The sequence below is a fragment of the Aerococcus sp. HMSC23C02 genome (assembly GCF_001806805.1).
GTDB lineage: Bacteria > Bacillota > Bacilli > Lactobacillales > Aerococcaceae > Aerococcus > Aerococcus sanguinicola.
The window spans coordinates 92,802-150,472 of the sequence record NZ_KV786060.1 but is presented as its reverse complement, the minus strand read 5'-3'; the positions used below and the strand labels follow the sequence as shown (position 1 = coordinate 150,472).

Here is a 57,671-nt window from a genome sequence, read left to right as displayed (position 1 = left end):
CACAAGTAAGGAACGAGCGAATGCTTCGCTCTTATCCTGACTTGTTCCAATCATCCGAGCCTAAGCCCAAGTCTCGCACCCTAAGCGGTCATGAGATAGGCTAGGATGGCAACTAGGGTGGCGCTGGCGCCGATTGTGGCTTCGTAGCGGATGAGGGTCAGACGCTGGCGGAAGGAGAGCTGGACACTGCCTGCGGTGGCGTGGAAGAAGGAACCGTGGGGGAGGGAGTCCAAGACGGTGGCGCCCGCATGCAACATGGCAGCGGCTGCTAGGTGGGGGACTTGGGCTTCGATCAGGCTTGGGGCGAAACTCTGGCTGGCGATACTGGCTCCGGCTGTGGTGGAGGCTGTGGCTGCGCCCATGAAGATACCAGACAAGGGAGCGAGGAGGAAGGGCGGCAGCTGGAGGAATTGGAGGAGCTGGCTGAGATCGGCTTGGAGCTGGGAAGCGGTGATCACGCCGGCCAATGCTCCCGTTCCAATCAGAAGCAAGCAAACATCCTTGACTTGGTCCAGGCCGAATTGACTGTAGCTGATGAGCTTTTTGCCCTGACGGCAGGCTAGTAGGGAAGCCAGTCCCCCAAGAGGGAGGGCTAGGATAGGGTCGACGGAGAGGCCGACAAGTGGACGGAGGGCCAACAAGACGACAACCGTGAGGGGACCGACCAGAGCGGCGAACAGGCTAGGACCTTGCTCGCTAGGATTAGCGACTGGAGCGACTGGGTCAGACGAGTCAAGCCCCACTTGGTCGCCTAATTTGCGGTTGAGAGCCTGAGAGAGCAGGAGGGTCACCAGTGCTGCCACTAGGGCGGGCACCAGATTTTGTAAGATCAGCCGGCTTAGGTCGACATCGAAGCTAGCTGCAACAGCCAAGGTGTTGGGGTTGGGGGAGATGAGGTTGCCGGCCTTGCCCCCGCCGATCATGGCGACCAGGGCAGCTTCCTTTCGAAGCTGGCTTTCTTGGCAGATGGCTAGGGCAATAGGAGCAACGGTAATGATCGTGATGTCGATAAAGACCCCGATGCTACAGATCAGAAGGCTGGCCAGGATGAGAGCGGCCAGGGCCCGGCTCTGGCCCAGCCGGTTGACGATGGCCTGGGCAATCTTTTGAGCGGACCCTGTCTTGACTAGGCAACCAACGAGGACCCCCGAGGCGAGGATACGGAGGATGGCGCTCATCATGGAAGCCGAACCGTCGACCATGACCTCAATACTTTGACTGAGATTAGCGCCACCTAAAAGGGCACCGACCAAACCGCCAACCATGAGGGCATAGGGCGCAGGCAATTTTTTGAGGATGAGCAATAGGGCAATGGCGAGGGCAGCTAGGGCCCCAAAGCTTGAGATCAACATGGATAAGCCTCCATTCTAAATCCTAGGGGTCGCAATAAGTTGTAAGGGCTTTTATAATTGAGAGTGTGACAAAAGTCGGTTAGGCCTGAATCACTGGAGCGAACTATGTCCAATCGTTGGTCAACGATTGGACATAGTTCGTGAAGTGGATGTCAGGACTGACTTTTGGAGCAGGTTTTTGCCTAAAAATTCGTTATTTAAAAAGGGGCTGAAGCTTTTATAATTAGGATAACACAGAGTCCCATAAGGAGGTAATCATATGAAAATTATTCTCGCACCTGATTCATTTAAGGATGCTGTGACCGCCGAGGAAGCTTGCCAGGCCATGGCAGCAGGTATCCGCCGGGCCTGTCCGGATGCTGAAATACTTGCCCTGCCCATGGCGGATGGTGGGGAAGGGACCGTCCAAGCCCTCTTAGCGGCGCGCGGGGGAAAGCTGGAGCGGACTAGTGTGACAGGCCCCCTACCTGGTCAACAAGTCCAAGCAGCCTGGGGACGTCTTGCTGACGGAGAGACCGCAGTCATCGAGATGGCAGCTGCTTCGGGACTGGAGTTAGTCGCTAGAGCAGACCGCAATCCCTGGCACACCACAACTTACGGCACAGGCGAAGTCATTCGGGCTGCTCTGGATGCCGGCTGTCGGAAGATCATCTTGGGGATTGGGGGCAGTGCGACCAATGATGGAGGCGTGGGGATGGCCATGGCTCTGGGCGGCCGCTTCCTCGATAGCCAGGGCCAGTCCATTGGTCTAGGCGGTGGTACCTTGTCAGACCTGGCCCATATCGATCTCAGCAGGCTGGATCCCCGACTCCAAGACATAGAAATCATTGTTGCCTCCGACGTAACCAATCCCTTAGTGGGGGACCAGGGCGTTTCAGCCGTCTTCGGCCCGCAAAAGGGGGCTGACCCCGACATGGTAGCCGCTCTCGACCGTAACCTCCGCCAGCTCGCGACCTGTGCTAAGAAGGACTTGGCCTTGGCTTGGGACATGGCCCAGTGTCCAGGCGGAGGCGCAGCGGGTGGCCTGGGAGCTGGCTTAATGGCCTTCCTCGGGGCCAAACTTCAAGCTGGCATTGACCTCGTTATTGAAGAAACTCAGATGGTCAAGCATTGCCAAGGCGCTGATTATATCTTCACCGGTGAGGGCTCTTTAGATGGCCAGTCTGTCTTTGGCAAGACGCCCCAGGGCGTAGCCCGGGTTGGACATCAGGCCCAAGTTCCCGTGATCGCCCTGGCTGGCCAGATAGGTGAGGGCGCTGAGGCCCTCTATGAGGAAGGCGTCCAAGCTATTTTTGCGATCGGTAGAGGGCCGAGCACTCTAGAAGAAGCCCTGGCAGAAACTGCAGAAAACCTTGAGCAGACCTGTGAGAATGTGATGCGCTTGCTTAATCGTCATGCCAACAATTGAAATACAAAAAATGTCTTTATAAATTTAAAGGCTTACATGACCAAATAAAATTTTTATCATGACTTGCTCAGAAAATGACTTGCTTAATAATATCGATTTCACAAACTTTCTGAGCTCTTATTTTTTTGATAAGTGAAAAAGACAGTCATAAAGTGAGAAATAGCCGGGGGTTAATGAGAAAATGAAGAGAGAAGACATGTTTTAGGGATTGCTTAACTTTTCACATGATGAATTAGTGATGGTAGGCTAGGGGGGAATCTATGATGATAAATGGAGGTTATTTGAATGAAGCTTGCAGCGATTGTAGGGACCAATTCCGACCGGTCCACAAATCGAAAATTGTTACAGTTTATGGCTAAGCATTTCAGTGACCAAGCTGAAATTGAGGTCTTAGAAATTGCTGATTGCCCAGCCTTTAATGAACCCAAGGATAAGACAGCGCCTGCCCCTATCCAGGCATTAGCTGATCAGATTGAGGCAGCGGACGGTGTCATTATTTCAACTCCCGAGTATGACCACTCGATTACCGCGGCTTTGAAGAGTGTCTTGGAGTGGTTCTCCTATAGTGTACAGCCCCTAATTGACAAGCCCGTTATGATTACCGGGGCTTCCTTAGGCTCTCTGGGCTCTTCCCGGGCCCAAGCTCACTTGCGCCAAATCTTGGATGCTCCAGAAATTCAAGCCCGCGTGATGCCAAGTTCAGAATTCTTGCTGGGACGTTCAGGGGATGCCTTTGACAGTGAAGGAAACTTGGTCTATGAAGATAAGGTGAAAGAACTGGAAGAAGTCTTCGAAGAGTTCCTACACTTTGTAGACCTGACCCAGCAGTTGACAACTGAGCAGAAGACACGTCGAGCCAAGAAAGAAAACTTTTCTTGGAAAGACATTGTAGACTAGGGAGGAGATAAGTCATGAAATTTGTTGGAATTGTCGGGACCAATGCAGAGTTCTCCTATAACCGGAAGTTGCTCGAATTTATGGCCGACTACTACGAAGAAGATACGATTGAAGTCTTGGACATCGACCGCGTACCTATGTTCAATGAAACGAAGGACCAAACGGACACCGCTCCTATCCAAGAATTAAAAGAAAAAATTGAAGCGGCAGATGGGGGGATTATTGCTACACCTGAGCACAACCACTCTATTCCTTCAGCCTTGAAGAGTGTGATCGAATGGCTGTCCTACAAGATCCATCCTTTAGATGGCAAGCCAGTCATGATCGTTGGCGCTTCCTATAGTGTGCAAGGCTCCTCACGCTCACAACTTCACCTCCGTCAAATCTTGGATGCGCCGGGGGTTAATGCGATCGTGATGCCTGGGAATGAATTCTTGTTAGGACGTGCTCACGAAGCCTTTGATGAAGATGGGAAATTAAAAGACAAACGCACGGTTCAATTCTTGTCATCCTGCTTCCGCAAATTTAAACGCTTCACTGAAGTGGCAGAAATCTTAAACCAACCTGAAGAAGTGAACTTCAAACCAGGCGACTACCATGTTTCTGCAGTGGGCCATAACGGCGACTTGCCAATGGTCGTGACCTTCTCAGAAGACCGTATCGAAGCCATTGATATCGATACTGAAGGCGAAACAGAAGGGATTGCTGACCTGGTCTTCACCCGTTTGCCGGAAGAAATTATTGATGGCCAAACCTTGAATGTGGATGTAGTTTCAGGGGCTTCCGTAACTTCCAATGGGGTCGTTGACGGAGTAGCTGATGCGGTCTACCAAGCAGGTTCTGATCCAGAAATATTAAAGAAACGGCCTAAAGTTAGCGAAAGCATGCAGCTGGATCCCGTTGAAAAGACCGTGGATGTAGCGGTTATCGGTTCTGGTGGGGCTGGCTTAGCAGCAGCAATTGCAGCCTTAGACAAGGGAGCCTCCACTCTCGTTCTTGAAAAATTCCCTGTGATTGGTGGGAATACTGTCCGGACAGGTGGCCAGATTAATGCGGCCGACCCTGAATGGCAGCACCAATTCAAGGCAATCCATGGCGAACGTGCAACCCTAGAAAAGATCTACAACACCCCTGAAGATGAAATTGCTGAAGAATATCGGGAAGACTTCCGCGCCCTCAAGGAAGAGCTCGACCAATACTTCAAGGACCTGGATGAAGGCAAGAGCTATCTCTTTGACTCTATCCACCTACATACTATCCAAACTTACATCGGTGGGAAGCGGATGGACCTTGACGGCAATGAAATCCATTCTGATATCGAATTGATCCATTATCTGACGAAGAATGCTCTCCCAACCATCGATTGGCTCAAAGAAAAGGGAGTTACTTTCGACGAACATATGGTGGCTGAACCAGTCGGCGCACTCTGGCGTCGGGCTCGCGAACCCCAAGCTTCTGAAGGTTTCGGCTATATCGACCCCTTAACGACCTACATTGAAGACCATGGTGGCCAAATTATGACGGATACCAAGGCTGACCGCTTCATCGTAGAAGACGGCAAGATCGTAGGAATTCAAGCGACAGGCCGCTATGACCAAAAAGTCACGATCCATGTGAATAAGGGGGTTGTCATTGCCACAGGTGGCTTCGGTGCCAATATCGAAATGATTAAGAAGTACGATAACTACTGGGGCAACCTACCTGAAAGCATCCCAACTACCAACTCACCAGCCTTAACGGGTGATGGGATTGAAATGGGCCAAGAAGTCGGCGCAGATGTTGTTGGCATGGGCTTCGTTCAATTGATGCCATCAGCTGACCCTATCACTGGTAATATCTTCAGCGGGATCGACTGCCCACCATCAGACTTTATCTTCGTGAATAAAGAAGGGAAACGCTTCGTTGATGAATATGCCTCCCGTGACGTTCTAGCTAAGGCCCTCTTTGACCAAGGTGGTGTCATCTATAACATTTCCGACGCTGAAATCGCGAAGACACGCTTCAACTCAACGGATGAACAATTAGCCAATGATGTCAAGAAGGGAGCCTGCTTCAAGGCAGATACCTTAGAAGACCTGGCTAAACAATTAGACATAGATCCAGCAGTCTTTGTGAAGACCATCGAAGACTATAACTCCTATGTGGACCAAGGCTACGATGAAGAATTCCAAAAAGGTGCCTTCAACCACAAAGTGATTGTGCCACCTTTCTATGCGACGCCAAGAAGCCCCGCAACTCACCACACCATGGGCGGGCTTAAGATCGACGCTCAGACTCGGGTACTCAACACCCAAGGCCAAGCCATCGAAGGCCTCTATGCCGCCGGAGAAGTCGCAGGCGGCGTCCACGCCGGTAACCGCCTAGGCGGCAACGCCCTAGCCGACATCTTCGTCTTCGGCAAACTAGCCGGCCAAAACGCAGCTGAATAACAGGGTGTGAGACTTGGCGGTTAACTTTCATTCACTGGAGCAAGTCGCCAGAGCAGTCTGTTAAGACTGCGTCGGAGACTTGTGAAGTGACATGAAAGTTGCCAAGTCGAACCCAACTAAAAAGGGTGTGAGCAGAGGCGGTTAGAAGCTTACCACTGGAGCACGAACGAAAAAGGGCAAGCTGTGCTTGCACGTTTCGATCGTGTGAAGTGGAGAAGCTTCTGCCTCTGCGAACCCAACTAGACAGGGTGTGAGGGCTGGCGGGAGAAATAGACCTCTGGAGCCAAAAGCCAGAGAAGACTGATAGTCTTCGGCGGATTTTAGTGAAGAGGAGCTATTTATGCCAAGTCGAACCCAAGTCCACCCAAGAAACCAGCAGTGGCCGGCCTTCAGCCGGTTTGCTGGTATTTTCTTAGCATTGATAACATTTCAAACAATAGAAGGAAGATGAATAATGGAAATCGTTGGTATTTTAGGCCTGGCCTTAGCCATAATGGCAATTATTTACCTCTCCTTTAAGGGACTCAATATTGTGGTCGCTGCCCCTCTAGCAGCTATCATCGTGATCGTCTGCAATCAGATGAATTTCTTTGAGGCCTTAACAGGATCAGAAAATTCCTATATGGCAGGTCTAGCAGGCTTCTTGATTAAGAATTTTGCTATCTTTTTATTGGGGGCCATGCTCGGCCAATACATGGACCGTTCTGGAGCCACCCAGCGGATTGCGGAAGTCCTCTTAGAGAAGATTGGGACGGATAGCCCCTTCCGCGTTCTCATCGCTTTAACAATTATCGGTAGTGTCCTAACTTTCGGTGGGATTTCAATCTTCGTGGTCTTCTTCACCCTGATCCCTCTAGCCCGGCCTATCTTTAAGAAGTTAGATATTAACTGGGAATTGGTCTCTATCCCTCTTTTCCTCGGAGCGGGAACTTATACCATGTCAATGATCCCGGGGACACCATCTGTTCAGAATGCCATTCCCACAACAGAACTCGGCACGACTCTGACAGCTGCTCCACTCTTAGGGATTGCAGCAACCATTACGATCCTGATATTTGGGCTCTGGTATATGAAACACGAATTAGATAAGAGCATAAAGAAAGGGGAAAACTTCTACAGCTACCTCGATGGTAAGCCAGTTCCAAAAGAAGACCAAGAGGCGGTGACTGACCAAGAGAAGCCAGGCTTTATGGTAAGTATCCTGCCCCTTCTTCTCCTGATTGTCCTTATCCTGGTCTTCAGTAAGGTTCCTAATATTATCTTAATTGCCTTAACAGTAGCCATCCTCTGCTGCGCCTTCCTCTTCCGCAATTACCTGCCAGACCAAAAAGATGTCCTCAACAAAGGGGCATCTGGAGCAGTCGGTTCCTCCTTTGGGGCCGCTTCAGCGGTTGCTTTTGGGGCTGTCTTGACCAGTGCACCAACTTTTGCGGTGGTCCAAGAGGCCTTGGTCAATATGCCAGGTCCTGCCTTAGTGACCCTGGGTGTAATTACGGCCCTCCTATCTGGGGTAATGGCTGCTTCCGGTGCTATCGGTACAGTCGTTTCCCAATTTGCCCAACCTTATTTAGAAATGGGGATCCCGGCAGCTGTAATCCACCGGGTAGTTGTTATTGGTGGGGGCGTACTGACTGTCGTTCCCCAATCTGGGGCGGTCATTGCCTTCAATAGTATCTCAGGTTTAGATTTCAAGCATGGCTTCAAGCAAGCCTTCATTGTCAGCAACGGGGGCTTCCTCTTGGCCTTAATTGTGACCTTGATTCTAGCTGGTGTACTCTATTAATAAGCAAAATAGCCTACATATCCAAGCAGGGATTTTCTCAATAACTGGGAGAATCCCTGCTTTTTTAACAGCTGTATCTCATAAATGACAGTTTGGTAACAAAGAAAGCCTTTTATTAATAAAATTGTCAAGCCGTCTTTACCTGCTGTTAAAGTGACTTTGCTATAGTAGGATCATGAAAGGGAGTGACAGGATGTCTGCGATAAAACGAGCGCTAGTTAGCGGCTTTTTGGTCCTATTAACAGCTTTGCCCACAGTATTTGCAGAGGAAGTGGAAGACCAAGTGGCTGACCAAGGACGGCCGGAAGATTTTCCCAGTTTAGAAATGGACCGCCCCTCTATGGAAGAAGAGGCGGGCTTCGTCCCCCAAGAGGAGGAGACCCAGGAGGATGAGATGCCTCCCACTCAGGCACCTGAAGCGCCCACAGCAGAGCCACCAGCTAGCGAGCCAAGCGATGATTTGGAATTAGCCCAGCCGGACAAGGCCCCACTTGTGCCAAGGCGGTCAGTGATCTGGTCGCGCCCACTTGATCAGGGAGACCAGGGGGAAGCAAGCTCCTCAAGCCCTAAGAAGGCCAATAAGCCCGACGTAAAAGCGGAAGTGCCCCATCCTGAGCTACCCCAGGTGGGGGCGACCACCAAGCTTCAGCCTGGTTTATGGGCCTTGATTAGCGCCTTTGTCTCATTCCTAGTCAGTTGCCTTGAAGAAGATCTTTAAGTAATGATGAGCTGCTCCAAGTTTGTATGGGGTGGCTTTTTTTGTGCTTTACACCAGCCTACTAGGAGCTGTCTAATAATTGGAGGGGTCAACATTTCATTTTGTGACTTTTTGCTTTATACTTCACAGGTGAAGGGGGCTTAGTTATGACCAAAGACCAACATTTATTGGCAGAAGATGCCTTTATTCGTAAGACCCACCGGCTACGGGAACTTTTCTTTGAAGCGATCCACCAGGCTGACCAAGACCAGCTCCAAGTCTTGCTCAAGGAGATGCGGCCGCTCTTTTATAATCGCCGTTTAGGTCTCTTAGACCGGGTTCAGGGCTCTTCTTTGCGTTCACTCAAGAACCTCATGCTCTCCCATAATTCCATGATGGCTTTGGAAGCGGAGCGGGCAGGGCTTGATCCGGCACTCTCCCACCACCTCACCGAGAAGTTTGCCATTATCATTGAAAAGGCCAGCGAGGAAGAGGATTTGATCCGCCTCCATGATGAGATGGCCATGGAATATGCCCGGTCCGACCTGCGTCAGATCAAGGGCAGGGAGCTCTCATCCCTAGTGGAAGCGGCGGTTAACTTTATTGACCGCTACTACAGCCAAGATATTAGTATCCAGGGACTGGCTGAGCACCTATTCACTAGCCGGGAGTATTTAGCGCGACGTTTTCAAGAGGAGATGGGGCAGTCACCTTCTCACTATCTTCAAGATAAGCGCCTAAATGAAGCCAAGCAGCTCCTCCGCTTCTCCAAATTGTCCATTGCGGAAGTGGCCAGCCTGATTGGTTATAAGAATGGCCAGTACTTTAGCCGAATTTTCAAGCAAAAAGTCGGCTGTTCACCAAGCCACTACCGCAAACAAGGTCACAAAAGTACACAATAAGGTCACAGCATGTAATGTGAATGCTTTCTCAATCGTGATAAACTATCTTTAACAAGAAGATGTAAGCGTTTTATAAAGGAGCGTTCAGAATGAATCCAATCATTAAAAAATTAGGCTACAGCGCCGATGAACGCCTGGTTGTGATCCACGCGGATGATGTGGGGATTACCCAGGCTTCAATCGATGCTTATGAGGACTTAATGGCACTGGGGACTATCTCTTCAGGGTCGGCCATGGTGCCTTGTTCCTGGTTCCCCGAAGTCGTCCAGCGGGCCAGCCAGCATCCGGAATGGGACCTGGGCCTTCATCTAGCCTTCAACGCCGAGTACAGCGGCTATAAGTGGCGGCCCTTGTCGACCACAGATCCTGCTTCGGGTTTCGTTGATGACTTGGGCTACTTTGTCCAGGATAAGCACAAGGTCCAAGAAACGGCGGATCCTGCCGCTATTGCCCAAGAGATCGAAGCTCAGGTTCAATTAGCTCAGGCCATGGGCTTGAAGATTTCCCATGTGGATACCCATACCGGGACTCTGTGGAACAAAAAATACATTCAATCCTACCATGATGTCTATGACGAGCATGGGATCCTGCCAGTTATCTGCCGGCACCGGGAGGACAATCCTATCTTAGAAGAGATGATCGGGCCGGCTAATTATCCAGAAGAAGAGCTGAAGACCTGGCAGGCAGAAGGCTTCCCTCTGATGGATGGGATTTCTGGCATGCCGGTGGAACATACCTATGACCCCGACGACCGCTTCAGATTAGCAAAAAAAATCCTCAAGGCGATCGAACCCGGCCAACTGACCCACTTCGCCTTCCATCCCATGCGTGACACGCCAGAAGCCCGGGCTCTCAACCGCTATGAGGGTGGGCGGATTGGCGACTATTTAGTCTTCAGCCGTCCTGAAATGAAACAATTCATGGCAGACGAAGGCATCCGCCTGATTTCATACCGGGAAATTCTAGGCGCTGTGAAAGGAGAGTTGAGTGATGACAAGAATAAATAAGGCCGTCAAAGAAGCGATTAAGCGACCAGTCAACTGGGAGGGGCCTCTGCCAGTGACAGCAGATAGCCACCCCTTCTCGTCCATGGCCTACGCCCGTGAGCCCCTGGACTTGTCAGCATATGGCTATGTTGAAGAAGAGTACTTGCAGGCTGGCCGAGCCAATGTCTACCAAGACCTGGGCCAGGGACTAGCCCTTAAAGACCAGGACCTGGACTATTGTACCCGCATCATGGTGCGTAAACCTGCACAGGCTGATCAGTTTTCTGGCCGGGTTTACTTGGATATTTACAACGCCTCTAACGGCTATGATATCGAGGACATTTGGCGTCGGAGCTACCAGCATATTTTGGGAAATGGCCATATCTATATTGGCATTAGCTCCAAACCTATCAATGCCTTGTCTCTAAAGAATTTTGACTATGGGCGCTATGAGAAGATTAACTGGGCAAGCCGCCAAGCTGCTCCTCAACCCGCGACAGTCAACCAGCAAATGTCCATTCCAGGAACGGAAGAAGGCCTAGTTTGGGATATGATCAGTCAATTAGCTTGGGGCATGCGAGCAGGCCAAGCCCCCTTCCTTGAGGGCTTAGACCTTAAAGAAGTCTACCTTACGGGGCAGTCTCAATCAGCCATGTATCTGAATACTTACTTGTATTATTTTGAAGATATCCTGAGCCAAGCCTTTGACCAGCCCCTCTTTGATGGCTATCTCAGTGTGGTCGGCTACGGCGTCATGCGAAGCTTAGACCAGCAGGATGATGAGGAAAGAATGTTCGCTGTCCGTGAGCAAGCCTTCAAGCCGAGTCAAGTGCCTGTCCTCTATCTGTCATCAGAAGGTGACATTAACTTGTTCGGCCCGATGAAGCCCTCAACAATTAAGACAGAGACAGTGAATCCCATGAGCCGTCATTATGAATTGGCCGGTTCGCCCCATACGGATCCTGCTTCCCCCTTGATTCCCGATAACAGTGAAATTGCGAAGACCAAGAATCCGCCTAAGATCTTGGACGGAGAATACCACTATACGGTCAACGACCTCCAATTAGCCTACTATGTTAACAGCTGTATGGAGTGGCTCCACGATTGGGCTATAGAAGGGCGAGAAGCGCCTGCCAGCCAACTCATTGACCGCGATGCTCAAGGGCAAGTCTGCCGGGACGAGTATGGCAATGCCAAGGGTGGCTTGAGGAGTCTTTATGTTGACGTCCCCATTGCCCACTACCATGCCAATGCCCAAGCAGATGACTCGCAAATTGACCAGAATGTGGGCAATGTCAACGGGTCCATGACCTACTTTACAGAAGAGGAATTGGCAGACCGCTACCGTGATGGGACCGATTATCTGGAACAATTTAAGCAAAGGCTTGATCAAGCGCTTGAAGCTAAAGAACTGACGGCAGCTGATGGTGAACGCATGCGTTCCTGGGCCCAAGAGATGGCTCAGAAATTATGGAAGGATGGTTAAACATGGCCGAAAATACTATCAAAAAGACCAATAAACCGCCTTTTTCTTGGCGGGATGAAGTGGGCTATATCTTTGGAGATATGGCAGGTTCTTTCGTTAACTTATTTATTGATGCTTTCTATTTAACCTTTTGTACCTATGTCCTGGGAGTGAGCCCTATCTTCATGGGGAACCTCTTCCTGGTTGCTCGCCTCTTCGATGCGATCAATGACCCGATCATTGGGTCATTCCCTGACCGCTGGCGGCTAGGGAAGAAGGGGGACAAGTTCAAACCTTATATTAAGATTGCCATGTGGCCGCTTGCCCTTGCCAATATCCTCTGCTTTACGGATGTGTCTAGCTTTAGCGATACAGCACTCCACGTTTGGGTCAGCTTTGCCTATGTCTTGTATGGGGTCTCCTATACCGGAACTTCCATGCCTTTCGGTGCCATGGCTAATGTCATCACAGATAAGCCGGAAGAACGGACCAAACTATCGCGGGCCCGCTCAATTGGTGGGACCGTAGTTGGCTTCGGGGCCTTATCGATCGTCCCGCTCTTTGCTTGGGATGCCAACAATGCCCCAATCCCTAAGGCCTTCTTCATCATTGCGGTTATTTTCGCCATTCTTTCGCTCCTGGGCTATACCGCTTTAATGAATATGACCCACGAGCGGATTGCAGAAGCGCCCAAAGAAGAAAGTTTCAACTATTCGCTTGTGATTAAGGATGCCTTCCGCAACCGTCCTTTAATCGGTGTGATGGTCGCAACAGTTGGGTCTCTGATCTATATTACAGGTAATAGCCAACTCGGACAGATCATGTTCAAAGAGTACTACAATCGACCTGATATCCTCGCTTATGTGAACTTCGCTTCCTTATTCGTTCTCTTAGTCGCCTTACCAACTGTTCCTCGCTTGGCTAATAGCTTGGGTAAGCAAAAGACGATTCTCTTTGCGGTAACCGGGAACTTCATCCTGTCACTCTTCTTGATGCTAGTTCCGATTGCTAACCCTTATCTCTTTGCCGCCTTGTTCATTATCGCTAATATTGGACAGACCTGCTTTACCATGTTGATTTGGGCACTGGTTTCTGATTGTTTGGACTACCATCAATTTAAGTTTGGTTATCGTAGCGATGGCTCGCTCTATTCCATCTATACCTTCTCGCGTAAGATAGGATCGACCCTCGCTTCAACTTTAGCCAGCTATGCCCTAGCAGGAATCGGCTTTGTTTCCGGGGTAGCTTCCCAATCAGTTGAAGTTTCCCAGCATATCCGCTTGCTCTACACAGCTGTTCCGGTGGTCACGACTATTTTAGAAATTATTGGTATCGGTCTTATCTTCAATTTGAATAAAGAAAAGACAGACGCTATCTACCAAGAACTTCAAGCGGAACATCGGAATAAATAATAAGCAAACAAAAACGGCCCCTGGTCAGAATTTTTCTGGCTAGGGGTCGTTTTTGTTTGGGCAAATTTTATTATTCAGCTAGAGAAGCTTGGCCCTTGAAGTCAGAGGCATAGAGCACGGCTTCTTGGCTTCCCAGGGGGATGGTGGATGGGAAAGGGCGGAGTTGGCCGGTGTTCTCATCTCGGCCTTGGACAAAGTAGCTGGAATCCGCTTCTTGGGCAGCGCGAACGAGGTCCTGTGTCGCATTGTTTTGGTAGCGGTTGAAGAGGACCCGGGCCTGGGTGCCCTCAAAGGCGGTCAGCATGGCATAGTCGCCCATGGAATCACCGAAGACCATCAGCGGCTCCTTACCACCATGGCGGACTTGGATCAGGTCGCGAATACAGTCGACCTTGCCCTGGACCTTAGTGACGTAGCTGTCAGCATCAACCTGGTCTGTCAGCCGCCCCTGGGCATCGCAGGCAATCTCCATGCCGAAGATATCTTCAGGAGCAATGGCATAATCGCCGAGGACAACGGCTATTTGGACCAGGAGCCGGGGACTGGCCGAGACAATATAAGGCCGGATCCCATGGTCGGTCAGGCAGGCAAAGAGCTGGCGGAGCTCCTCGGGAAAGTTGAGCCCCGATTCAAAGGTCGCTTGGACAGGGCCAGTTAATCCTGGGTAGTCGCTCGAAGACTGGAGGATGACCTGGTCGAAGGGAGCTTGCAGGTTGTTTTGGAGGGCAGCCTGCCCAATCTGGCAAAATTCTTCGGGCAGGAAGCCCTTGAAGAGATAGGTCGGCCAGGTCTGACCGGCAACCTTGTCAAAATGGGTATTGATCAGGTTATAGAAGAGACGGAGCTTGGCCGCAAAGCTAGCATAAGCGGGGTGACTTTTGACATCATTCTGGTGGTAGAGATCACGGTAGAGGGTATCCAGGTCTTGGACCAAGTTGGCCAGGCTGAGCTCGGGCCGGTTAAAGAAAGTTTTTTGGTAGTCAAAAGGGCCGGAGCTGAGCGTCTGGCAGAAGTCATCGGGCGTCAATAAATAGGTGAACTGGTCCAGCATGGCTATCATCAGGCTATCTTCAATATCGTTGAAGACAGAAGTATTATCAAAATCAAAGACCGCATAGTGGCCGCTAGCTTGGTAGTTAGAAATCAAATCGCAGAGCCTTTGGTGGAGGCTAGCTTCCAAGTTGCCTTGGGGGAAATCGATTGGCATAGGGATCTCCTTTCTTATTTTTATGTATTGTAGCAGAAGGGGGAGGGGATCGGAATCAAATTTACATAAACCATATATTGAAATATTGTTGATATTTAATTTACAAATTAACACTAAAATTACAAAAAGCTTACCCAAATTCAATCGATTCTTGACAATAGCTTGCTACACTAAACAACGTAGCATTTTAGCTCATACAAGTAGATCAAAGACAAAAAGGAGAACAAGGAAATGAATTGGAAAAAGTTAAAATATATTGGCTTGGTGACACTAGCTTCACTGAGTCTAGCAGCATGTGGTTCAACAGAAAGTGCTAATGAAAATCAAGTTGATTTAAATAGCCTTTCTTTAGAAGAAATTGAAGAGAAAGCCAAAGAAGAAGGTGCCGTTAATTCTGTTGGTATGCCAGATGATTGGGCAAACTGGGAAGAAACTTGGGCCGACTTAAATGAAAAATATGGTCTTGAACACTCTGATACAGATATGGGATCAGCTGAAGAATTAGCAACTTTTGAAGCTGAAAAAGAGAATGCATCAGCAGAAATTGGTGATGTGGGAATTGCATTTGGCCCATATGCTGTAGAACGTGATGTCGTGATGCCGTATAAAACTTCATATTGGGACGATATTCCTGACTGGGCTAAAGATGATGAAGGGAATTGGCTATTAAGTTACACAGGTACAATGGCCTTCTTAGTCGATACAGAAGCAGTCGATGAAACGCCAACTTCTTGGAAAGAAGTAGCAGAGGGCGATTATAAAGTAACTATCGGCGACGTTGCTGGTGGTAACCAAGACCAATTTGCAGTCTTAGCTGCTGCAATGGCTAACGGTGGGGATGAAACAAATATTCAGCCAGGACTTGACTACTATAGAAAGTTGGGTGAAGAAGGTCGTTTAAACACCGTTGGCTATAACGCTGGGACCCTTGAATCTGGAGAGCATGAAGTTGTTCCAATGTGGGACTTTAATGCCTTAACTATGCAAGATACTTTAGGCTCAGACCGCTTTGAAGTGGTTATTCCAACAGACGGGACAGTAACTAGTGGCTACACCACAATTTTAAATAAATACACCCAACGTCCTCACGCAGCAGCTCTAGCGAGAGAATATATTCTTTCTGATGAAGGACAAAATAATTTAGCCAGAGGTCATGCTCGTCCAATTCGTGAAAATGTTGAGCTTGATCAAGACGCAAAAGATGCCTTACTTCCAGATGAAATGTATGAAAGTGCTCGTCCTGTAGAAGATTTACAAGCATGGAATGACTTACTAGAACAATTAGGAAGCTTATGGCAAGACAATGTCATCACGCATTTAAAGAATTAATTTAAATCAATGTAAAGGCTCAACTATTTCAGTAGTCTGGGCCTTTATTCTTTTTAGGAGGATATCATGAAACAAGGATTGGGAGTGTTTAAAGCTTTCATCACGGTCTTCTTCTTGTTAATTTTAGCAGTATTAGTTTATCCCGTGATAACGATGATACTGGCAAGTTTTCAAGATGCAAGTAGTGGCGCTTTTACGCTGAATAATTATAAAGAAATTTTTACCACAAATATTTACACGGAAGCTTTTAGGAATTCTATCTTAATTTCTCTGTATTCAAGCTTAGTGGGGCTATTCGTTACTTCTTTAGCGACATATGCGATTGTTTCTTACTTACCTAAGATGAGAGAGGCTTTCTTGGTCTTAGCTAATTTAACGAATAACTATGTCGGGGTACCACTGGCTTTCGGTTTCATTATTTTATTAGGTAACTCAGGTGTGCTTGTGATGCTTGATCAGGTATTAGGTTGGAATATACTTTCCGATTTTAACATCTATTCTTTAACAGGTTTACTGATTGTATTCATTTACTTCCAGTTACCGATGGGAATTACTTTATTGATTCCGATTTTCGATGGCTTAGATAAAAGATGGTCTGAAGCAGCAGAACTTTTAGGTGCTAATAGCTTGCAATATTGGACAAAGATTGGTTTGCCAATTCTTGCTCCAAGTTTAATCGGAACGTTCTGTATTATGTTTGCTAATGCGATGGGAGCCTATGACTCAGCAATCGCACTAACTGGATCAAGCATTAACTTATTATCGGTTAGAATCGGAAATACGGTATCGGGAGACCTGTTCGCTAAACCCGAGATTGGATCGGCACTAGCTGTTGTACTTGCTCTGATTTTAGCGATTAATATGGTATTTGGACATTATGTTTCTAATCGACTAAGGAGGGATCTACGATGAGTAAAATATTCAAACCTTTAGTGATTTTTATATTACTAGCTTACTTACTCATTCCACTCATTATCACAATTATTTATTCTTTCTCAAGTTCTTGGACCTTTAGTGTCTTACCAGATTCCTTAACTTTAAAATGGTATATTCAACTATTTTCAGATCCAGAATTCTTAATGGCGATTGCAAGAACAGTCTTCCTTGCTACGGTGACGGTAATACTTTCTTTAGCGGTAATTGTGCCAACGATCTTTGCAATTGCTATCTATTTCCCTAAATTAATGAAATACATTAATTTGATTATTATCTTCTGTTATTCACTACCAGGTGTTATCTCTGTTATGTCGCTTTCAGAAGCTTATAATTCAATTGGAGTACCTAAGATGATCTTGCTATTTGGTTCATACGTGGTGGGTACTTTACCACTGATGACATTGGGAACAACAAATAGTTTACGTTCAATTAATGCTAAGGAATTAATTGAATCTGCAGAAATTTTAGGCGCTAGTAAATTAGAATCCTTTACCAAGATTATCTTGCCTAATATCAGTAACGGAGTTATCTCTTCAGCTCTGTTTATTTTCTCAGGCTTATTTGCTGAATATGTTACTGTAAACTTATTACTAGGTGGTAAATTTACGACGATTCAGATCTATTTACGGGAACAATTAACAGCTAATGGGCACTATTCGAGTGCTATCGTTGTGACTTACTTCACCCTAGCTACTTTATTTACAGTAATCGCGCTGGTTTTAGTTAATAGAAAGCGAGTTAAAAAAATATGAGTTATATCGAGATAAAAAATGTCACCAAGAGTTATGATGGCAAAGAATTAATTTTAAAAAATTTAGACCTTAATATGGAAGAGGGTTCTTTAAATACTTTGTTAGGGCCTAGTGGTTCTGGGAAGAGTACTTTATTAAGATGTATTGCAGGTCTAGAAGAAATCAATAGTGGCGAGGTCTATATCAATGGCAAACGAGTAGATCAACTACCACCGAGAAATCGAAATCTTGGGATGGTCTTCCAACAGTACGCTTTGTTTCCTAATATGAATGTTTTGGACAATGTAAAATTTGGTCTAGAAATGAAAAAAGTTGACAAAAAATTACAGGAAGAACAAGCGCTTGAAATGATTCGTTTGGTTGGCTTAGAAGATAGAAAAGAGGCCTATCCAAGACAATTATCAGGTGGACAGCAACAACGTGTGGCTTTAGCGAGATCTTTGGTTACTCGTCCAGATGTTTTATTACTTGATGAGCCTTTAAGTGCCTTAGATGCTAAAATCCGTATGCAGCTTCGTGAATTGATTAAAGATATTCAGAATGAATTAGGAATTACTGTAATCTTGGTAACTCACGATCAGGAAGAAGCCATGACAATGAGTGATTACATTTTTGTTATGGAATCAGGTAATATTGTTCAGCGGGGAACACCTTCTGAAGTTTATCGGAGACCTGAAAATCGCTTTGTTGCTAATTTCATTGGAAATCATAATGTCTTTGAAGTCGAAGACTTCCATGATTTTTCAGATTATGCTTTAGGACCAGCTTCTCTAGTAGCGATTCGTCCAGAAACTCTATCCTTTGAACCCCTAGAAGATGCCATCCAAATTCATGGGAAGATTCAAAGAACTTCTATGCTGGGGTCTATTTTGCGGTTTAACGTATTAGTTGGTGACCAAATTATTAAAGTTGACCAATTAAACCGGTCTAAAAACTTTAGAGAAGATGGTGAACCTGTTGATCTCTATCTTTCTAAAGATGACTTGATTGTTGTTCGATAAAAGGGGGAATTAAGCCATGACAAAGATTATACAATTAACAGACTTACATATTGGGAGTAGTCTTCCTTTTAATGAATTAGATGCTCAGACCCTTCAAGCGGTACAAGATCTCGTTTCACTAGAGAAACCTGATTATTTAGTTTTATCAGGAGATGTCATCTGGAGCCATGTGCCTCACTCCCTTCAAAACTTTGAAGAAGTATTAAAGTTCTTTGATCGTTTAGAAGTGCCCTATGCGGTTACTTATGGCAACCATGATTCTGAAATCTTCTACTTGCAAGATAAAATTAATATGCTAGTTGAAGAAAGCTCAGATAATTTAGAAAAACTGTTAAGTGAAAATGAAGAGTTAGCCAGCTTTTATCATCATCGCGATGAAATTGATGTCTATGGTCGGGCCGAACTGAATGACTTGGTTCGTTGCTCTCAGAATCATGTCTGTAAAGAGAAGCTTACGGTCGTGAATAATCGAGAGATGTATGTAGTAAGCATCGATGAGCAGACCCAACTACTGATTGTCGATTCAGGCGATTATGACGAGACAGAAACGGGACAATATGCGTATTTGGAAGATCAGCAGATTGATTGGATTATTGAGCAGACCCAGGATCCTTCTAAACAAAGTCATTTGTTTATCCATATTCCTATTCCTGAATACGCTCAAGCCATCATAGATGGGCAAGCTGAGGGACACCAGAGTGAGGAAGTTTGTTCCTCTGCACTTAATACTGGCTTATACGCTCAAATAAAAATTAGAAATAGTAACATCGTTGCTATTTATGCTGGCCATGATCATGAAAATGATTTCGTATCAGATTTTTATGGGATTAAATTAATTTACGGCCGCTGTTCTGGTTACAATGCGTATGGCGACTTGAACAGAGGCGCTCGAGTGATTGAAATCTCAGATAATAATATGACGACTTATATTAAAGAATTTGCCTAGTTAGTAGCTAAATGATGTTATTGAAGACAGACATAAAACAATCAATAATACAAAAATTTAAGAATTTGTTTTTGCCAATCTTGATTGAGCAAGTATTCATGATGTTGATCATGAATGTTAATGTATTTTTGATTTCATCAGTTAATGATCAAGCAATTGCCTTAACGGGTTTGACAGATCAGATTATTGCGATTGGACAGTTGTTGCTGGGGATCGTTTCTTTGGGGAGCACCATTTTATTTCTACAAAATGCTGATAAAGACCATCTAGATTATATTCGAAAAATTTTTCAACAAAGCTTGTTGTTAAATGGTCTACTCTCTCTATTAATTATTTTGGTCTTTGCTATATTTGGAAGGCATTTACTTCAATTAATTAATTCCCCAGCTAATTTGATAGAGACTGGTAATATCTATTTGCAACTCTTAGGATGGAGTTTACTGCCTTTAGGAATTTCAAGTAGTGTTAATGCACTTCTTAGAAGTTATGGTAAAGTTCGGGCAGCAATGTATGCGTCGATTTTGAATACCTTGATTGTTGTTAGTGGGAATGCTTTCGTAGTTTATACCCATTTACTTGATAATGCAGTCATTGGTATTGGTATTGCTACTTTAATTATGCGATGTTTGGGCGTATTCATTAGCTTGCTTATTTTGAAGAAGTATCTGCCTAAGATTTTTGAACTAAAATGGTCATTTCATTTAGAAGATTTAAAAATTAGTTCAAAAATTTTACGATTAGGGATTCCTTCGGCTATGGAGAATGTTTTTTACAATATTTCTCAGCTATTAATAACAGCTGGGATTGCTTCTCTTGGTGTTGTCTCTTTATCTTCTCGAATTTACACGCAGACAATTACTGCTATTATATTTACCGTATCTGTTGCAGCTGGTCAAAGCTCACAGATATTAATAGGTAAAGCAATACGAAAAGAAGATATGGATCAAGGAACAGCAACAGGTCGAAGTACTGTTAAAGCCTTCTTTTCTCTCTCAGTCATCTTAAATGTCATTATTGCTTTACTAGGGCCTCTGCTTATTCAAATTTTTACAGAAGATGAAGCTATTAAGCAAACTGTGACGATTTTATTATGGTTGAGTATTTTCTATGATCCGTTCAGGGCAAGCAATGAAATTTTGATTGCTAACTTAAATGTTGTCGGGGATGTGCGCTATCCGGTTATTGTTGGTGTATTGACGACCTATTTATTTACAGTTCCTGTTAGCTTAAGCCTCATTTATTTCTTTAACCAGGGTTTAATTGCTGTTTGGTTTGTCTTTATCATAGACGAGGCACTTCGAGCGGCAATATTCTACAGACGATGGACACAGAAAAAATGGCTACTTTCCAGTAATCTGACCTAGATAGAATCTAAACATGCCAAATCAAAAGACCAGCCCTATCGAAACGAAGGGCTGGTCTTTCGCATACCTTAATCCTAATTTTTCTGATACTGATAAGCATGGTTGAGTGGCCCATGTCCCTGGCCGAGGTCCAATCCAGCGGCAATGGCGCCTGTGAGATAGCTTTTGGCTTTTTGGATGGCTTCTTTTAGGGGATAGCCTTGGGCCAGGTAGGAGGCGATGGCGCTGGATAGGGTACAACCGGTGCCGTGGGTGTTGGGGTTGTCGACCTGGTCAGCTTGGAGCCAATGCAAACCGTTCGCGTCGGCGAGAACATCCCAGGCTTTGCCTTGGAGGTGGCCGCCTTTGACGAGGACGGCTACCTGGTAGCGGTCGGAGAGGGCCTTTGCGGCTTCTTCCATACTGGCTTCGTCTGTCACTTCTTGCCCGTAGAGGACGCTAGTTTCTGAGAGATTGGGCGTGATGACCTTGGCCAGGGGAATCAGGTCTTCCTGGAGGGATTGGACTTGGTCGGAGGCTAAGAGGCTGGCGCCGCTGGTAGCCACCATGACGGGGTCGAGGACCAGCTTGTCGAGTTGGTATTCTTGAACCAAGCGGGCGATGCAGCGGATGGAGTCGGCATTACCGACCATGCCAATCTTAACGGCATCGGGCCGGATATCGTCGCACACACTGCGGATTTGAGCTTCCAGGAGCTCGGGGGAGACAATTTCACTGGCTTGGACGCCCAGGGTATTTTGGGCGGTGATGGCCGTGATGGCGCTCATGCCAAAAGTTCCCGTGGCTTGAAAAGTTTTGAGATCGGCTTGGATACCGGCACCACCTGATGAATCGGAGCCGGCTATGCTTAAGGCAGTCTTCATTTAGTGCTCCTTTCGATAGGTATTCCAGCTAGAAACGAGATCTTTGGCGGCCTGACCGGGATCTTCGGCTGCGGTGACAGCTGAGATGACGAAGAAAGAATCGACCCCGGTCTGGGCGAGGTCAGGCAGGTCAGCCAGGGTCACGCCGCCTCCTATAGTGACGGGGATGGGGCTCACCTGGGCCAGTCGCTCCAGTTCATCGTAGGTCCGGGTGACCAGGTCCTGACCCTCGAAGTGTCCCGCTTCCGGCTTGGATGGGGAAGCGTGGAGGGGGCCGGCACCAAAGTAATCGACTTCGCTGACGTCTTCGTTCTGTACATAGTCAATCAATTCCAGGGCTGTGGCAGAGAGGCCGATAATGGCGTCAGGGCCCAGGTATTTCCGGCAGAGGGAGACGGGCAGGTCAGTCTGGCCGACATGGATGCCGTCCACCTTGGCACCGGCTTCCCGAGCCGCGAGTACCACATCCAGTCGGTCATTGACGACCAGGGAGACCTTGTCCTGGAGGCCCATCTTTTTAATCAGGTCGGCCGCTTGGATGGTGAGTTCGATCCAAGGCTTGGCGTCGAGGATCTTGGAGCGAATCTGGACGAAGGTGAAGCCCGCCTCCAAGGCCAGCTGGATGATGTCAAGGGGCGACCGGTCAGGGGTATTTTCTGGACCAATAATCAGATAAGCAGAGAGGTCGAAATTTTTTTGACGCGAGCTCATGCCTAGTCCTCCTCTCTCTGGCAAGGGTTAGAAGCGATGGCTTCAGGGCTGGCTTGGTAGAGTTCATCTAGTAAGTGCATTTGGAAGGAAGCGGGGCCTTGTGCTTTTTGGGCGGCGCGTTGACCGGCATAGTTGAAGGCATTGACCCCGCTTAGGGCAGCGGTGAGAGAGTCGGCCTTGGCGGCGTAGACTGCCAGCAGACCACCCAGGGCACAGCCAGCGCCCGTAATATGGCTCATGAGCTCAGAGCCCCCAGAAGAAGCGTAGACAACTTGCCCATCGGTGACCAGGTCCACTTCGCCGGAGACCACGACCGCGCCGCCAGTTTCTTGGGCGAGCAGACGGGCCGCTTGCCGGGCTTCTTCTGGCCTGTGCAGGCTGTCGACCCCTTTATTAGCGACGGTTTGGTCCTCGGCGAGAAGTCCCCAAGCCTTGGCCAAGCCCATAATTTCACTGGCATTACCCTTGATGATCGTGGGCTTGTCTTCCTGCATGTCGCTGAGGAGTTTTGTGCGCAGACCGCCCATGCCAACCGCCACCGGATCGAGGACCCAGGGCTTGCCGGCAGCGTTGAGGGCCTTGATCGTGCGCGGGATGCTCTCCTGGTAGAGGGGGAAGATGGTTCCCACGTTGATATAGAAGGCTTCTCCGGCTTGGGCCATGGCTTCCCCTTCATCCGCCATGTAGACCATAGCTGCCGAGCCACCCGCCGCGATCTGGGTGTTGGCCACTAGGTTAATGGTCACGGTATTGGTGATCGAGGGGACCAGGGGCTGGCCCGCCTTAACTGCCTCGACACAGGCTTGAATGGCCTCTTGCATTGCTTGTTCCATATTGAATTCCTCCCATAAAAAAAGACAATCTCATTCTTTTGAGATTGCCAATTAGCCATACGAAAAAATATCTTCCCTACGCAGGCATTATCCTGACAGGTTCAATGAGTCTAATCTCAGCCAATTGGCACCTCAATTTTTTCTTTATTTACAGCCACTTTAAAACAAAGTGTGGGGCTTGTCAAGGAAGACCTTGTGTCGGTTTAATTGGGAGTGCTTTCGCAAGTTGTCGGCTCCCTATTTGCACTCAGGGGGCAACGAAGGCAAGTTGGCTTCTGGAATTTGCCTACAGGACGGCTGAGGACAAATAGCCGACTGGAGTTTGCCTTCAGAACCTGCCGAGTGCAAACTCCATCTTTCAATTTGTCTTCAGAGCGCCTGAAGGAAAACTCCTTCTTCGTATTTGCTTTCAGACTCGCCGAAAGCAAATAGCCAGCCCCAATTTGCCTTCAGATCTGCTGTGCGCAAATTGGGGAGCTCAAGCCTCGCTAGCTCTTACCCCGCCTTGCTCCAGTGATCCAAAGCTAAGCGCACTTGTTCACACCCTGTACTTATGATAAAATCTGAACTGATTGTGTTGTGCACTGGCTTGGATTAGCACCTTTTATGGTAGCGCTTACACATACGGGCTAAACGAGGCAGTGACCAGCAGGATACACTATATAGAAATGAGCGAGTATTGTGAGTAGATTTTGGTCGGATATGCGGGAGCTGCGGGTCCCGCATACCTATGTTTTGTTGTTTGCTTTTATTGTGGTTGCTGCCTTGATGTCCTGGCTGGTGCCAGCGGGGGAGTTTGCCCGGACTATGGTGGACGGTCGGGAGGTGATCGACCCGGAGTCCTTCCGCTATGTGGCCCAGCAGCCCCAGGGAATCTTTGATATTTTAAAATCCTTGCCAGCTGGTTTTGAGCGGAGCCAACATATTTCTTACTTCCTCTTTATCGTGGGAGGGGCTTTTGGCGTGATGAACCAGACGGGGGCGATTGAAGCGGCGCTGAGTCGTTTGGTCCACGCCTTGCGGGGCAAGGAAACCCTGGTGATTCCATCCGTTCTTCTGATTATGGGGATTGCTGGGTCGACGATTGGTTTGAGCGAGGAGACCATCCTCTTCATTGCCTTGGGCGTGACCCTGGCTCGGGGCATGGGCTATGACGCCCTGGTAGGTGTCGGGATGATCGGCCTGGGTGCTGGTCTGGGCTTCACCTCGGGCTTTATGAATCCTTTCTCAGTGGGGGTGGCCCAGTCCATCGCTGACTTGCCCCTCTTCTCGGGGATTGGCTTGCGCCTGGTCCTCTTCGCGGTCGTTTGGCTGTCGACAACCATTTACCTGATGCGCTATGCGAAAAAAGTCAAGGCAGACCCGACCCAGTCCATTGTCTATGAGGAAGAACAGGCGGCCAAGGCTGAGGAAGCGGCGGAAGGCAAATCGAACGAGACCCTGCCCTTCACCCGCCGCCAGCAGATCATTGCAGCGATCTTTGTGCTGAGCTTCGTGGTGATTGCGGTCGGCGTCATCGGTTACGGCTGGTATATCACGGAGATCGGCGCGGTCTTCATCGGCGCTGGCATTCTAGCCGGTATGGTTGGCGGTCTAAAAGCCGGGCAAATTGCGGATGGCTTCATCGAAGGGGCCAAGGATATGGTCTATGCCGCCTTGATTGTGGGTCTGGCCCAGAGCCTTATTGTCATTTTAGAAGATGGCATGATTATTGACACCCTCATCCACGCCATGTCGGACGCTATTGCCAACCTGCCGAGCGTCTTGAGTGCAGTGGGGATCTATGTGGTCCAGGTGATCATCAATTTCTTTATTTCTTCAGGGAGCGGCCAGGCGGCGGTTACCATGCCGATTATTGTGCCCTTGGCCGATGCCCTGGGTGTGACCCGGCAAACCGCTGTCCTCTGCTACCAATTGGGCAACGGCTTCCTGGATTCTATTATGCCCATGTCCGGCATCCTCATGGCTCAACTGGCGATCGCCAAGATTCCTTACAGTAAGTGGGTCAAGTTCGCCATGCCCCTGATGTTGATCTGGCTCTTGATCGGCCTAGTTTTTGTTGTTGCAGCGCACCTGATGGGCTACGGTCCATTCTAGAAAGAAGGTTCATATGGGAAAAGAGACATTAAGCAAGATTTGTGCAGACTTAAGAGAAGAATTTCAAGCCTTGAGCGATTATATCTACGACCATCCGGAACTGGGACTGGAAGAGTACCAGTCCTCCCAGGCCCACGCCGACCTTTTAGAAAAGCACGGCTTTCAAGTTGAAAAACCTTACCTAGGCTTTGAGACCGCTTTTCGGGCGACCTATGATTCCGGCAAGCTCGGTCCAACTGTAGCCTACTTGTCGGAATACGATGCCCTGCCAGAGATTGGTCACGGCTGCGGCCACAACATGTTGGGGACAGTCGACACCGGTGCGGGAATTGTCTTATCCAAGGTCCTCGATGAAACAGGGGGCCGGGTGGTGGTCTTAGGGACGCCTGCCGAAGAAACGGATGGGGTCAAAGTGGACATGGCAGCCGCTGATACCTTCGACGATATCGATGTGGCTCTCTGCACCCACCCCTCAGATGCCAATACCAAGAGCGGCCCCTCACTCGCCATGCAGGCCTTGGAGTTTGAATTCTTCGGTAAGAATGCCCACGCCGCGGCGGCACCTTGGCAGGGGATCAATGCCCTCGATGCCGTGATTAATTTATTCAATTTGGTCAATGCCCAACGCCAGCAAATCCTACCGACTGCCCGCGTCCACGGGGTAATTAAGGACGGGGGCGAGGTCGCTAATGTGATCCCAGATTACACCCGGGCGCATTTTTATGTGCGGGCCCGCGACAAGGCCTATGTCCAAGTCCTGCGCGAGATGATGATCCGCATGGCAGAGAGCGCCGCCCAAGCAGCGGGCTGTACCATGAAATACCGGAATTATGAGAAGACTTACGACGACATGGTCACCAACCGGCCCCTAGACGATGCCTACAACGCCAACGCTGAAGCCCTAGGTGTGGAGATGTTAGACCCTGATCCCAATGAAGTGGTCGGCTCTCTGGATATGGGCAATGTCAGCCATGTCGTGCCCGCCACCAACCCTTACTACGGCATCACCAACGGACAAAAAATCTCCGGTCATACCCCCGAATTCCGCGACTGCACGAAAACTGCAGCCGGCTATGAGGCCATGATGACCACCATCGAAATCCTGGCCCGGACCGGTTACGACGTCCTCAGCGACCCTGAGCTGCTTAAGGCCATCCAAGCAGACTTTGAAGCAGAATAAGCAATCAAAAAAACAAGCTGGTGTTCTTCCCAAGCTAGGGAGGGAACACCGGCTTGTTTTGTCGTTCTATATTAAATCATTGCTGATGGGCATTCGATTCGCTTTTGAATTTGGAGGTGCAGGCTAATTGGATGAATGTTCTTATCACGAAATAAGCTTCAAAGGTCCAGTAGGCCTAGAAGATCCAGCTAGGGAGTATTTTCGCAAGTTGCTGTCTCTATTTGCACACAAAGCTTTCGAATGCAAACTGCCAGCTTCAATTTGCTTTCAGACCATCCGAGTGCAAATAGCCAGTGTCAATTTGCTTTCAACCCTGCCGAATGCAAAGAGCCGCCTTCAACTTGCTTTCAGACCAGCTGAGAGCAAATAGCCGACCTCTATTTGCTTTTGAGGCAGCTGCGCGCAAATAGGAATATCGAAAAAAGCAGGCCGGTGGTTTCCCAAATTAGGGAGGGTATGCCTGCTTTGTTATATGGCTTAATCGAAGGGGCTTGTCAGCTAGGCCTGGTTGAATCATCTTGAACAAGGGCAAATTCGGATTGGAAATATCCAGAAGGTCTCAATTTAGCCTCGATGCCTGCAGGGGAGATTGAGATCCTGCATTTTATCTGAGGGGAGCTGGAGGTCGGTGAGCTCTTGGTTGACTTGGCGCAGGGTCTGGAAGTGGTCGATATAGGGCGTCTCTTCGCGAGTCCCCTGTAAGTCAATGAAGTGGCGGCGCCGGGCCTTGATCGTTGGATCGCTGGCTAGCGGCAGGTCAAAAATCTGGGCAATCTCTTCGTCGGGTTCTGCTTGGACCTTGGCCTGGTTGAGTTCAGGAATGGGTTCGGCCTGGCAGGCAAAGAGAAATAGGCAAGCGATAGCGAGGCTGAGTTGACCTTTCTTCATAATTAATCCTCCCTGGAAAAGCTTCTAAGTCCAGGATAAGGCAGCGCTTACAAGCTGTCAAATGAGAAGATAATGAGTGGAGGATAGTGTATAGGCGAGGATAAAAAAATCGCCCAATTTGGAGAGAGATCCAAACTAGGCGAGTCTTGCTTGTGGGAAAAGCTGTATAGTTAATATCTTTCTTTGACTTTGGAGAAGAATTGTTTGGCCCGGTCGCTTTGGGGTTGGTCGAAGACTTGGTCGGCGGGGCCGGCTTCGAGGATGTGGCCTTGGTCGAGGAAGAAGACACGGTCGGCGACTTCGCGGACGAAGGCCATTTCGTGGGAGACCAGGAGCATGGTGTAGCCAGCTTGGGCGATTTCCTTGATGACGCTGAGGACCTCGCCAACGAGTTCAGGGTCGAGGGCAGAGGTGGGTTCATCGAGGAGGAGGAGTTGAGGTTCCAGGGCGATGGCCCGGGCGATAGCGACCCGCTGCTGCTGGCCACCCGATAGCTGGTGGGGGTAGTGGTTCTCGTAACCCGCCAGGCCGACCCGGTGAAGTTCCGTCTTGGCCTTGGCTTGGGCCTGGTCAGCTGGAACGCCTTGGACGGTCACTAGGGCCTCGGTCACATTCTCAAGGGCCGTCTTCCGCTTAAAGAGATTGAATTGTTGGAAGACCATGGCAGTGTGCCGGCGTATAGCGGTAATGTCATCCGTCTTTTGGCTGGTAAGCGAGTAGGATTCGTCACCGAACTGAATCTCCCCTTGGTCTGGGCATTCCAGACGGTTGAGGCAGCGGAGCAGGGTGGATTTCCCTGTACCAGAAGGGCCGACAATCCCGACCACTTCGCCTTTTTGAATGTCGAAGGATAAGTGGTCTAGGACGGTCTTATCCGCAAAAGATTTACTTAGTTCATTGACATGGATCATGGCTTAGGCTCCCTCCTTTACTTGGGGTGCTTGGTCAGGTAAGGCCAGACGTTTTTCGATCAGGTAGAAGATCAATTCGAGGAGAATGGTCACCAACCAGTAGATGATAGCGAGGGCAATGTAGACCTCGAAGTAGCGGTAGGTCTGGCCCCCGATAATCTTCCCTTGGGCAGTCATTTCCACCACACTGGTCACGAAGGCCAGGGAGGTACCCTTGACTAGGGAAATCAAGGAGTTGCCCAAGCCGGGGATGGCGATGGTCAAGGCTTCGGGGAAGAGGATTCGTCTGAAGCACTGGCCCTTAGTCATCCCCACCGAATATGCAGCCTCGATCTGTCCCTTGTCAACAGACAGGAAGGCTCCGCGGAAGATCTCGGACAGGTAGGCCGACTGGTTGATCCCCATGGCCAGGATGGCGAAGACATAGCCTGGGATCCCATTGACATTGAGCTGCCAACCGAACTGGGCGTTCAGGTACTTCAAGAAGAGCGGCAGGCCGAAGTAAGAAATATAGAGCTGAACGATGATCGGTGTACCGCGGACGAAGGAGACATAGAGCCGGGCGAGTGGGCTAAGGGCCGGCAGCTTTTCCAGGCGGATGAGGGCAATGATGATCCCCAAGACCAGGCCCAGGACCATGGCGAGGGCGGTTAATTCCAGGGTGACGGGGAGGCGGTCAAGCAGTCTGGGGATGGCCTCCAGCATGTAGTTAAAGTCAAATAATTTCTCCAAGATAAAACTCCTTTGCAATCAATTAGTTGCTCGGCCCCTGCTTCCAGGGGCTGAGGTCAGGACCCTTTGGCAGGATGTTGTGGCTGTTGCCAAAGAGGGCCTTGAGGTGGGGCGACCGGTAGTAGGATTCCTTGATGAAGTCAAAATCAGTCGTCTGATCAAAAGCAGGGATCTGGTAGAGCTCGCGGGCATAGCGCCAGAGATTAGGATAGTCTCTGAGCCGGCGCTCGCGGCAGCGGAATTCGTCGTAGTAGACCACGTCATAGCGGACCAGGGAAGGGTAGAGCCTGAGGTCGGCGTCGGTCAGTTGGTCGCCTAAGAGATAGCGCGACTGGCTCAAGCGGTCTTCTAAGACGTCCAAGCTCTCAAAAAGTTTGTCATAGGCTGTCTCATAGGCGGCCTGGCTTTCGGCGAAGCCGACCTTGTAGAAGCCCACGTTGATCTCTTCATAAATGAGCCGGTTCAAGCGGTCAATGTCTGGACGGAGGGCTTCGGGATAGAGGTCGGGGGCACCTGCAGCGTGGAAGTCTTTCCAGACGGTTTCCAGTTGCAGGGTCAGGGTCTTATGGTCATTGTTGACCGCCTGGCCACTGCGTAGGTCGACCATGAGGGGCACTGTCGGACGGAGGTCATAGTCCGGCAGGCTGCGCTGGTAGAGCTCCAAGGTGGACTTGGCACCAGTCAGCGGGTCGCGACCGCCAGGATAGCCGGAGAAGACCCAGCCCTCGTCTGTCCGGTAGGGGCCGGTTGCAGAGATGGGAATGATTGGGTCCAGGCCCAAGAGGTGAATGGCAATCACGACTTTGTGGGCATGGGGACAGGCGGGCATCCAGACCAGCTGGTAGCGGTTAGCTTCTGGCGTCAAGCCCCCTGCTTCATAGGAGAAGGGAGTGGACAGGGCATTGCCTTGCTGGACGAAAGACCCGTCGGCTTGGATTTCCTTAGCAAAGACAGGATGTTTGGACATACTTAGCCTCCTTAGTTGAAGCGGTCACGGTCGTGGGGCTCATTCCAGATGGAGGTATCGGGCCCCTTAGCTAGGATATGGTAAGGGTTGTGGCCCACATTACCTAAGGAATAGCCCATCTTGATTTGGGTGAAGTCAGTGGTTGAGCCAAAGCCTGGTGTTTGGTAGAGGTCCTTGGCATAGTTCCAAATATTCGGGAAGTCAATAATACGGTTGCGGTTGGCCTTGAATTCTGGATAGTAGGATACGTCAAAGCGGGCCAGGGTCACATAGAAGCGGATATCGCTATCGGTAATCTGGTCGCCGAAGAGATAGCGTTGCTGGCTCAAGCGCTCTTCCAATTGGTCCAAGCGGTTGAAGAGCAAGTCATAGTTCTCTTCATAGGCTTCCTGGCTTTGGGCAAAGCCGCACTTGTAGACCGCGTTATTGACCTCATTAAAGAGCATGTCATTGAATGCGCGGATGTCTGACTGGAGAGCCTTAGGGAAGAGGTCAGGGGCGTCTTCTTTGTGGAAAGGTTTGAATTCTTCTTCCCAGTAATAGGTCAGGTTGAAGTAGTCATTGTTGACGACCTTGCCAGTTTTGGTATCGACAACGGTTGGAACCGTGGCCCGGCCTTCATAGTCAGGGTCGGTTGCCGCATAGATCTCAGGCAGGTACTTGTAGTCAGAACCAGGCAAAATGCCGCCGTTAGGATCTTCAGAGAAGTCCCAACCTTCATCTGTCCGGACCGGTTTAGCCGTTCCCAGGGAGATCACATCCTGGAGGCCGAGAAGTTCTCGGGCGATAACAGAGCGATGGGCCCAGGGGCAGATGGGCGCCCAGAGCAGGCGGTAGCGGCCGGCTTCAACCGGTAATTCGCCCTCCCCATCACCAAAAGGGGTGTCAAAGCGATTCTTCTGGCGGACAAAGGCGCCTGATTCACTGATTTCATGGGCATCTTCCCGGCGCGCAATATGGTCTTTAGTCATGATGATCGTCTCCTTTAAGTGTATTTCTTTCATAGTCTTTAGCGAGTAGTATACAGTCAAAAGGGGGTTCCCCGGTGACTTCTTGGCTGATGGCCTGGTAGCCTTGCTTCTCATAAAAAGTCTGGACAGCCGTCCGCGAATTGATCAAGAAGCGCTGGCAACCGGCTTCAGCTAGCCAAGCTTCGCCTGCTTCAACAGCGGCCCGGCCATAGCCCCGGCCTTCCTGATTGGGGACGGTGGCTACCCGTTCAATCTGCCCCGTCTTTTGGTCGACTTGACGGATCCGGCAAGTAGCAACGGGAGCCTGACCCGCCATGACTAGGATATAGCGGCTGTCCGCTTGGTCATCGGCGAATTCCAGGGGCAGGGGAGCAGAGAGGGGGGCGGGGTTGGAAGCCGCAATGCGGACGTAGTGGACGCCCGCTAGCTGCCAGCCCAGGCCTTGGACACGGTAGGTTTCCATGCAATCAGCCTCCTAGTTCAAGGGTTTTTCATAGTGTTCTTTGGCAGGGGTTTGATCCTGGCCGAAGTGTTCTTCAGTTAACTTCTTAATGGTGCCATCCTCAGCCATTTCCTTAAGCACTTGGTTGACTTCATCGCGCAAGGCTTGGCCCTTGTCGTTCTTCGCGAAGAGGAAGTAGGCCAAGATAGAAGTGCTCAAGTAATCCTTATCTTGGTCACTCATCGGCTGGGCTTCCAGTTGGGCATAGTGGTAGTTTTCCTGGTTAAGGTTGTAAATTGGATAGTCATCGATGGCGAACTTCTTCGGATCAGCTTCAATCTGTTGGAATTTCACGGGGATTTCAGCGTCTGAGTATTCGATAGTGATCGGCTTGTCGGGATGGTCTTCGTTATACTTCTTGACCGCTGCCGTATTGTTGGTCGATGGATCTCCGATATAGGTTAGCCCCGCTTGAGCGGCTTGGTCGAGGCTTTCGATTTTATGATCTTTGTGGTGGATAAAGCAATACTTGGCATTGTTGTAAGGGTAGGAGTAGAGGTAGTTTTGGGCCCGCTCTTCGTTGTAGCTGAAGTTATTGACCCCGATATCGTAGTTACCGGTATTGACCCCTGTGAGGACAGAAGGAATATCGGTGAGCTCTAGCTTCAGCTCGTGGTCAGGCAGGCGCTTGAAGACCTCCTTGATGACATCGATATCATAGCCGGTCAAATTGTTTTGGTCGTCAACGGTCACATAGGGAGCAGGCATTCCGCCAGTCCCAGCGACAACCGTGCTTTGGTCGGCCTCGCTCGAGGAAGAGGAAGCACTGGAACCGGCCCCGCTATCCGAGAGGGCGCAGCCTCCGAGGAAGAGGAGACTGACGAGGCTGAGACCAAGACGTTTAGTCAATTTATTCATAATAGATTTCCTTCTTTCTTTAGTGAACATGGTCGGCATCGGACCAAATACGGCGGGCAATATCGCGGCTATGGGTCAGCTTCTGCCACTGGTCCGCTTCCGTCAACAAGTTACCTTCTTCTGTTGAGGCAAAACCGCACTGGGGACTGAGATAGAGCTTGTCCAAGGGGTGGTAGTGGCTAGCCTCCTCGACGCGACGGATAATGGCGTCGGGATCCTCTAGGTCGGCAGACTTGGAGGTAATCAGCCCCAAGACCACATCGACCGTATCCGGCACGTCTTTAAGGGCTTCAAAGCCGCCTGCCCGGTCGGTATCGTATTCCAAGAATTGACGGTCAAAATCTTGTTGGACGAAGGCATAAGGTGCAATCGGATCATAGGCCCCCTGGGAAGCCCATTGCGAGCGGAAGTTGCCCCGGCAATTGTGGGTGCTGATCACCAGGTCATCCGGACGCCCCTTAAGGACAGAATTATTGACCTGGACAAAATCTTCCGCCAAGGACTGGGCCAGCTGGTCGAAGTCTTCGTTACGGAAGGCGTAGATTTGCTCGAAACGCTCACGGTCGACCAGGGTAATCCAGATCGGGTCATCGAACTGGAGGAAGCGGGCGCCGGCCTGGTAGAGGTCTTCGAGGACCGTTTCATAAGCCGACTGGATAGCCTGGAAGAGACCTTCCTTAGTGGGATAGATCCGCTTCACATTTGCCAAGCCAGCCTCCGTTGAGGTCAGGTCATAATAGAGCCGGGCGGGCGAAGGCAGGGTGAGCTTGGCATCCACGCCTTCATAGTCAGCCAGCAGGTCTTGGAGAAAAATAAAATCCTCAACAAAGGGGTGGTTGTCGCCCGATAGCTTGGCTACTAAGTCGAGGCTGTCAGCCTGGTACTTGACCTCTGCTTCCGAAAGATGGAAATTAGCTGCAGTCCGCTGGCGGTTGACTGCTTCAACCCCCGTTAGACCCCAGAAGAAGTCGAGGTGCCACCAAGTGCGGCGGAATTCGCCATCCGTCACCTGACCGTAGCCCAGGTCAACCTGCTTTTGAACCAAGTCGCGGATAGCCCGGTCTTCCACCTGGCGTAAGTCAGTATCCGAAATTTGGCCCTGGCTGTGTAGCTTACGAGCTTTGAGAAGCTGGTCGGGACGGAGGAAACTCCCTACGATGTCATAACGTTTTTTCATGATTTCTCTCCTTACGTAGCTTACTTTTAGATAGCTTATTTTAGCTTATTTAATGTTAGTCCCTCTGATCGGTATTGTCAATCAATAGGGCATCGCCTTCAGAACAGAAAAGCGATCAGGGGTGATCAGGGAGGGGATAATTCGACTAAAAACGTTTTTAAATCAACGTTTTTAAGGGCTTTACAAGGGATCTATCCGGAATTGAACAAGGTAAAATCGCATGCTATAATCCTAGGCAATCATTAGCTACTAAGTAAATATTAGCTGGGTGAGTATGCAGGCTTCACCCGCTGAAAATATAGAAATGGGATGAGACGATGGCTATTGTAAGCAATGATATTACCGATTTAGTGGGCAATACGCCCCTGTTTAAGTTGAATCATATTGTGCCTGAAGGGGCAGCGGATGTTTATCTCAAGCTGGAATCCTTCAACATTGGTGGGAGTATCAAGACACGGACTGCTCTGAATTTGATTCGTGATGCTGAGGACAAGGGCCGCCTGAAAGCAGGCGACACGATTGTTGAGGCCTCCACCGGGAATACGGGAGTGGGACTGGCCTTGATCGGTCCAGCTCGGGGTTACCAGGTGCTGATCTTGATGCCTGATAATGCGGACCCTGCGCGCGTGGAAATCTTGAAGGCTTATGGCGCCCAAGTAGAATTTTTGGACCATGAGGGAGGGGTTAACGAACTCGTGGCTGCCGGTGAGGCCTACGACCAGGAGGAAGGCTATGTCTTTATGCGACAATTCTCCAACCCTGCCAATCCAGAAACCCACTTTAAAACGACCGGACCAGAAATTTATGAAGCGCTCGACCAAGTGCCAGATGCCTTTGTCGCAGGGGCAGGAACTGGCGGCACCTTGACAGGGACGGCCAGGTATTTAAGGACCAAGAGCAAAGAGGTTGAGATTTATGCGGTAGAGCCCGCGGAATCCGCCGTCCTCCACGGCAAGGAGAAGGGCCCCCACAAGATCCAAGGCATTGGACCGGGGATTATTCCAGATACTTTAGATACCGAAATCTACAATGAGGTCTTGGATGTCTCCTCTGCAGCCGCCATCGACATGACCCGGCGCCTGGGCAGGGAAGAGAGCATCTTTGCGGGCATTTCCAGCGGTGCCAATACTGTTGCGGCTATTGAAGTCGCTAAGAAATTAGGCCCAGGCAAGATTGTCGTTGCTATCGCACCTGATACCGGCGAACGCTACCTGAATTCGGATATCTTTATGGATCGGGCTAGTTATCAGCCGGTGAGGGATTAAGGGGTTTACCTTCCTTGAAATGGTGATTATATTGTTTAGATATGTTATCGAAAATAGGTTTGAATGAATAGTAAAAAACGAAGGCCGCTTCTGTGCTTGAACAGAAGCGGCCTTCGTTTTTTGTATGATTATCTTTTGTTATTAGTTAAGAAGTTTTTACACTTTAATCACAAAACTAAATGAGTTGATATCTCCCCGATAAGTAGATTTGGAATATTCAATGGGCGTATTATCAGCAATACGAGCGACTGATTTAAAGTAATAAAGGGGGTCATCTTTAGCAATATTTAAGAGTGCAGCTTCGGTTTCATCTGCTTTTCTTATTTCAAGATGACGCTTGATTTGGGTGATTTCTTTATCCATATTTTTTAAAGTGTGATAGAAACTTTGGCTAGTAAAGTCAACGGATTCTAAAGACTCGTTTCCCTCATAGGGAATGTAAGTAGTCACTAGAACGATCGGAACGTTATTGCTAAAACGAAGGCGAATAAGCTTAATGACAGGATTCCCTTTTCTTATTTCAAGTGCTTCAGCAACTTCATTATCGGCAGAAATTACAACTTGGGTAATAACTTGGGTAGAGGGATCCAATCCCTTTCGTTTCATTTCGTCGTTATAAGATTCAATAATATGAGTAAAACTTTGGTCGATTTTGCTACTAATTACCTTGGTGCCAGCTTTTTTCTTACGGTGAAGATAGCCTTCATCTACTAATGTTTGGATAGCAGTACGAATGGTTGTTCGACTTACTTCATACTCTTTAACAAGATCGAGCTCTTTAGGGATAAGAGAATTCTCTGGATAGGTTCCATTTTCGATTTTTTTGCGCAGGTCATCAGCGACTTGTTCATGTAATTTACTCATAGAATCTCCTTCTTTGTATTGAAATAAAAAATCGATGAGGCATAGCTCATCGATTTATTATTCCGCTAAATAACGAATTTGTCAATTTTTTCTCTCTCCATACGTTCTTTTAATTCTTTAATAATAGAGATTCCTGAACTACAACCAATTCGTTCTGCTCCGGCATTGATCATTGCAAGAAAAGTATCCGCATCTCGGATGCCACCAGCTGCTTTAACTTTGACAGCATCACCTACTGTTTCTTTCATCAGTTGGACATCCTCTACAGTTGCTCCACTCGTTCCAAATCCTGTTGAGGTTTTGATAAAGTCAGGTTTAACTTCCTTAGCGATTTCTGCTACTTTTTTGATTTCATCTTTACTTAAGTAGCAATTTTCGAAGATTACTTTCGAAACGACATTGGCATCTCGGCAAATTTCAACAATTTTTTCCATTTCTTCTTGGATATAAGCATAATTTTTGTCTTTTAATTCAGTGATATTGATGACATAGTCAATTTCATTAGCTCCATTAGCAATAGCATCCTGCGTTTCAAAACACTTAGCAGCTATACTTGTTTGACCGAGTGGGAAGGCAATTGCTGCTCCGACGTTGATGTCTGTACCGGATAAGACTTTAGCACAAAGTTTGCTTTGGGTTTGATTGATAGCAACCATCTTGAAATGGTATTTTTTAGCCTCTTCGCATAGTTGCGTAATAGCTTCTGAACTTGCGTCAGCTTTAAGATTAGTGTGGTCGATAAGTCTGAAAAGTTGGTCAAGGGTATATTCAGCCATAATTTATCCTCCTAAATATGTAATTACATAATAATATTATGATTTATTATATAAAAAGTCAACTCGAAATATAAAAGCGCATACATTAACTTCGTAACCATAAATCTGATTGTAAAAAGATTAACAAAGTCTTAAAATTAGATTGACATTCATAATAATATATAATAACATAAAGTAAAATGAAAGTATGAAAGGGGTTACTTTATTATGAAATTACTACTTGCGACCCATGGGAACTTTGCGGAAGGTATTTTACAAAGTTATGAAATGATTGCAGGAGATACAAGTAATATCTCAACAGTTCTTTTGAATGAATTAGGAATTGAAGATTTTCAAACACGTCTTCATCAAACTTTAGACCAACTTCTTGCTACCGATGAAGTGTTAATTTTAGTTGATTTGCCTGGGGGAACCCCTTATAACGAAAGTTTGGCTTATCAATTAGAACATCCCAAAGGCTTGGGAGTTATTTCTGGATTAAACTTACCTATGCTGATTGAAGTTGGAATGGGGCTTTCGAATTCGTCCTTAGATGAATTAAAACAAACCGCGTTAGAATTCGGACAAAATGGCATTCAAAGTACGGATGATATTTTAGGTGACTTATAATTTTACACAAAGGAGGGGAGTATCATGACGATTTCACTTGTGCGTGTCGATGACCGGGTTATCCATGGTCAAACAACAACACGTTGGACTAAGGCTAGACCTTGTTATGGCATTTTGGTAGTTAGCGATAAGATACATGCCGATAAATTACGGCGACGTGTGCTTAAAGCGGCAGCAGGGAAGTATAAATTAGGGATTTATACAGAAAACCAATGCCCTGATCGGATTCAGAAGGCGATTGATTCAGACAAGAATTATTTCTTAATTAGTGATTCGCCACAAAATTTTGCGAGCCTATTGAAAGCTGGTGTAAAGTTTGGTGACGCTCTTAATGTGGGGCCAATGAATACACGGCCAGGAACTAAGGTGTTGGGGCGGACGGTGGCTATTGATGAGGAAGATTACGCAGCCTTTGACTATATCGAATCTCAAGGTGTTAATGTATACTTCCAACTCCTTCCAGATGATGAGAAGAAGTCATGGGCCGTGATGAAGAAAAAATTTGATAGCCTATAGGAGGAATAGTTATGGATACAAGTTTATTTCTACCTGCGCTCTTAACTGCTATCTTTTGTTATTTAGGCGCGATTGAATCATCCCTTCTATTGGGGATGACGGGTGGTTTTTATATTGTTGGGCGGCCACTGGTTGCAGGTCTATTGGTTGGGTTGGCTTTTGGTGACGTTCAAGCTGGAGTACTCTGTGGTCTTGCTGTTCAAGGGGTGTTTATCGCTAACCTTTCAACGGGTGGTGCAACGAACTCTGAAATCACTTACGCTTCCTATGGTGGGATTGGTTTAGCTCTTGCTACGACTAAAGATCCAGCCATTGCGGTGACACTTTCTGTACTAATTGGTCAGACTTTTGGGCTTATTTTCTACAATACACGGATGGCACTTTATTCATTCTGGAATAACCGGGCTCAAAAAGCTGCCGAAGAATTAGATGACCGTGGTATTGTGTTGAATCACTTTATCTTGCCTCAGATTACGACTTTTTTAATTCGGGCGGTTCCAATCTTCTTAGCCATTTACTTTGGCCGTGATCTAGTGGATGCTCTCTTGAAGAGCGTGCCTGAGATTGTGACCCATATCATCTCTGTTCTTGGCGGTGTACTTCCAGCATTAGGGATTGCGATGTTGATGGCAATTGTGATTAAAGAAAAATTACACTTAATTTTCTTCTTCGCTGGTTTTGTACTCTTAGCTTTTGCAAAATTAAGTATGATTGCCCTTGTTTTCATTGCAGCGTTAGTAGCTTACCTCGTTTACTTATCATCTCAAAATACTGCTCAAGTAGCCAGTGCTGCTGTAGGATCGGCTACAACTAATGCTGCACAGTCTTCATCAACGACAGATCAGGCAATACTTGATGATACAGAAGATTGGTTTGAAGACGAGGACCTCTTTTAGAAAGGAGTGAGCAAGATGTCAGCAGAAGTACAACAAAAGTTAACGAAAAAAGAATTACGACAAATTTGGAGACGTTGGGCCTTTACTCATCTGTCATCCATGTCTTATGAGAAGATTCAAGGACACTCATGGGCGTTTTCCTACCTTCCCTTTGCAAATAAATACTATGCAAATGATCCAGAAAGTAAACGTCGGCTCTTAGTTCGTCATTCCATGTTCTATAACACAGAACCACAGACGGGCCAGTTGATTAATGGGATTGTTACTTCATTAGAAGAACAAATTGCCTTAGGTGAAGATGTTGACGAGCAGATGCCAGTTAATATCAAGACCTCTCTGATGGGGCCTATAGCAGGAATCGGGGATTCGATTATTCAAGGGATTATTGTTCCCCTCTTACTCTCAATTGGTATGGGTCTAGCTGCGAATGGGAGTGCGGTTGGCCCAATCTTCTATATCGTTGCTTACGGTATTATTGGAACCGCTATTTCGTACTTCAGTTATATGTATGGCTATCGTTTAGGGGTCAACGCAATTGACGCTATCATTGGAGAGAATGCTTCGCGCATTACAGAAGCCTTTAATGTTTTAGGGATTATGGTAATCGGTGGTTTGTCCGCTTCAACCATCCACCTAACAACGCAACTCAATATTCCAATGGGTGAAGAAGTCCAACCTCTGCAAGATGTGCTTGATGGTATTTTCCCAGGGATACTACCTTTGGCAATGGTGCTCTTTGCTTGGTGGCTGATTTCAGCTAAACAAATGACAGCGACTAAAGTAATTCTTATTCTCACAGCAATCATTACAGTAGGTTGCTTGGTAGGAATCTTTTAGGATCTATTAGTTAAAAATGCTGCCGATAAGAATCTTTCGGCAGCGTTTTTGCTAGATAGTCAAAAAATTAATATGAGATTGAAAAGATGAGCGTAGTTTCTGAGCTTAGTGTTTAGTTGAGAATTAATAGCCTTGTATTACAAAAGAATAATTTAGGAAAGAGGGAGTGTTTAGTATGATTAAGTTATGTCGTGTTGATCATCGCTTACTTCATGGTCAAGTAGCGATGGCTTGGACTAGTTTTTTAGGTGCTAATTGCTATTTAATTGCTAACGATAAAGTAGCTAATGATGAAGTTTGGAAAAACACCTTACGGTTAGCAAAACCCAGCAACGCTAAATTAGTTATGAAAACAATAGATGATGCAATAGATGCTTTGAATAGCGGAGTGACAGATAAATATCAGTTAATTATTCTAGTCGAAAGTGTGAAAGACGCTAAAAAATTAGCTGATCAGGTACCAGATATTAAAGCGATTAATCTAGGTGGTCAAAAATTTGAAGAAGGCCGAACTCAAATTGGGAAAGCCTTTTTTATTTCAACAGAAGATGAAAGCGCTTTAAAAAAGCTGGCTAAAAGAGGACTTGAATTGGACTTACGACAAGTGCCTAGTGAAAGCAAACATGATATTGGAAAAGAAATGTTAAATAAATAGGAGGCTAGGGCGATGGAAAATAATTTGTTGATAGCCGTCCTATTAGGTTTGACGGCTATGTTAGCTAATGGTGAATATTGGTTAGGATCAAGCATGTTGAGTCGTCCATTAGTAACTTGTACGATTACGGGACTTATTATGGGAGACATGGTCACCGGTATCAAAATTGGAGCGATGTTAGAGCTGGCTTTTGTTGGTTCCTTTTCGATTGGGGGAGCCATACCCCCAGAGATTATTTCAGGAAGTATTTTAGGAACTGCTTTTGCTATAGGAACGGGGCAGGATACTGCAGTTGCATTGACTCTTGGTTTACCCATTGCATCTCTTGTTTTAATTGCAAAGAATATTGGCTTCCTATCGATTCTTCCTTACTTCGTTCATAAAGCAGATGCTTATGCTGAGAATGCTGATACGAGGGGAATCGGTCGTATGAATTTTCTAGGGGGATTCTTTGCAGTTAACTTACCTATTGGTTTGATTGTTTGTATTTCTTATTTATTAGGAAGTCCCTTTATTCAAACAATAATTGATAGTATTCCTCAGTTTATTATTGATGGTTTAGGAATTGCAACAGGATTGCTACCTGCTTATGGATTTGCACTACTTTTAAATATGATGGTTAATAAACGTAATGTCGTTTTCTTTATTTTAGGATTTGCATTAGCAGTTTATCTCAAAGTGCCTGTGACAGGTGTAGCAATTTTCGCCGCTATTCTTGCTTTGATTTTGACTGGCTACACGAGTTTGAAGGAAGAAAATACTGCTGAAGCGGTCACTGCTTCATCCACGGTAACTGTAGGGGAAGGAGAAATTGATTATGAAGATGAAGAATTCTAATATCTTAACTAAAAAAGACATGATGAGAGTTTTTTGGCGATCTTTTACAATTGAATGGTCATGGAACTACGAACGTCAAATGAACTTAGGGTATACATATTCTTTGCTTCCTGTACTTCAAAAAATTTATCCTCAAAAAGATAAATTCTCTCAAGCAATAAAACGCCATATGGAATTTTTTAATATAACTCCGTGGATTTCAACGTTCCCTATGGGGATAACTATTGCGATGGAGGAGACCAATGCTAGGGATGATCAGTTTGATCCCTCTACTATTAATAATATTAAAATAGCATTGATGGGACCGCTTAGTGGTATTGGGGACTCTCTTTTCTGGGGGACCCTTCGCGTCATAGCTACAGGTATCGGAACGTCGTTAGCCATGAAAGGAAATGTCTTAGGGCCTATTCTTTTCTTACTTATTTTCAATATTCCTGCTATAGCTGTAAGGTATTATGGGCTTTTCTTAGGTTATAATCTCGGTGCAGACTTTATCGGAAATGTTCAAAAATCTGGGCTTATGGAGCGCTTAACTTATGGCGCCTCGGTTATTGGTCTAGCGGTTGTGGGAGCAATGACAGCAACTATGGTTACAGTTAATATGCCTTTTACTATTGGTTCGGGAGATGATGCACTTACTATCTCTGGACTAGCAGATAGTGTTATCCCTGGCATTCTTCCCCTGGCATTTACAGGTTTTATTTATTACCTTGTAAAGAAAGGTGTGAAATCGTATTGGATTCTTTTATTGATTGCTGTGATTGGTATCTTCGGTGCGTATACAGGAATCTTAGGTTTGGGGGAATAAAATGAAGTCGATGCGTCACTATATTTATCAGGAAAAAGAAATTAATTTAAATTTGCTAAATAATAAACATCTACTTGATGCGATACAAGGCCTAACTTTATCAGCGTGCAAAGGAATTGTTATTTATGCTACTGGTTCTAGTGCTAACGCAGTTAATGCTGCAAAACCTTTTATGGCAAAAATTCTTGGCTTACCTGTTTTTGTGAGTGAACCTTCTTTAGCTTTAAGTTATGATAATCAATGGCAGGATGATTTTCTTTATATAGCTGTTTCTCAAGGGGGGCATAGCGCTTCTGTTATCCAGTTAGTTGAGCAACTTCAAAAGGAAAATCATCAAGTTTGGACATTGACTTCCGACCTTGAAAGTCCTCTTGCTGAAAGTGCCCGTAATCTTTTGCACTTAGCTATGCCTGTAGAAGAAATGCCTTATGTAACAGCCGGTTATACGGCAACTATATTATATTTATATCTTTTTGCACTAAAGGCATCCTGTGAAGCGAATCTAATATCTGAAGAATCTTACTTTTCTTATTTAAATGAATTAAAAACAGTGGTTAATCAGGCAGATTCAGTAATCAAATTAAGTGAAACCTGGATTAAGAAAAATTTTAATGCATTTAAAAAAGCACAACGTTTTGTATTTATTGGCTATGGAGCAACTTATGGAGTGGCTAAGGAAGCTGAAACAAAGTTCACAGAAACTTTACATCTACCGGCCCATGGACATGAGTTAGAGGAATATATGCATGGTCCTTATCTAGGATTAAATCCAAATGATATTCTTGTGCTTATCGATTCTAACGGATTGTTGAGTGAAAGAATGAAGCGTTTGAGAATATTTTTAGATAAGCATATGGAGGATACCTACCAAGTAAGCATTAGTCAGGATGAGGAAAGGGGCAACGACTTAATGTTGGACTTGGATTGTAATGAGTATTTTGCTCCCCTTTTGCTGACGATTCCATTTCATTTATTATCTTATGAAGTATCTCAAGTGAAAGGTTTTGATTTAACGGTTTCTTTTTATCCTGATTTCGATGAAATTACTCAATCAAAGGTATAGGAGGACATCATGATAAAATTTAATGAAGAAGAAAAATTGAAGTCTGTTAATGGAGCCTTAGCCCTTCGTCCGCGAATCAATCAAATTGTAGACGATATCTGTAGTGAAGGCTATCAAAATATTTGCTGGTTTGGTATTGGAGGTACCTATGCCTCGGCTCTACAAGCAGAAGTGCATATGAAAGAACGATCTGAGATTGATACTTGGGCAGAAAATGCTTCTGTTTACTATACAACCGGTAATCGGAGAATTACAGATCAAACTTTGGTTATTATCTCTTCCGTATCGGGGACAACAGATGATATGGTTCGAAGTCTCAAAAAGTTAAAAACTAATTGCCAAGCAAAGGTTCTTGCCTTCATAGACAAAGGTGAAGATACACCGATTGGTCACTTAGTAGATTATGTGATTTCATATCCAGAAAACGAACAGTTAAAGTTCTTTATGGTAGCTGACCGTATAATGTTTAATGCGGGAGAATTTGATAGGTATGAAGATTTGTATACTGTTCTAGATCAATATCTAGCTCAAGCTTTAGTTGACGTTGCTAAGGAAAGTGAAAGTTTTGCGCTAGACTTTGCTCAAAGACACCACGAAGATCCGATACATTATTTTGTAGGTGCGGGAAACCAATATGGAGCTACCTACTCGTATGCAATGTGCTACTGGGAAGAACAACATTGGCTGCGAACAAAATCGATTCACTCAGCTGAATTTTTCCATGGAATGTTTGAAATTGTTGATCGGGATACCAACGTGACCTTGTTCATTGGTGAGGATAGTCAGCGCGAACTTAGCCAACGTGTTGAAAAATTTTTGCCAAGAGTCTGTGCACGCTATACAGTTATTGATACAGCTAAATTTTCTTTGAACGGTATTCCAGAAGAATTTAGGGGCGATATCTCTCATTTGGTTATGATGGAAGTTTGTCATCGAATTGATGCACATATTGAAAGAATTAACTGCCATCCTACAGAAATTAGGCGCTATTATCGTCAATTAGATTATTAATTGGATTGCTTTTTAATTTTTACGAGCCTTTCTAAAGTAGAGTTCATGAATAATGACTCACTCTAGAAAGGCTTTTTCGCTCCTAGAAGTATATTCACCAATCTAGGAAAGAGGGATAAATATTTTACTTAAATTTGAATTGTCAGCTTTTGAATAACCTTCTTCTATTAATTATCCTGCCTTATCTCACAATTTCAATTGACTTTCTTTATGAAAGGGGTTAAAGTTGGCTTAACTGGTAATGACAAGTGAACAAAAGCAACCAGTAACTTTAATATTAAGAAGGATGATCTTATGACAGCATTGAGGAAGAATTCTTCCGAGGCCTTATATGTCCAGCTTGTGGAAGCCCTCATTCAACGTATCAACGACCAATATGAGCCGGGGGATAAGATTCTCTCGGAGCGCGAAATTTGTGAAACTTACGGGGTGAGTCGGACGACGGTGAGGCAGGCCCTGACAGAATTATTGAATATGGGCTATATCTATAAGCGGCATGGTCTGGGGACCTTCGTGGCTGACCGCCACGCCAACCGCAAGAACTTGGCCGAGAGCTATAGCTTCACGGAAGGGATGAAGAAGATTGGCAAGACTCCGAGTAGTCAGATCTTGGACTTTAGGCTGGAGCCGGCCTCCTACCTCCTTGCCCGCCAGCTCGACCTCTTAACGGATGAGAAGGTCTACCGGATCGACCGCTTACGTTTGGCAGATGGCGATCCTATGATGGTGGAGCGGACTTATCTTCCCGCGCGAATCTTTCCAGGTTTATCTGCTGCCTTACTGGAGAAGAAGCCCCTCTATGAGGTCTTCAGACAGAATTACGGGCAGAAGATTTCCGTTGCCAATGAGGAAATCATGGCAGCCCTCATGTCCAAGACGGAAGCAGAGGTCCTTGGATCGAGTCCCGCTAATCCTTGTTTGAAGATTGAGCGTTTCTCTTACAACGTAGCCGACGAAATTATTGAATATACGATTTCGACAGCCCGAGCGGACCAATTCTCCTATCACCTGAGTTTCCAAGGCCAGTAAAGCAAGTAATAAAAATTTAGAAATTCTTACAAAAGACTTGACAAATTGGCAAAAAAAGAATACGCTTACATTAACTGGTAATGACATGTAATACCACTCGCCAGGATGTTCGAAAAAAAGAAAGGATGACTCCTATGCGTCAAGCTGTGAAGGCGGACCGTTTCTTCTTAGAGAATGAAATTTTAGGTCCAGGTTACTTAATCATTGAGGATGGTAAATTCTTAGGCTACAGCCCAGAAGAGGGGGACGGCCTAGATGAGATCTTAGATTATTCAGGTTATTGGATTGGTCCAGGTCTAGTCGATACCCATATCCACGGTTTCAATGGCTCGGATGTGATGGATGCGACGACTGAAGCGGTCGAAACGATCCGCCAAGGCTTACCGGCGACAGGAGTGACCAGCTTCCTAGCGACCACTCTGACGGCATCAGTAGAGGAAACCGACCGGGCTTGTGCCGTGGTAGCTGAAGTCGCTGAAGAAGACCAGGGGGCTAAGATCCAAGGTATCTTCCTGGAAGGGCCCTTCTTCGTCGAAGCGCACAAGGGAGCTCAAAATCCCGATTACTTTATCGCACCGAGTCCAGAAGTTCTCGACCAATGGCAAAAATCAGCTAAGAACTTAATTCGCAAGGCAGCCCTTGCCCCTGAATATCCTGAAACCGCGGCCTTCATTGACCGGGCCAAAGCTCTCGATGTCAAGGTAGCGATCGGCCATACCGATGCTAGCTTTGACCAGGCCCGGCGTGCAGTCGACCAGGGGGCTTCGCTCTTTGTCCATACCTTTAACGGGATGAGCGGCCTCCACCACCGCGAACCAGGTGTCGTGGGAGCGGCGATGACCTTACAGAACACCTACGCGGAAGTCATTGCGGACGGCCACCATGTCAACCCGGCAGCTATTGAGGCCCTACTCAATGCACGGAATGTGAACAATACCCTTTTAGTGACGGACTGTATGCGGGCAGGGGGCCTAGAAGACGGCAACTACACCCTGGGGGAATATCCTGTAGAGGTGAAAGATGGCGCCGCTCGCTTGGCCAATGGGAGCCTGGCTGGTTCGGTGCTCCAGCTCAAGGATGCGGTGCGTAACCTGGTGGACTGGAACTTAACCACTGTCCATGAAGCCATCAATATGGCCAGTGTCGTACCCGCTCGCAGCGTCGGTATTGAAGACCGCTGCGGTTCGATCAAGCCAGGACGCCAGGCAGACTTCATCGTCCTGAGCCCAGAGCTCGAATTAGAAGCCAGCTACATTGATGGACAAGTCGCCTACAAGAAATAATTAAGGAGGATCATTGATGTTATTAGAAGATCAAGCAAAACTAGAAAGCCTCGGAGCCATCAATACCGCTCCAGAAATTAAACAACAACCCGAACTTTGGGAAGAAACCTTGGCCATTTATAAAGAAAACCAAGATTCCTTAGATGAATTCTTAGGTAAGATTACAGCCAAGCACGACCAGGTTCGCATTATCTTCACCGGAGCTGGGACTTCTGCCTTCGTGGGCGAAACGGTCCTGCCTTATGTGAGCGAACAATTGAATGCCAAACAATGGCGGGTTGAAGCCATTCCAACCACCAGCATCGTCAGCAACCCCTACCAATACTTAGAGAAAGAATTGCCAACCCTTCTTGTATCCTTCGCCCGCAGCGGCAACAGCCCAGAGTCTGTGAAGACGGTTCAATTGGCCCAAGACTTAATTGATGACCTCTACCAACTGACCATCACCTGTGCCCCTGAAGGCAAACTCGCTCAAAATGCTAAAGGAGACGCCAAGAACTTCTCCCTCTTAATGCCTGAGCGCTCTAACGACAAGGGCTTTGCCATGACAGGGTCCTACTCCTGCATGGCTCTAGCAACCCTCCTGGTCTTCGGGCAAGTTACCTTAGAAGACAAAGAAGCTAAGGTCGCAAAAATTGCCCAAATCGGTCGCGAAATTATCGAACGTGAAGAAGAAATTGCCAAGTATTTGGAAGCTGACTTTGACCGCGTTGTCTACTTGGGTTCCGGTAGTTTAGCTGGCCTAGCCCACGAAGCCCACTTAAAAGTGCTCGAACTGACTGCAGGCCAAGTCCAAGCCAGCTTCGAATCCTCACTGGGCTTTAGACATGGTCCTAAATCCGTGGTGAACGAGAATACCTTAGTCTTCCTCTTCTTATCCAACCATCCTTATACCCGTCAATATGACCTCGACCTCTTGAAGGAAGTGGCGGCAGACCAGATTGCAGAAGAAGTCGTTGGGATCGGTGCACCTGCTGAACCAGCTTATGAAGGGGATGCCTTCACCTATCAAAGCGGGGAAGATCTCCCTGATGCTTACCTGGCCTTAGCCGACGTCATGTTTGCCCAAATTGTTTCCCTACACACCTCGGTTAAGGTCGGCAACAAACCGGATACCCCATCACCAACCGGTACCGTAAACCGCGTGGTGAAAGGTGTTATCCTCCACGACTACCAAGCTTAAGACGGAACGATAGACACGACAAAGACTGGAAAGGATTTGACCGATGACTTCATTCAAGATTCAAGGTGAGGACTTCCTCCTCGATGGCCAGCCCTTTAAGATCTTATCAGGGGCTATTCACTACTTCCGCCTACCACGAGCTGACTGGGAACACTCCCTCTATAATCTGAAAGCGCTAGGATTCAATACCGTTGAAACCTATATTCCTTGGAACTGGCACGAACCCCAAGAAGGTGCATTTGATTTTGAAGGGGACAAAGATGTCTGCGCCTTTATCGAGACAGCCGAAGAATTGGGCCTCTATGTCATTATCCGCCCTTCACCATATATTTGTGCTGAGTGGGAATTCGGCGGCCTGCCTGGCTGGTTACCTGACAAGTGTCAACGGATGCGGACTTCAGACCCAGCTTATCTCCAAGCCGTGCAGAACTACTATGATGTCTTACTGCCTAAGCTCAAGCCCTACCAATTCACTGAGGGCGGACCGGTACTCATGGTGCAAATTGAGAATGAGTACGGCTCTTACGGTGAGGATAAGGAATATCTGAAGGCCCTCTACCACATGTTACGAGATGGCGGCATCAATGTTCCCCTCTTCACCTCTGATGGGGCCTGGCAGGCAACCCTTAGAGCCGGCACCCTAACCGACCTAGAGGAAGAAACGATTCTGATGACGGGGAATTTCGGTTCCCGAGCCAAGAAAAATTTCACCGCCTTGCGCGCCTACCAAGAGGAAGTCGACCAGGTCGGCCCGCTCATGTGTATGGAATTCTGGGACGGTTGGTTCAATCGTTGGGGCAGCGACATTGTCACTCGGGAAACCTCTGAGTTGGTCGATGCCGTTAGAGAAGCCCTAGAAATTGGCAGCATCAACCTCTATATGTTCCACGGGGGGACCAACTTCGGCTTCATGAATGGGTGTTCAGCCCGGGGAACGCGGGACTTGCCCCAAATTAGTTCCTACGATTATGGAGCCCCACTAGATGAGCAGGGGAATCCGACTGACAAGTACTATGCCATCCAGGAACTTATCCATGAGATGTTCCCAGACCTTCCCCAAGCTGAGCCTCGGATTAAGTCCTGCTTAGCTGAACAAGAGTTAACGCTGACTGACCGGGTCAACCTCTTTGAAGTCTTAGAGGACATCTCTGATAAGAAGTCGAGCCTCTACCCTCAATCCATGGACCAAGTTGGCCAGTACTATGGCTACATGGTCTACCGGACCCAATTCGAGAAGGATGCTGAAGTCGAACGCCTCCGCCTCATCGATGGCCGAGACCGGGCCCATGTCTATGTCAACCAAGAGCTGGTAGCCACCCAATACCAAGAAGAAATTGGGGAGGACATTGAAGTTGATTTAAGTGAAGACCAGAACCAATTAGATATTCTGTTTGAGAATATGGGCCGGGTCAACTATGGGCACAAGCTCCAAGCTGATACCCAGGAAAAAGGCCTCCGCCAAGGTGCCATGGCCGACCTCCACTTCATGCTCAATTGGGACCATTACTTGATTGACTTTGACCGTGCCGACCAGATTGATTTCAGCAAGGACTGGTCAGAGGGCCAAGCCGCCTTCTACCGCTTTGAAGTTGAAGTGGACCAGGTGGCAGATACCTTTATTGACCTGACCGGTTTCGGCAAGGGGATTGTCCTAGTCAACGGCCATAATCTCGGGCGCTACTGGGAACGCGGCCCGATCCGCAGCCTCTACTGCCCAGGTGCTTTCTTACAATCAGGCAAGAATGAGATCCTGGTCTTTGAAACAGAAGGTCGGTCAGCAGACCATATTTATTTAAGAGAAGAACATACATTTATTAAGGAGTGATCAGCCATGATTATTGCATGTCGTATTGATGGCCGCCTGGTACACGGGCAAGTGGCTAACTTGTGGACCCCTAAGTTATCGATCGAACGGATCATCGTTGTTGACGACGTGGTTTCGGAAAATAAGATCGACAAAGCCGGTTTGCGCTTAGCAACCCCTAATGGCGTCCGCCTCAGTGTCCTACCTGTGGCCCGAGCAGCCAAACAGATTAACGAAGACCGCTACAAGTCACAGCGCGTTCTGATTGTCGCTAAGACGCCAGCGATCTTCCTCGAATTGATTGAAGCAGGTGTCCCTATTGAAGAGATCAATGTGGGCAATATGTCTCAGACTGATGAGACCACTGCGATCAGTAACTCGATTAATGTGGTGCAAAAAGATGTGGATGACTTCCATAAGATCGCAGACCACGGGGTGAAATTAATCGCCCAAATGGCACCTAGCGATCCTGCTAAGGAATTCATGCCCCTATTAGAATCTAAATTTAAGTCATAAAATATAAGAAATTTTAAGGAGGGACTATAATGGCTATTCAATGGTGGCAAATTATTATACTGACCTTGTACTCAGGCTATCAAATCTGGGATGAACTCCATCTCGTAACCTCAGCCGGGTCGGCAGTCTTTGCGGGCTTATTCACGGGTTTGGTGATGGGCGATGTGAAGACGGGTCTGATCATCGGTGGGGCCATGCAGTTAACGATTCTCGGTGTGGGGACCTTCGGGGGTGCCTCACGGATCGATGCCAACTCAGGGACCGTTCTGGCAACGGCTTTCTCGGTTGCGATCGGCATGGAACCCGAACAAGCAGTGGCAGCTCTGGCGGTGCCTGTAGCAGCTCTTATGATTCAAACAGACGTCTTGGCACGTTTTGCCAATACCTACTTCGCACACCGGATTGACGCTGCAATCGAAAAACATGACTATAAAGGAATTGAACGCAACTATCTCATGGGGATCTTACCTTGGGCTTTGTCACGGATGATTCCAATCTTCCTCGCCCTTGCCTTCGGTGGTGGTGTGGTTCAAACCGCAGTGGACTATCTGAATACCAACCTCGCTTGGTTAGCAGATGGGCTAACCCTAGCAGGCCGCGTCCTACCAGCTGTTGGTTTCGCTATTCTCTTGCGCTACCTCCCTGTTAAGAAGAACATTGCTTACTTGGTACTTGGTTTTGTGATCACAGCCCTACTATCTACTGTCTTCTCAAACATCACAGCAATCAGCGGCGAATTAGGCAAGCTCGCTGAAGAATTAAGCGGGACATTCGTTCCACTGCCAATGTTAGGGGTATCCCTGATTGGTTTTGCCCTAGCCTTTATCCACTACAAGAATACCGTTAGCCGGCAAGCCCTAGAAGATAAACTCGCTAAGGCACCAGCTGGCGCAGCCAATGCGGGTCAAGCAGACGCAGCGGTTGAAAGTCATTCTGCAGAGGAAGGAGAGATTCTCGATGACGAACTCTAAAGATAAAGTTCAAACGACCGATAAAGCAAAAGGAACAGGCTATAAATTAACAGAACAAGACTTCAAGCAAATTAACTTGCGGAGCCTATTCGCCTACCAAGCGGGTTGGAACTATGAACGGATGCAAGGGTCCGGTTATCTCTACACGATTCTGCCTCAATTACGCAAGATCTATGGGGATAAGACCGATGCGCTGAAGGAAGCCATGAAGACCCATGCCCAATTCTTTAACACCTCTAACTTCTTCAATACCATCATTACGGGGATTGACCTCGCCATTGAAGAAGAAGAAGGCGAAGAAAGTATCGACACGGTAGCTGGTTTGAAAGCCGGTCTGATGGGACCTTTCGCAGCCATTGGTGACTCCTTGTTCGGGGCCCTGGTCCCAACCATCTTCGGGGCCATTGCAGCCAACCTAGCCTCCCAAGGCAACCCATTCGGTGTCCTGCTCTGGGTCGCTGCTGGCTTAGTGATCTGTGCCTTCCGCTGGCGGCAATTGAAGTATGCCTACAGAGAAGGGTCTACCCTCGTTAATGAAATGCAAGGACAGTTAAGTGCCCTAACAGAAGCCGCTTCTCTTATGGGGGTCTTCATGGTGGGCGGCCTAGTTGCGACCATGGTGAACGTCGAAGTTGCCTTTGCACCAGAAGTAGCAGGGGTAACCGTTGACTTCCAAGGTATCTTCGATCAGATCTTACCTAAACTTGTGCCAGCATTGATTGTGGGATTCGTCTACTGGTTACTGGGTAAGAAGAACATTACCTCAACCAAGGCCATCTTTATCGTTCTGATCTTATCGATTGCCTTATCAGCTTTAGGCGTACTCGGATAGTTTAAACAAAGGAGAATTTAAAATGAAAGCATTAGTATTAATCAGTCATGGGAGCTTCAGTCAAGGCATTAAAGAAAGTGCCGAAATGATTATGGGGTCGCAAGAGAATATCTATTCGCTCAGTCTCTTACCCGAAGAAGGAGCCGAAGATTTTGAGAAGAAATTTACCGAACTCATCGACCAATTAGATGACTTCGTGGTCTTCGCTGACTTAGCCGGTGGGACACCTAACAATGTCGCTGCTCGTCAATTACTCGAAGGCAAGGACTTCCAACTCTATGCTGGCATGAACCTCCCTATGGTAATTGCTTTCGTCAACGGGCAACTCCTTGAGACAGACATGGACTATCTCGAAGAAGCCAAGACCAATACAGTCAATGTGAACGAACAACTCGGACTTTAGAATAAAAAAATTTCCCAAGGGATTTGAGGCCCTTGGGAGTTTTTGCGGTATTTTTGAAAGCGCTTAAAAATATAAGGAGGATATTATGTTGGGTAAAAATAACCGTTTGGAACAGAAGAAACAAATGACCGAAAAACAAAGCTATTTTAGCTTGCGTAAGACAAAAGTTGGCTTAATGTCATGTTTAATTGGTTTGGCTTGTATTTATCAGACTTCGGATGTTGTTTTTGCTGAGGAATTACAGTCAGAACCAGCTGTAGACAAACAAGCGCAAGACCTAGCTACTAAAGATGATGGAGCAGAACAAACTGATTCACCATTACAAGAGGACTCATCAAATATATCAGATAAAGCTTTGAACTTAGCTGAGACAAAGACCAACACGGAAGCTCATTCAGAGGGCAAGGAAGTAGAAGATAACGAGGTGGCACCTAGTCTTGGAAATGCTACAGATAAAGGTGAAAGTAATCGTCAGAAAGAGGATGAGTCTGCTGAAAATACAGACCAAGCAGCATCAGAAGAAGCAGCTAGCACCCAACAAAGCGATGAGTTAAATTCCAAACTGCGTTCAGCGAATGCAGAGATAGCTGTAGAGGATCAAGGCCTAGGTGCTATTAACAGCTATAAACAAACAGATAATGTCATCCAATTAGATTATGAAACGGGAGAAAAAGCTCAATTAGTCTTTAACAAAGATAATATCTTTAGGTATTATGTTGACCCTAAAGGCGATTTCTCTGATCCCTTACCATCTCGACCAGACAAGCCCGCTCAAATCGTTCAAGATGATTTCATTAAGCAAGCAGTGGTTCCAGCTGTGTCAGAACTTGGAAACATTATACGGATTGCAACTAATCAACTTGTTATCGATCTTGATAAAAATACCTCGCTAATGAAAATTAAAAATGCAGCGAATGGAAATGTTGTCTTAGAAGAGACTAAGCCTTTAGTAATTACAGAAGACGAAAGTACCCAATACTTAAAATCACATGATAATAGTCATTACTTCGGTGGCGGAACTCAGAATGGTCGTTTTGCGCATAAAGGCAATAAAATTAACATTGAAAACGAAAATGTGTGGACAGATGGTGGCGTGGCTTCTCCTAATCCATTTTACTTTTCAACAGACGGCTATGGTGTTCTAAGAAATACCTTTGCTAAGGGGCAGTATGACTTTGAGAATACGCAACAGGATGAAGTTGCTACCAAGCACAAAGAATCGAGATTCGATGCCTATTATATTATTGCTGATAAACCTGCAGATATTATCAAGGGTTACTATGAAATTACTGGGAAGCCTATCGTTCTTCCAGAATTTGCATATTATGAAGGTCATTTAAATGCTTATAACCGCGATTATTGGTTAGAAGCGAGCAAAGACACACCCGGCGCTATTTATTTTGATGAAGTCGGTAAGTGGTTCGTTGAGGTACAACCTTCTGCCTTAGGAAATCGCGAAGGTATCAAAGAAAGTCTAAATGGAGAGCCTGGGGATAAGAATTATCCATTTACAGCTCGTGCTGAATTATTACGTTATAAGAAACATGACATGCCTCTAGGCTGGATGCTAGTGAATGATGGCTATGGGGCTGGATATGGTCAAGAAGATACACTAGATGGTAATATTAAGAATTTAGGCGAATTTTCAAAATGGGCTGCTGATAACTACAATGTTAAGACGGGGCTATGGACCCAGTCTGAATTAACACCAGATGAATCTCAACCCGCCTTGCTACAAAGGGATTTAGCTAAGGAAGTACGGGATGGTTTAGTGCGCGTCCTAAAAACTGATGTGGCTTGGGTAGGGCCTGGATATTCCTTTGGCCTGAATGGTGTACAAAATTCTGCCAAGATTATGGTCGAAGAAAGTGATGGGATGCGTCCCTTTATCATCTCCTTAGACGGTTGGGGAGGTACACAACACTATGCAAGTATTTGGACAGGAGACCAAACAGGTGGACAATGGGAGTATATTCGTTTCCATATCCCAACTTACATTGGTACTGGTCTATCCGGTCAACCTAATGTGACATCAGATGTTGATGGTATATTTGGTGGGAATAATCCTGTTATCAATACAAGAGATTACCAATGGAAAACTTTTACAACCATGTTGTTAAATATGGATGGTTGGGGATCAAATCCTAAAAATCCTTTTGCCTTTGATGCGACAACAACTGATATTAATCGTTCCTACAATAAATTGAAATCGGTGCTCCTACCATATACCTATAGTATCCACCACCATGCTGAAAATGGGAAACCAGTGGTGCGGGCTATGTTTATTGATTTCCCTGATGAAGAGATCAATTATACTGAGCGAATGAATTACCAATATATGTATGGTGATAGTTTCTTAGTCGCTCCAATCTATGAGAACACTTCTGCCGATGAGCAAGGGAATGATATTCGTAATGAAATTTATCTACCGAAAGGCAGCCGCTGGATTGATTACTTTACCGGAGATGTCTACGATGGTGGACAAATGTTGAATAATTTTGATGCACCAATCTGGAAAACACCTGTATTTGTAAGAAGTGGTGCCATTATTCCTGTCAATAACCCAAATAATAATCCTAAAGATATTGATCATACTTTACGTAAGATAAGCTTTTATCCAGATGGGGAAAGTCAATTCACTTTAATTGAAGATGATGGTCTATCTATGGATTATACAAATGGTGAACGCGCAAGCACGCTTATTCAATCTAAGGCGGAAGATAGTGGCCATGTTGTGCTCACAGTAAATCCAACACAAGGGACATTTGATGGACAAGTTGCACAAAAACGCACACAATTTAATATCAATACGACAAAGAATCCTCAATCTGTCGAATTGTTCGTTAACGGTGAGAAAGTCACACTGACTGAAGTTAATTCATTGGATGAACTTAACAACGGAAAGAATGTTTATTATTATGATAAGGCGCCTAATTTGAACCGCTTTTCAACTGAAGAAGGTAAGTATTACGGCAAAGAATTAATAAAGAATCCTGTCTTACGTGTAGTTACAGATAGCTATGATGTAACAAAAACGAAAGTTAGCATTGAACTTGAAGGGTTTGAATACGAACAAAACAAGTTTACGCCAATTGTGGGCGAAAGCGGTACAGCTCCAAATGTTCAAGTGAAAGAAGAAGCTCTAGATGCTTATTCAGTGCCATTGCAATGGCAAGCAGTTGACCATGCGGATCGTTATGAAGTGATGGCGGATGGTATTTTATATACTAATATAGTAGACAACCATTTTGTCCATAATGATTTAAATCCTGAGTCTAACCATACTTACCAGGTTCGCGCAGTTATTGGGGATCAAGTCACACCGTGGTCGACAGAAGTTCTTCAAAAAACCTCTAAAGATCCTTATCGTAATGCAGTAAAAGCTATCGAAGTGACCTCGAATACACCGGCCCAAGCGGGACAAGGACTAGATAATTTAGTTGACGGTGATTTAGCAAGTACCTATCATTCTGATTGGGCTAGAAAAGCAGTGCCTGAAACATTAACATTTGATTTACACCGTGCTTATAAATTAGATAAAATGGAATATTATCCTCGTACAGATGCAGGAAACGGAACGATCCTACAAGGGGATATTCAATACTCAATCGATGGCGTGAACTGGTCGTCAGCAGACAAAGCCTTCCAATGGTTAGCAAATAACGAAATGAAAGCCGTTGACTTGACGGATATGGAAGCGAGATACGTTCGTGTGAATGTTAACCAGGCAGTGGGTGACTTTGTATCAGGCAATGAAATCTTATTCTACCATGAAGATGGAGATGATGGTTATGTTGTCGGTGATATCACAAATGACGGTTTGATTAATGCTAATGATTTAACATCCTTTAGAAACTACGCAGGCCTGAAAAGAGGGGATTCGGACTTCGAGGGCTATGTTGAAAGAGCGGATTCTAATAAGAATGATGCCATTGATGCCTATGACATTTATCTTGTCACCCATCAAATGAATCAATCAGAATTGTATCCAATTAGCCAAGCTTATGGGTCCTTAGAGTGGGCAACTAGCCAAGATGAAGCTAAGGCTGGCGATGAAGTGAAAGTTGTCTTACGTGGACATGGCCTTAAGAATGTTCAAGCGATTAATGCAACTTACACGATTGATGGCGATCGTTATGAAGTTGTGAATGATCAAGTGAATACAAATAAGACGCTCTCTGATATGAACAACTTCTCGAGAGTTCGGTCGCACTCAGATGGCACACGAACTGTTAATGCGATTTTGGTCAATGATGGGGGCAGCCAACCTATAAATGCTGATCAAATCGATATTATCGAATTCACCTTACGAGTTAAGAAGGATGGGCCAGTTGCCTTAACAATGGAAGATCCTATGTTAATTGGCAGTAATTTACGACCAAATGATGGGTCAATCACAGATACGGAAGAAAGTGTCATCAAAGATATTGCCATACAAGCCGATAGACCTGACCAACCAGGTAGTGAATTAAGCAAGTTAGTAGACGGTGACTACACAAGTGACTATCATTCAAAATGGTTAGAACAGGCTGTTCCAGAAACTATTGTATTTGATTTTAAGAAACCACATCAGTTAGAACGATTAGAGTACTATCCCCGTACAGATGCAGGTAACGGCACGATCTTAGGCGGAAGGTTAGAATATAGTAATGATGGTGAGAATTGGACGGCACTTCCAAATACCATTAAGTGGTCTCGCGATAATCAAGTGAAACAATTTGATTTATCAGGGGTGACTGCTCAGTATATTCGGATGACGGTTCAAGAAGCTGTGGGAGATTTTGTTTCTGGACGTGAGATAACCTTCTACTACACACCAGAAGAAGAACCAGCAGATTCGCCGCTTGATAAGATTGAAGAAGGTGTCGGTATATTTGAAAATTACGAAAATATATTGACTGAAATGATTGAAAAAGCGAAAAATGATCCGAGTGTGGATACTGTGCCTTTAGCTAAACAGATTGATCAATATAATAAAGGGCTACAAGCTCTGAAAGAGATTATTCAAGCGATTCCAGATAATACGCAAGGGAAAACAGACTTGCTTGAACGAATCAATGCCCTTTCTGAGTTAGCGCTCTCTCATGAAGACAGTACTCAGGATCCTTCAGACGGCCAGGGTGAGGACAACCAAGGCCCTACAGATGGGCACGAGGAAGAGCCTCAGGATCCTGCAAATGATCAGGAAGAAGACAAGCAAGATCCTACAAGCGGTCATGGGGAAGATAACCAAAACCCCGCGGATGGTCACGGAGAAAATGATCAAGATTCCTCGGATAATCATGGAGTAGGCAACCAAGATCCAGTAGTTGATCAGAATGAGGACAAACAAGATTCAGTAGATAATCATGAGGATACTGACCAAACTCCAGTAGATGATCCGGAAGAAGTGGATCAAGGTACAGGTCGTGGTGATGTAAGTGCTCAAAAACCTCAAGGCCCATCAGCTGATATTAATGAACTAGAAGATAGATTTGAAAGTAGTTCAAATGATGCTGAGAACGGGAAGGCCTTGTCAAGTCAGGGAGTGAAATCAGAGCTTACACAGACTCTAAAACATAGAAGGGTTAATTCTGATTTAAACTTGTCTGATAATAAAAAGGATAATATTCAAAGAAGCAGTCAAGAAGGGCGTGCCAAATTATTGCCACAAACTTCTGCAAAAACTCCTGTCTTATCGCTTGCTTTAGCACTTACTGCTGTTGGCAGCTGCTTCCTTTTAAAAACAGGTGTGGATAAGAAACGCGAAAACTAATTAATTATCGTTGAATATTTTCTTCAACAGATTAGTGCATACTTTCTTTTAAGTCAGAAGGAGAAGACTGAATCAAAAAAGCTGGGAAATTAGCTTAGGCCTAATTTCTCAGCTTTTTCTTGCGATATTTTTAAGAAAAGTGACGGATAATAAAAATCTATACCCATTATTTTGAGCAGGAGTGGAGCTTTGAAGTTGGTCC

At 46.6% G+C, this 57,671-nt stretch carries 51 protein-coding genes and 1 riboswitch; of the genes, 36 read left to right on the top strand and 15 right to left on the bottom strand.

The window, feature by feature from the left end; genetic code table 11:
* Positions 1–80: 80 nt before the first annotated feature.
* Complete coding sequence (locus HMPREF3090_RS07375) at positions 81–1,352, bottom strand: GntT/GntP/DsdX family permease (protein ID WP_067974187.1); 1,272 nt, start codon at positions 1,350–1,352, stop codon at positions 81–83.
* Positions 1,353–1,611: 259 nt separating this feature from the next.
* Here HMPREF3090_RS07375 and HMPREF3090_RS07370 point away from each other — a divergent pair, with 259 nt between their 5' ends.
* The 9 genes from HMPREF3090_RS07370 to HMPREF3090_RS07330 all read left to right on the top strand — a co-directional run bounded on the left by HMPREF3090_RS07370 (position 1,612) and on the right by HMPREF3090_RS07330 (position 13,331).
* On the top strand, positions 1,612–2,760 hold the full coding sequence (locus tag HMPREF3090_RS07370) for a glycerate kinase (protein ID WP_067974190.1): 1,149 nt from the start codon (positions 1,612–1,614) through the stop codon (positions 2,758–2,760).
* A 285-nt stretch (positions 2,761–3,045) separates the two neighbouring features.
* Complete coding sequence (locus tag HMPREF3090_RS07365) at positions 3,046–3,657, top strand: NADPH-dependent FMN reductase (RefSeq protein WP_067974193.1); 612 nt, start codon at positions 3,046–3,048, stop codon at positions 3,655–3,657.
* A 14-nt stretch (positions 3,658–3,671) separates the two neighbouring features.
* Positions 3,672–6,086 (top strand): flavocytochrome c, encoded by a 2,415-nt coding sequence (locus HMPREF3090_RS07360; RefSeq protein ID WP_070486378.1) that lies wholly within the window; start codon positions 3,672–3,674, stop codon positions 6,084–6,086.
* A 454-nt stretch (positions 6,087–6,540) separates the two neighbouring features.
* Positions 6,541–7,869, top strand: a complete 1,329-nt coding sequence (locus tag HMPREF3090_RS07355) for a GntP family permease (protein WP_067974200.1) — start codon at positions 6,541–6,543, stop codon at positions 7,867–7,869.
* A 247-nt stretch (positions 7,870–8,116) separates the two neighbouring features.
* A complete protein-coding gene (locus HMPREF3090_RS07350) occupies positions 8,117–8,587 on the top strand; it encodes a hypothetical protein (protein WP_168140265.1) in 471 nt (156 codons plus the stop codon).
* 146 nt (positions 8,588–8,733) lie between these two features.
* On the top strand, positions 8,734–9,468 hold the full coding sequence (locus tag HMPREF3090_RS07345; protein WP_070486376.1) for a helix-turn-helix transcriptional regulator: 735 nt from the start codon (positions 8,734–8,736) through the stop codon (positions 9,466–9,468).
* A gap of 89 nt (positions 9,469–9,557) precedes the next feature.
* Positions 9,558–10,475: a ChbG/HpnK family deacetylase gene (locus HMPREF3090_RS07340; protein WP_070486374.1), complete on the top strand. Its 918-nt coding sequence runs from the start codon at positions 9,558–9,560 to the stop codon at positions 10,473–10,475.
* Positions 10,459–11,940 carry an alpha/beta hydrolase domain-containing protein gene (locus tag HMPREF3090_RS07335; protein ID WP_070486372.1) on the top strand — a complete coding sequence of 494 codons (1,482 nt, stop codon included), beginning with the start codon at positions 10,459–10,461 and terminating at the stop codon, positions 11,938–11,940. The genes HMPREF3090_RS07340 and HMPREF3090_RS07335 overlap by 17 nt, the downstream gene beginning before the upstream one ends.
* Before the next feature lie 2 nt (positions 11,941–11,942).
* Positions 11,943–13,331, top strand: a complete 1,389-nt coding sequence (locus HMPREF3090_RS07330) for an MFS transporter (protein ID WP_070486371.1) — start codon at positions 11,943–11,945, stop codon at positions 13,329–13,331.
* A 70-nt stretch (positions 13,332–13,401) separates the two neighbouring features.
* Here HMPREF3090_RS07330 and HMPREF3090_RS07325 read toward each other — a convergent pair whose 3' ends face one another.
* Positions 13,402–14,538, bottom strand: coding sequence for a haloacid dehalogenase-like hydrolase (locus tag HMPREF3090_RS07325; RefSeq protein WP_070486370.1), 1,137 nt, complete (start codon positions 14,536–14,538; stop codon positions 13,402–13,404).
* 231 nt (positions 14,539–14,769) lie between these two features.
* Here HMPREF3090_RS07325 and HMPREF3090_RS07320 point away from each other — a divergent pair, with 231 nt between their 5' ends.
* From HMPREF3090_RS07320 to HMPREF3090_RS07295, 6 genes are all read left to right on the top strand, one after another.
* Positions 14,770–15,867: an ABC transporter substrate-binding protein gene (locus HMPREF3090_RS07320; RefSeq protein ID WP_070486368.1), complete on the top strand. Its 1,098-nt coding sequence runs from the start codon at positions 14,770–14,772 to the stop codon at positions 15,865–15,867.
* Between the two features lie 66 nt (positions 15,868–15,933).
* A complete protein-coding gene (locus HMPREF3090_RS07315; protein ID WP_070486366.1) occupies positions 15,934–16,779 on the top strand; it encodes an ABC transporter permease in 846 nt (281 codons plus the stop codon).
* Positions 16,776–17,555: an ABC transporter permease gene (locus tag HMPREF3090_RS07310; protein ID WP_070486365.1), complete on the top strand. Its 780-nt coding sequence runs from the start codon at positions 16,776–16,778 to the stop codon at positions 17,553–17,555. The genes HMPREF3090_RS07315 and HMPREF3090_RS07310 overlap by 4 nt, the downstream gene beginning before the upstream one ends.
* Positions 17,552–18,556: an ABC transporter ATP-binding protein gene (locus tag HMPREF3090_RS07305; RefSeq protein WP_070486363.1), complete on the top strand. Its 1,005-nt coding sequence runs from the start codon at positions 17,552–17,554 to the stop codon at positions 18,554–18,556. Before HMPREF3090_RS07310 ends, HMPREF3090_RS07305 begins: the two co-directional genes overlap by 4 nt.
* 16 nt (positions 18,557–18,572) lie before the next feature.
* On the top strand, positions 18,573–19,502 hold the full coding sequence (locus tag HMPREF3090_RS07300; RefSeq protein WP_070486360.1) for a metallophosphoesterase: 930 nt from the start codon (positions 18,573–18,575) through the stop codon (positions 19,500–19,502).
* 14 nt (positions 19,503–19,516) lie between these two features.
* Positions 19,517–20,866 (top strand): MATE family efflux transporter, encoded by a 1,350-nt coding sequence (locus HMPREF3090_RS07295; RefSeq protein ID WP_070486358.1) that lies wholly within the window; start codon positions 19,517–19,519, stop codon positions 20,864–20,866.
* 74 nt (positions 20,867–20,940) lie between these two features.
* On the opposite strand, the gene thiD is transcribed toward HMPREF3090_RS07295, so the two are convergent.
* From thiD to thiM, 3 genes are read right to left on the bottom strand one after another with little or no spacing between them, the layout of a single operon-like run.
* A complete protein-coding gene (thiD, locus tag HMPREF3090_RS07290) occupies positions 20,941–21,729 on the bottom strand; it encodes a bifunctional hydroxymethylpyrimidine kinase/phosphomethylpyrimidine kinase (RefSeq protein ID WP_070486356.1) in 789 nt (262 codons plus the stop codon).
* Positions 21,730–22,440: a thiamine phosphate synthase gene (locus HMPREF3090_RS07285; protein ID WP_070486354.1), complete on the bottom strand. Its 711-nt coding sequence runs from the start codon at positions 22,438–22,440 to the stop codon at positions 21,730–21,732.
* A gap of 2 nt (positions 22,441–22,442) precedes the next feature.
* Entirely contained in the window at positions 22,443–23,273 is an 831-nt protein-coding gene (thiM, locus tag HMPREF3090_RS07280; protein WP_070486352.1) for a hydroxyethylthiazole kinase, read from the bottom strand.
* Positions 23,274–23,329: 56 nt separating this feature from the next.
* Positions 23,330–23,418: riboswitch (TPP riboswitch) on the bottom strand.
* Between the two features lie 536 nt (positions 23,419–23,954).
* On the opposite strand from thiM, the gene HMPREF3090_RS07275 reads away from it, so the two are divergent.
* Both HMPREF3090_RS07275 and HMPREF3090_RS07270 read left to right on the top strand, forming a co-directional pair.
* On the top strand, positions 23,955–25,370 hold the full coding sequence (locus HMPREF3090_RS07275; RefSeq protein ID WP_230080804.1) for a YfcC family protein: 1,416 nt from the start codon (positions 23,955–23,957) through the stop codon (positions 25,368–25,370).
* 13 nt (positions 25,371–25,383) lie between these two features.
* Positions 25,384–26,550, top strand: coding sequence for a M20 family metallopeptidase (locus tag HMPREF3090_RS07270; RefSeq protein ID WP_070486348.1), 1,167 nt, complete (start codon positions 25,384–25,386; stop codon positions 26,548–26,550).
* Positions 26,551–27,114: 564 nt separating this feature from the next.
* Here HMPREF3090_RS07270 and HMPREF3090_RS07265 read toward each other — a convergent pair.
* The 8 genes from HMPREF3090_RS07265 to HMPREF3090_RS07230 all read right to left on the bottom strand — a co-directional run bounded on the left by HMPREF3090_RS07265 (position 27,115) and on the right by HMPREF3090_RS07230 (position 33,556).
* Entirely contained in the window at positions 27,115–27,438 is a 324-nt protein-coding gene (locus HMPREF3090_RS07265) for a hypothetical protein (RefSeq protein WP_070486346.1), read from the bottom strand.
* A gap of 170 nt (positions 27,439–27,608) precedes the next feature.
* On the bottom strand, positions 27,609–28,349 hold the full coding sequence (locus HMPREF3090_RS07260; RefSeq protein WP_070486344.1) for an amino acid ABC transporter ATP-binding protein: 741 nt from the start codon (positions 28,347–28,349) through the stop codon (positions 27,609–27,611).
* Positions 28,350–28,352: 3 nt separating this feature from the next.
* Entirely contained in the window at positions 28,353–29,081 is a 729-nt protein-coding gene (locus HMPREF3090_RS07255; protein ID WP_101603574.1) for an amino acid ABC transporter permease, read from the bottom strand.
* A gap of 22 nt (positions 29,082–29,103) precedes the next feature.
* Complete coding sequence (locus tag HMPREF3090_RS07250) at positions 29,104–30,048, bottom strand: glutathione S-transferase C-terminal domain-containing protein (RefSeq protein ID WP_070486342.1); 945 nt, start codon at positions 30,046–30,048, stop codon at positions 29,104–29,106.
* Positions 30,049–30,059: 11 nt separating this feature from the next.
* Entirely contained in the window at positions 30,060–31,019 is a 960-nt protein-coding gene (locus tag HMPREF3090_RS07245; protein ID WP_070486340.1) for a glutathione S-transferase family protein, read from the bottom strand.
* Positions 31,012–31,482, bottom strand: coding sequence for a GNAT family N-acetyltransferase (locus HMPREF3090_RS07240; protein WP_070486338.1), 471 nt, complete (start codon positions 31,480–31,482; stop codon positions 31,012–31,014). The genes HMPREF3090_RS07245 and HMPREF3090_RS07240 overlap by 8 nt, the downstream gene beginning before the upstream one ends.
* Positions 31,483–31,494: 12 nt before the next feature.
* Positions 31,495–32,379 carry a transporter substrate-binding domain-containing protein gene (locus HMPREF3090_RS07235; protein WP_070486336.1) on the bottom strand — a complete coding sequence of 295 codons (885 nt, stop codon included), beginning with the start codon at positions 32,377–32,379 and terminating at the stop codon, positions 31,495–31,497.
* Positions 32,380–32,398: 19 nt separating this feature from the next.
* Complete coding sequence (locus HMPREF3090_RS07230; RefSeq protein WP_070486333.1) at positions 32,399–33,556, bottom strand: 5-methyltetrahydropteroyltriglutamate--homocysteine S-methyltransferase; 1,158 nt, start codon at positions 33,554–33,556, stop codon at positions 32,399–32,401.
* Between the two features lie 317 nt (positions 33,557–33,873).
* Here HMPREF3090_RS07230 and cysK point away from each other — a divergent pair, with 317 nt between their 5' ends.
* Positions 33,874–34,821: a cysteine synthase A gene (gene cysK, locus HMPREF3090_RS07225; protein ID WP_070486331.1), complete on the top strand. Its 948-nt coding sequence runs from the start codon at positions 33,874–33,876 to the stop codon at positions 34,819–34,821.
* 156 nt (positions 34,822–34,977) lie between these two features.
* Here the strand turns inward: cysK and HMPREF3090_RS07220 are convergent, their stop codons facing one another.
* Both HMPREF3090_RS07220 and deoC read right to left on the bottom strand, forming a co-directional pair.
* A complete protein-coding gene (locus tag HMPREF3090_RS07220; RefSeq protein WP_070486330.1) occupies positions 34,978–35,685 on the bottom strand; it encodes a GntR family transcriptional regulator in 708 nt (235 codons plus the stop codon).
* Between the two features lie 65 nt (positions 35,686–35,750).
* On the bottom strand, positions 35,751–36,461 hold the full coding sequence (deoC, locus tag HMPREF3090_RS07215; protein ID WP_070486328.1) for a deoxyribose-phosphate aldolase: 711 nt from the start codon (positions 36,459–36,461) through the stop codon (positions 35,751–35,753).
* A gap of 207 nt (positions 36,462–36,668) precedes the next feature.
* On the opposite strand from deoC, the gene HMPREF3090_RS07210 reads away from it, so the two are divergent.
* The 18 genes from HMPREF3090_RS07210 (at position 36,669) to HMPREF3090_RS07125 (ending at position 57,469) form a co-directional block, all read left to right on the top strand.
* Positions 36,669–37,070, top strand: coding sequence for a PTS sugar transporter subunit IIA (locus HMPREF3090_RS07210; protein WP_070486326.1), 402 nt, complete (start codon positions 36,669–36,671; stop codon positions 37,068–37,070).
* A gap of 24 nt (positions 37,071–37,094) precedes the next feature.
* Entirely contained in the window at positions 37,095–37,586 is a 492-nt protein-coding gene (locus tag HMPREF3090_RS07205) for a PTS sugar transporter subunit IIB (RefSeq protein ID WP_070486324.1), read from the top strand.
* 11 nt (positions 37,587–37,597) lie between these two features.
* Entirely contained in the window at positions 37,598–38,482 is an 885-nt protein-coding gene (locus HMPREF3090_RS07200) for a PTS mannose/fructose/sorbose/N-acetylgalactosamine transporter subunit IIC (RefSeq protein ID WP_070486322.1), read from the top strand.
* Between the two features lie 15 nt (positions 38,483–38,497).
* Complete coding sequence (locus tag HMPREF3090_RS07195; RefSeq protein ID WP_070486320.1) at positions 38,498–39,319, top strand: PTS system mannose/fructose/sorbose family transporter subunit IID; 822 nt, start codon at positions 38,498–38,500, stop codon at positions 39,317–39,319.
* 175 nt (positions 39,320–39,494) lie between these two features.
* Positions 39,495–39,974 carry a PTS sugar transporter subunit IIB gene (locus HMPREF3090_RS07190; RefSeq protein ID WP_070486318.1) on the top strand — a complete coding sequence of 160 codons (480 nt, stop codon included), beginning with the start codon at positions 39,495–39,497 and terminating at the stop codon, positions 39,972–39,974.
* 12 nt (positions 39,975–39,986) lie between these two features.
* Positions 39,987–40,811 (top strand): PTS mannose/fructose/sorbose/N-acetylgalactosamine transporter subunit IIC, encoded by an 825-nt coding sequence (locus HMPREF3090_RS07185; RefSeq protein WP_070486316.1) that lies wholly within the window; start codon positions 39,987–39,989, stop codon positions 40,809–40,811.
* On the top strand, positions 40,798–41,619 hold the full coding sequence (locus HMPREF3090_RS07180) for a PTS system mannose/fructose/sorbose family transporter subunit IID (protein WP_210382196.1): 822 nt from the start codon (positions 40,798–40,800) through the stop codon (positions 41,617–41,619). Before HMPREF3090_RS07185 ends, HMPREF3090_RS07180 begins: the two co-directional genes overlap by 14 nt.
* A gap of 10 nt (positions 41,620–41,629) precedes the next feature.
* Entirely contained in the window at positions 41,630–42,682 is a 1,053-nt protein-coding gene (locus HMPREF3090_RS07175; RefSeq protein ID WP_168140264.1) for an SIS domain-containing protein, read from the top strand.
* A gap of 9 nt (positions 42,683–42,691) precedes the next feature.
* Positions 42,692–43,693 (top strand): SIS domain-containing protein, encoded by a 1,002-nt coding sequence (locus tag HMPREF3090_RS07170; protein WP_070486310.1) that lies wholly within the window; start codon positions 42,692–42,694, stop codon positions 43,691–43,693.
* A 294-nt stretch (positions 43,694–43,987) separates the two neighbouring features.
* Entirely contained in the window at positions 43,988–44,722 is a 735-nt protein-coding gene (locus tag HMPREF3090_RS07165; protein WP_070486308.1) for a GntR family transcriptional regulator, read from the top strand.
* Between the two features lie 134 nt (positions 44,723–44,856).
* Positions 44,857–46,005: an N-acetylglucosamine-6-phosphate deacetylase gene (gene nagA, locus HMPREF3090_RS07160; RefSeq protein ID WP_070486306.1), complete on the top strand. Its 1,149-nt coding sequence runs from the start codon at positions 44,857–44,859 to the stop codon at positions 46,003–46,005.
* A gap of 16 nt (positions 46,006–46,021) precedes the next feature.
* A complete protein-coding gene (locus HMPREF3090_RS07155; protein WP_070486304.1) occupies positions 46,022–47,188 on the top strand; it encodes an SIS domain-containing protein in 1,167 nt (388 codons plus the stop codon).
* Positions 47,189–47,231: 43 nt separating this feature from the next.
* The gene (locus HMPREF3090_RS07150) at positions 47,232–49,013 is read left to right on the top strand and encodes a glycoside hydrolase family 35 protein (RefSeq protein ID WP_070486302.1); all 1,782 of its coding nucleotides are present in this window, start codon (positions 47,232–47,234) and stop codon (positions 49,011–49,013) included.
* 6 nt (positions 49,014–49,019) lie between these two features.
* Complete coding sequence (locus tag HMPREF3090_RS07145) at positions 49,020–49,508, top strand: PTS sugar transporter subunit IIB (RefSeq protein ID WP_070486300.1); 489 nt, start codon at positions 49,020–49,022, stop codon at positions 49,506–49,508.
* 29 nt (positions 49,509–49,537) lie between these two features.
* Entirely contained in the window at positions 49,538–50,479 is a 942-nt protein-coding gene (locus HMPREF3090_RS07140; RefSeq protein ID WP_070486298.1) for a PTS mannose/fructose/sorbose/N-acetylgalactosamine transporter subunit IIC, read from the top strand.
* The gene (locus HMPREF3090_RS07135; RefSeq protein ID WP_070486296.1) at positions 50,466–51,311 is read left to right on the top strand and encodes a PTS system mannose/fructose/sorbose family transporter subunit IID; all 846 of its coding nucleotides are present in this window, start codon (positions 50,466–50,468) and stop codon (positions 51,309–51,311) included. The genes HMPREF3090_RS07140 and HMPREF3090_RS07135 overlap by 14 nt, the downstream gene beginning before the upstream one ends.
* A gap of 22 nt (positions 51,312–51,333) precedes the next feature.
* Positions 51,334–51,714, top strand: coding sequence for a PTS sugar transporter subunit IIA (locus tag HMPREF3090_RS07130; RefSeq protein ID WP_070486294.1), 381 nt, complete (start codon positions 51,334–51,336; stop codon positions 51,712–51,714).
* An 85-nt stretch (positions 51,715–51,799) separates the two neighbouring features.
* A complete protein-coding gene (locus HMPREF3090_RS07125; protein WP_070486292.1) occupies positions 51,800–57,469 on the top strand; it encodes a discoidin domain-containing protein in 5,670 nt (1,889 codons plus the stop codon).
* Positions 57,470–57,671 lie beyond the last annotated feature (202 nt).

What these genes read in the sequence shown, in the direction of transcription:
- HMPREF3090_RS07375 (WP_067974187.1), bottom strand. Translation starts at nt 1,352, where the DNA reads ATGTTGATCTCAAGCTTTGGGGCCCTAGCTGCCCTCGCCATTGCCCTA.
- HMPREF3090_RS07370 (WP_067974190.1), top strand. Translation starts at nt 1,612, where the DNA reads ATGAAAATTATTCTCGCACCTGATTCATTTAAGGATGCTGTGACCGCC.
- HMPREF3090_RS07365 (WP_067974193.1), top strand. Translation starts at nt 3,046, where the DNA reads ATGAAGCTTGCAGCGATTGTAGGGACCAATTCCGACCGGTCCACAAAT.
- HMPREF3090_RS07360 (WP_070486378.1), top strand. Translation starts at nt 3,672, where the DNA reads ATGAAATTTGTTGGAATTGTCGGGACCAATGCAGAGTTCTCCTATAAC.
- HMPREF3090_RS07355 (WP_067974200.1), top strand. Translation starts at nt 6,541, where the DNA reads ATGGAAATCGTTGGTATTTTAGGCCTGGCCTTAGCCATAATGGCAATT.
- HMPREF3090_RS07345 (WP_070486376.1), top strand. Translation starts at nt 8,734, where the DNA reads ATGACCAAAGACCAACATTTATTGGCAGAAGATGCCTTTATTCGTAAG.
- HMPREF3090_RS07340 (WP_070486374.1), top strand. Translation starts at nt 9,558, where the DNA reads ATGAATCCAATCATTAAAAAATTAGGCTACAGCGCCGATGAACGCCTG.
- HMPREF3090_RS07335 (WP_070486372.1), top strand. Translation starts at nt 10,459, where the DNA reads ATGACAAGAATAAATAAGGCCGTCAAAGAAGCGATTAAGCGACCAGTC.
- HMPREF3090_RS07330 (WP_070486371.1), top strand. Translation starts at nt 11,943, where the DNA reads ATGGCCGAAAATACTATCAAAAAGACCAATAAACCGCCTTTTTCTTGG.
- HMPREF3090_RS07325 (WP_070486370.1), bottom strand. Translation starts at nt 14,538, where the DNA reads ATGCCAATCGATTTCCCCCAAGGCAACTTGGAAGCTAGCCTCCACCAA.
- HMPREF3090_RS07320 (WP_070486368.1), top strand. Translation starts at nt 14,770, where the DNA reads ATGAATTGGAAAAAGTTAAAATATATTGGCTTGGTGACACTAGCTTCA.
- HMPREF3090_RS07315 (WP_070486366.1), top strand. Translation starts at nt 15,934, where the DNA reads ATGAAACAAGGATTGGGAGTGTTTAAAGCTTTCATCACGGTCTTCTTC.
- HMPREF3090_RS07310 (WP_070486365.1), top strand. Translation starts at nt 16,776, where the DNA reads ATGAGTAAAATATTCAAACCTTTAGTGATTTTTATATTACTAGCTTAC.
- HMPREF3090_RS07305 (WP_070486363.1), top strand. Translation starts at nt 17,552, where the DNA reads ATGAGTTATATCGAGATAAAAAATGTCACCAAGAGTTATGATGGCAAA.
- HMPREF3090_RS07300 (WP_070486360.1), top strand. Translation starts at nt 18,573, where the DNA reads ATGACAAAGATTATACAATTAACAGACTTACATATTGGGAGTAGTCTT.
- HMPREF3090_RS07295 (WP_070486358.1), top strand. Translation starts at nt 19,517, where the DNA reads ATGTTATTGAAGACAGACATAAAACAATCAATAATACAAAAATTTAAG.
- thiD (WP_070486356.1), bottom strand. Translation starts at nt 21,729, where the DNA reads ATGAAGACTGCCTTAAGCATAGCCGGCTCCGATTCATCAGGTGGTGCC.
- HMPREF3090_RS07285 (WP_070486354.1), bottom strand. Translation starts at nt 22,440, where the DNA reads ATGAGCTCGCGTCAAAAAAATTTCGACCTCTCTGCTTATCTGATTATT.
- thiM (WP_070486352.1), bottom strand. Translation starts at nt 23,273, where the DNA reads ATGGAACAAGCAATGCAAGAGGCCATTCAAGCCTGTGTCGAGGCAGTT.
- HMPREF3090_RS07270 (WP_070486348.1), top strand. Translation starts at nt 25,384, where the DNA reads ATGGGAAAAGAGACATTAAGCAAGATTTGTGCAGACTTAAGAGAAGAA.
- HMPREF3090_RS07265 (WP_070486346.1), bottom strand. Translation starts at nt 27,438, where the DNA reads ATGAAGAAAGGTCAACTCAGCCTCGCTATCGCTTGCCTATTTCTCTTT.
- HMPREF3090_RS07260 (WP_070486344.1), bottom strand. Translation starts at nt 28,349, where the DNA reads ATGATCCATGTCAATGAACTAAGTAAATCTTTTGCGGATAAGACCGTC.
- HMPREF3090_RS07250 (WP_070486342.1), bottom strand. Translation starts at nt 30,048, where the DNA reads ATGTCCAAACATCCTGTCTTTGCTAAGGAAATCCAAGCCGACGGGTCT.
- HMPREF3090_RS07245 (WP_070486340.1), bottom strand. Translation starts at nt 31,019, where the DNA reads ATGACTAAAGACCATATTGCGCGCCGGGAAGATGCCCATGAAATCAGT.
- HMPREF3090_RS07240 (WP_070486338.1), bottom strand. Translation starts at nt 31,482, where the DNA reads ATGGAAACCTACCGTGTCCAAGGCCTGGGCTGGCAGCTAGCGGGCGTC.
- HMPREF3090_RS07235 (WP_070486336.1), bottom strand. Translation starts at nt 32,379, where the DNA reads ATGAATAAATTGACTAAACGTCTTGGTCTCAGCCTCGTCAGTCTCCTC.
- HMPREF3090_RS07230 (WP_070486333.1), bottom strand. Translation starts at nt 33,556, where the DNA reads ATGAAAAAACGTTATGACATCGTAGGGAGTTTCCTCCGTCCCGACCAG.
- cysK (WP_070486331.1), top strand. Translation starts at nt 33,874, where the DNA reads ATGGCTATTGTAAGCAATGATATTACCGATTTAGTGGGCAATACGCCC.
- HMPREF3090_RS07220 (WP_070486330.1), bottom strand. Translation starts at nt 35,685, where the DNA reads ATGAGTAAATTACATGAACAAGTCGCTGATGACCTGCGCAAAAAAATC.
- deoC (WP_070486328.1), bottom strand. Translation starts at nt 36,461, where the DNA reads ATGGCTGAATATACCCTTGACCAACTTTTCAGACTTATCGACCACACT.
- HMPREF3090_RS07210 (WP_070486326.1), top strand. Translation starts at nt 36,669, where the DNA reads ATGAAATTACTACTTGCGACCCATGGGAACTTTGCGGAAGGTATTTTA.
- HMPREF3090_RS07205 (WP_070486324.1), top strand. Translation starts at nt 37,095, where the DNA reads ATGACGATTTCACTTGTGCGTGTCGATGACCGGGTTATCCATGGTCAA.
- HMPREF3090_RS07200 (WP_070486322.1), top strand. Translation starts at nt 37,598, where the DNA reads ATGGATACAAGTTTATTTCTACCTGCGCTCTTAACTGCTATCTTTTGT.
- HMPREF3090_RS07195 (WP_070486320.1), top strand. Translation starts at nt 38,498, where the DNA reads ATGTCAGCAGAAGTACAACAAAAGTTAACGAAAAAAGAATTACGACAA.
- HMPREF3090_RS07190 (WP_070486318.1), top strand. Translation starts at nt 39,495, where the DNA reads ATGATTAAGTTATGTCGTGTTGATCATCGCTTACTTCATGGTCAAGTA.
- HMPREF3090_RS07185 (WP_070486316.1), top strand. Translation starts at nt 39,987, where the DNA reads ATGGAAAATAATTTGTTGATAGCCGTCCTATTAGGTTTGACGGCTATG.
- HMPREF3090_RS07180 (WP_210382196.1), top strand. Translation starts at nt 40,798, where the DNA reads ATGAAGAATTCTAATATCTTAACTAAAAAAGACATGATGAGAGTTTTT.
- HMPREF3090_RS07175 (WP_168140264.1), top strand. Translation starts at nt 41,630, where the DNA reads ATGCGTCACTATATTTATCAGGAAAAAGAAATTAATTTAAATTTGCTA.
- HMPREF3090_RS07170 (WP_070486310.1), top strand. Translation starts at nt 42,692, where the DNA reads ATGATAAAATTTAATGAAGAAGAAAAATTGAAGTCTGTTAATGGAGCC.
- HMPREF3090_RS07165 (WP_070486308.1), top strand. Translation starts at nt 43,988, where the DNA reads ATGACAGCATTGAGGAAGAATTCTTCCGAGGCCTTATATGTCCAGCTT.
- nagA (WP_070486306.1), top strand. Translation starts at nt 44,857, where the DNA reads ATGCGTCAAGCTGTGAAGGCGGACCGTTTCTTCTTAGAGAATGAAATT.
- HMPREF3090_RS07155 (WP_070486304.1), top strand. Translation starts at nt 46,022, where the DNA reads ATGTTATTAGAAGATCAAGCAAAACTAGAAAGCCTCGGAGCCATCAAT.
- HMPREF3090_RS07150 (WP_070486302.1), top strand. Translation starts at nt 47,232, where the DNA reads ATGACTTCATTCAAGATTCAAGGTGAGGACTTCCTCCTCGATGGCCAG.
- HMPREF3090_RS07145 (WP_070486300.1), top strand. Translation starts at nt 49,020, where the DNA reads ATGATTATTGCATGTCGTATTGATGGCCGCCTGGTACACGGGCAAGTG.
- HMPREF3090_RS07140 (WP_070486298.1), top strand. Translation starts at nt 49,538, where the DNA reads ATGGCTATTCAATGGTGGCAAATTATTATACTGACCTTGTACTCAGGC.
- HMPREF3090_RS07135 (WP_070486296.1), top strand. Translation starts at nt 50,466, where the DNA reads ATGACGAACTCTAAAGATAAAGTTCAAACGACCGATAAAGCAAAAGGA.
- HMPREF3090_RS07130 (WP_070486294.1), top strand. Translation starts at nt 51,334, where the DNA reads ATGAAAGCATTAGTATTAATCAGTCATGGGAGCTTCAGTCAAGGCATT.
- HMPREF3090_RS07125 (WP_070486292.1), top strand. Translation starts at nt 51,800, where the DNA reads ATGTTGGGTAAAAATAACCGTTTGGAACAGAAGAAACAAATGACCGAA.